47 protein-coding genes and 1 other RNA gene (1 of these 48 cut by a window edge) are annotated in these 55,954 nt (G+C 63.7%); 20 read left to right on the top strand and 28 right to left on the bottom strand.

The window, feature by feature from the left end:
• Positions 1-169: 169 nt before the first annotated feature.
• The 16 genes from cysM to gyrA all read right to left on the bottom strand — a co-directional run bounded on the left by cysM (position 170) and on the right by gyrA (position 18,117).
• The gene (gene cysM, locus NOV72_RS15820) at positions 170-1,072 is read right to left on the bottom strand and encodes a cysteine synthase CysM (protein ID WP_106855532.1); all 903 of its coding nucleotides are present in this window, start codon (positions 1,070-1,072) and stop codon (positions 170-172) included.
• A gap of 228 nt (positions 1,073-1,300) precedes the next feature.
• Positions 1,301-1,687, bottom strand: a complete 387-nt coding sequence (locus tag NOV72_RS15815) for a ComEA family DNA-binding protein (RefSeq protein WP_106855531.1) — start codon at positions 1,685-1,687, stop codon at positions 1,301-1,303.
• A 75-nt stretch (positions 1,688-1,762) separates the two neighbouring features.
• Complete coding sequence (gene rfaD, locus NOV72_RS15810) at positions 1,763-2,755, bottom strand: ADP-glyceromanno-heptose 6-epimerase (RefSeq protein ID WP_106855530.1); 993 nt, start codon at positions 2,753-2,755, stop codon at positions 1,763-1,765.
• Positions 2,756-2,775: 20 nt separating this feature from the next.
• Positions 2,776-3,747 carry a D-glycero-beta-D-manno-heptose-7-phosphate kinase gene (gene rfaE1, locus NOV72_RS15805; RefSeq protein ID WP_106855529.1) on the bottom strand — a complete coding sequence of 324 codons (972 nt, stop codon included), beginning with the start codon at positions 3,745-3,747 and terminating at the stop codon, positions 2,776-2,778.
• Positions 3,716-5,113: a UDP-glucose dehydrogenase family protein gene (locus tag NOV72_RS15800; RefSeq protein ID WP_106855528.1), complete on the bottom strand. Its 1,398-nt coding sequence runs from the start codon at positions 5,111-5,113 to the stop codon at positions 3,716-3,718. The genes rfaE1 and NOV72_RS15800 overlap by 32 nt, the downstream gene beginning before the upstream one ends.
• An 84-nt stretch (positions 5,114-5,197) precedes the next feature.
• On the bottom strand, positions 5,198-6,373 hold the full coding sequence (lapB, locus tag NOV72_RS15795) for a lipopolysaccharide assembly protein LapB (RefSeq protein WP_106855527.1): 1,176 nt from the start codon (positions 6,371-6,373) through the stop codon (positions 5,198-5,200).
• A gap of 42 nt (positions 6,374-6,415) precedes the next feature.
• On the bottom strand, positions 6,416-6,709 hold the full coding sequence (locus NOV72_RS15790) for a LapA family protein (protein WP_106855526.1): 294 nt from the start codon (positions 6,707-6,709) through the stop codon (positions 6,416-6,418).
• Positions 6,710-7,004: 295 nt separating this feature from the next.
• Positions 7,005-7,334, bottom strand: a complete 330-nt coding sequence (locus NOV72_RS15785) for an integration host factor subunit beta (protein WP_008342376.1) — start codon at positions 7,332-7,334, stop codon at positions 7,005-7,007.
• Positions 7,335-7,357: 23 nt separating this feature from the next.
• Positions 7,358-9,088 (bottom strand): 30S ribosomal protein S1, encoded by a 1,731-nt coding sequence (gene rpsA / locus NOV72_RS15780; protein ID WP_181291061.1) that lies wholly within the window; start codon positions 9,086-9,088, stop codon positions 7,358-7,360.
• A gap of 130 nt (positions 9,089-9,218) precedes the next feature.
• Complete coding sequence (cmk, locus tag NOV72_RS15775; protein ID WP_106855525.1) at positions 9,219-9,899, bottom strand: (d)CMP kinase; 681 nt, start codon at positions 9,897-9,899, stop codon at positions 9,219-9,221.
• Between the two features lie 75 nt (positions 9,900-9,974).
• Entirely contained in the window at positions 9,975-11,279 is a 1,305-nt protein-coding gene (gene aroA / locus NOV72_RS15770) for a 3-phosphoshikimate 1-carboxyvinyltransferase (protein ID WP_106855524.1), read from the bottom strand.
• A gap of 21 nt (positions 11,280-11,300) precedes the next feature.
• A complete protein-coding gene (locus tag NOV72_RS15765; protein ID WP_106855523.1) occupies positions 11,301-12,227 on the bottom strand; it encodes a prephenate dehydrogenase in 927 nt (308 codons plus the stop codon).
• 78 nt (positions 12,228-12,305) lie between these two features.
• Entirely contained in the window at positions 12,306-13,388 is a 1,083-nt protein-coding gene (gene pheA / locus NOV72_RS15760; protein WP_106855522.1) for a prephenate dehydratase, read from the bottom strand.
• A 28-nt stretch (positions 13,389-13,416) separates the two neighbouring features.
• On the bottom strand, positions 13,417-14,499 hold the full coding sequence (serC, locus tag NOV72_RS15755) for a 3-phosphoserine/phosphohydroxythreonine transaminase (protein ID WP_106855549.1): 1,083 nt from the start codon (positions 14,497-14,499) through the stop codon (positions 13,417-13,419).
• Between the two features lie 195 nt (positions 14,500-14,694).
• The gene (locus tag NOV72_RS15750; protein WP_106855548.1) at positions 14,695-15,309 is read right to left on the bottom strand and encodes a DUF2059 domain-containing protein; all 615 of its coding nucleotides are present in this window, start codon (positions 15,307-15,309) and stop codon (positions 14,695-14,697) included.
• A gap of 162 nt (positions 15,310-15,471) precedes the next feature.
• Positions 15,472-18,117 (bottom strand): DNA gyrase subunit A, encoded by a 2,646-nt coding sequence (gene gyrA, locus NOV72_RS15745; RefSeq protein ID WP_106855521.1) that lies wholly within the window; start codon positions 18,115-18,117, stop codon positions 15,472-15,474.
• A 694-nt stretch (positions 18,118-18,811) separates the two neighbouring features.
• On the opposite strand from gyrA, the gene ompA reads away from it, so the two are divergent.
• The 4 genes from ompA to ssrA all read left to right on the top strand — a co-directional run bounded on the left by ompA (position 18,812) and on the right by ssrA (position 21,570).
• A complete protein-coding gene (gene ompA / locus NOV72_RS15740; protein ID WP_106855520.1) occupies positions 18,812-19,474 on the top strand; it encodes an outer membrane protein OmpA in 663 nt (220 codons plus the stop codon).
• A gap of 192 nt (positions 19,475-19,666) precedes the next feature.
• On the top strand, positions 19,667-20,365 hold the full coding sequence (gene ubiG, locus NOV72_RS15735) for a bifunctional 2-polyprenyl-6-hydroxyphenol methylase/3-demethylubiquinol 3-O-methyltransferase UbiG (RefSeq protein WP_106855519.1): 699 nt from the start codon (positions 19,667-19,669) through the stop codon (positions 20,363-20,365).
• 4 nt (positions 20,366-20,369) lie between these two features.
• On the top strand, positions 20,370-21,134 hold the full coding sequence (gene gph / locus NOV72_RS15730; RefSeq protein WP_245933061.1) for a phosphoglycolate phosphatase: 765 nt from the start codon (positions 20,370-20,372) through the stop codon (positions 21,132-21,134).
• A gap of 78 nt (positions 21,135-21,212) precedes the next feature.
• Positions 21,213-21,570: a transfer-messenger RNA gene (gene ssrA / locus NOV72_RS15725) on the top strand.
• A gap of 272 nt (positions 21,571-21,842) precedes the next feature.
• Here ssrA and NOV72_RS15720 read toward each other — a convergent pair.
• A complete protein-coding gene (locus tag NOV72_RS15720) occupies positions 21,843-22,112 on the bottom strand; it encodes a hypothetical protein (protein WP_106855518.1) in 270 nt (89 codons plus the stop codon).
• A gap of 128 nt (positions 22,113-22,240) precedes the next feature.
• Entirely contained in the window at positions 22,241-23,311 is a 1,071-nt protein-coding gene (locus NOV72_RS15715; protein ID WP_106855517.1) for a substrate-binding domain-containing protein, read from the bottom strand.
• A gap of 128 nt (positions 23,312-23,439) precedes the next feature.
• Here NOV72_RS15715 and NOV72_RS15710 point away from each other — a divergent pair, with 128 nt between their 5' ends.
• Genes NOV72_RS15710 through NOV72_RS15695 form a run of 4 tightly spaced genes read left to right on the top strand, consistent with a single transcriptional unit; the run spans position 23,440 to position 28,667 of the window.
• Positions 23,440-23,928 (top strand): NAD(P)H-dependent oxidoreductase subunit E, encoded by a 489-nt coding sequence (locus NOV72_RS15710; RefSeq protein ID WP_106855516.1) that lies wholly within the window; start codon positions 23,440-23,442, stop codon positions 23,926-23,928.
• On the top strand, positions 23,925-25,481 hold the full coding sequence (locus NOV72_RS15705; RefSeq protein ID WP_106855515.1) for a formate dehydrogenase beta subunit: 1,557 nt from the start codon (positions 23,925-23,927) through the stop codon (positions 25,479-25,481). Before NOV72_RS15710 ends, NOV72_RS15705 begins: the two co-directional genes overlap by 4 nt.
• Before the next feature lie 15 nt (positions 25,482-25,496).
• Positions 25,497-28,418, top strand: coding sequence for a formate dehydrogenase subunit alpha (fdhF, locus tag NOV72_RS15700; protein ID WP_106855514.1), 2,922 nt, complete (start codon positions 25,497-25,499; stop codon positions 28,416-28,418).
• A gap of 3 nt (positions 28,419-28,421) precedes the next feature.
• Positions 28,422-28,667, top strand: coding sequence for a formate dehydrogenase subunit delta (locus NOV72_RS15695; RefSeq protein WP_106855513.1), 246 nt, complete (start codon positions 28,422-28,424; stop codon positions 28,665-28,667).
• 49 nt (positions 28,668-28,716) lie between these two features.
• Here NOV72_RS15695 and NOV72_RS15690 read toward each other — a convergent pair whose 3' ends face one another.
• Genes NOV72_RS15690 through NOV72_RS15680 form a run of 3 tightly spaced genes read right to left on the bottom strand, consistent with a single transcriptional unit; the run spans position 28,717 to position 31,871 of the window.
• The gene (locus tag NOV72_RS15690) at positions 28,717-30,453 is read right to left on the bottom strand and encodes an FAD-dependent monooxygenase (protein ID WP_106855512.1); all 1,737 of its coding nucleotides are present in this window, start codon (positions 30,451-30,453) and stop codon (positions 28,717-28,719) included.
• 43 nt (positions 30,454-30,496) lie between these two features.
• Positions 30,497-31,486, bottom strand: coding sequence for a cation diffusion facilitator family transporter (locus tag NOV72_RS15685; RefSeq protein ID WP_106855511.1), 990 nt, complete (start codon positions 31,484-31,486; stop codon positions 30,497-30,499).
• Between the two features lie 25 nt (positions 31,487-31,511).
• Positions 31,512-31,871, bottom strand: coding sequence for an ArsR/SmtB family transcription factor (locus tag NOV72_RS15680; protein WP_106855510.1), 360 nt, complete (start codon positions 31,869-31,871; stop codon positions 31,512-31,514).
• Positions 31,872-31,995: 124 nt separating this feature from the next.
• Between NOV72_RS15680 and NOV72_RS15675 the strand changes: the two genes are divergently transcribed.
• Positions 31,996-33,855, top strand: coding sequence for a tetratricopeptide repeat protein (locus NOV72_RS15675; RefSeq protein ID WP_106855509.1), 1,860 nt, complete (start codon positions 31,996-31,998; stop codon positions 33,853-33,855).
• A gap of 46 nt (positions 33,856-33,901) precedes the next feature.
• Here NOV72_RS15675 and tcuC read toward each other — a convergent pair whose 3' ends face one another.
• Positions 33,902-35,197, bottom strand: coding sequence for an MFS transporter (gene tcuC, locus NOV72_RS15670; protein WP_106855508.1), 1,296 nt, complete (start codon positions 35,195-35,197; stop codon positions 33,902-33,904).
• A gap of 238 nt (positions 35,198-35,435) precedes the next feature.
• Between tcuC and NOV72_RS15665 the strand changes: the two genes are divergently transcribed.
• The 3 genes from NOV72_RS15665 (at position 35,436) to NOV72_RS15655 (ending at position 37,890) form a co-directional block, all read left to right on the top strand.
• On the top strand, positions 35,436-35,975 hold the full coding sequence (locus NOV72_RS15665; RefSeq protein WP_106855507.1) for a GNAT family N-acetyltransferase: 540 nt from the start codon (positions 35,436-35,438) through the stop codon (positions 35,973-35,975).
• Positions 35,976-36,160: 185 nt separating this feature from the next.
• The gene (locus NOV72_RS15660) at positions 36,161-37,135 is read left to right on the top strand and encodes a hypothetical protein (RefSeq protein ID WP_146150009.1); all 975 of its coding nucleotides are present in this window, start codon (positions 36,161-36,163) and stop codon (positions 37,133-37,135) included.
• A gap of 50 nt (positions 37,136-37,185) precedes the next feature.
• Complete coding sequence (locus tag NOV72_RS15655) at positions 37,186-37,890, top strand: DUF2968 domain-containing protein (protein ID WP_106855505.1); 705 nt, start codon at positions 37,186-37,188, stop codon at positions 37,888-37,890.
• A gap of 87 nt (positions 37,891-37,977) precedes the next feature.
• Here NOV72_RS15655 and NOV72_RS15650 read toward each other — a convergent pair whose 3' ends face one another.
• The 5 genes from NOV72_RS15650 to NOV72_RS15630 all read right to left on the bottom strand — a co-directional run bounded on the left by NOV72_RS15650 (position 37,978) and on the right by NOV72_RS15630 (position 45,161).
• Complete coding sequence (locus NOV72_RS15650; protein ID WP_106855504.1) at positions 37,978-39,309, bottom strand: gamma-glutamyl-gamma-aminobutyrate hydrolase family protein; 1,332 nt, start codon at positions 39,307-39,309, stop codon at positions 37,978-37,980.
• Between the two features lie 162 nt (positions 39,310-39,471).
• Positions 39,472-41,229 carry a cation:proton antiporter gene (locus NOV72_RS15645; protein ID WP_106855503.1) on the bottom strand — a complete coding sequence of 586 codons (1,758 nt, stop codon included), beginning with the start codon at positions 41,227-41,229 and terminating at the stop codon, positions 39,472-39,474.
• Positions 41,230-41,416: 187 nt separating this feature from the next.
• Positions 41,417-41,755 carry a P-II family nitrogen regulator gene (glnK, locus tag NOV72_RS15640; protein ID WP_008342452.1) on the bottom strand — a complete coding sequence of 113 codons (339 nt, stop codon included), beginning with the start codon at positions 41,753-41,755 and terminating at the stop codon, positions 41,417-41,419.
• Positions 41,756-41,895: 140 nt separating this feature from the next.
• The gene (locus tag NOV72_RS15635) at positions 41,896-43,950 is read right to left on the bottom strand and encodes an NAD(+) synthase (protein WP_106855546.1); all 2,055 of its coding nucleotides are present in this window, start codon (positions 43,948-43,950) and stop codon (positions 41,896-41,898) included.
• A gap of 68 nt (positions 43,951-44,018) precedes the next feature.
• Positions 44,019-45,161 (bottom strand): GNAT family N-acetyltransferase, encoded by a 1,143-nt coding sequence (locus NOV72_RS15630; protein WP_106855502.1) that lies wholly within the window; start codon positions 45,159-45,161, stop codon positions 44,019-44,021.
• 167 nt (positions 45,162-45,328) lie between these two features.
• On the opposite strand from NOV72_RS15630, the gene NOV72_RS15625 reads away from it, so the two are divergent.
• Entirely contained in the window at positions 45,329-45,622 is a 294-nt protein-coding gene (locus NOV72_RS15625) for a GIY-YIG nuclease family protein (RefSeq protein ID WP_106855501.1), read from the top strand.
• A gap of 52 nt (positions 45,623-45,674) precedes the next feature.
• Here the strand turns inward: NOV72_RS15625 and ppa are convergent, their stop codons facing one another.
• Positions 45,675-46,202 (bottom strand): inorganic diphosphatase, encoded by a 528-nt coding sequence (ppa, locus tag NOV72_RS15620; RefSeq protein WP_106855500.1) that lies wholly within the window; start codon positions 46,200-46,202, stop codon positions 45,675-45,677.
• A 187-nt stretch (positions 46,203-46,389) separates the two neighbouring features.
• Between ppa and NOV72_RS15615 the strand changes: the two genes are divergently transcribed.
• The 7 genes from NOV72_RS15615 to urtD all read left to right on the top strand — a co-directional run.
• A complete protein-coding gene (locus NOV72_RS15615) occupies positions 46,390-47,829 on the top strand; it encodes an aldehyde dehydrogenase family protein (RefSeq protein WP_106855499.1) in 1,440 nt (479 codons plus the stop codon).
• Between the two features lie 11 nt (positions 47,830-47,840).
• Positions 47,841-48,617, top strand: coding sequence for an SDR family oxidoreductase (locus tag NOV72_RS15610; protein WP_106855498.1), 777 nt, complete (start codon positions 47,841-47,843; stop codon positions 48,615-48,617).
• A gap of 162 nt (positions 48,618-48,779) precedes the next feature.
• A complete protein-coding gene (locus NOV72_RS15605; protein WP_106855497.1) occupies positions 48,780-50,096 on the top strand; it encodes an MFS transporter in 1,317 nt (438 codons plus the stop codon).
• Between the two features lie 1,142 nt (positions 50,097-51,238).
• Entirely contained in the window at positions 51,239-52,546 is a 1,308-nt protein-coding gene (urtA, locus tag NOV72_RS15595) for an urea ABC transporter substrate-binding protein (RefSeq protein WP_106855495.1), read from the top strand.
• An 83-nt stretch (positions 52,547-52,629) separates the two neighbouring features.
• Positions 52,630-54,234 (top strand): urea ABC transporter permease subunit UrtB, encoded by a 1,605-nt coding sequence (gene urtB, locus NOV72_RS15590; protein WP_106855494.1) that lies wholly within the window; start codon positions 52,630-52,632, stop codon positions 54,232-54,234.
• Between the two features lie 3 nt (positions 54,235-54,237).
• Complete coding sequence (gene urtC / locus NOV72_RS15585; protein WP_106855493.1) at positions 54,238-55,431, top strand: urea ABC transporter permease subunit UrtC; 1,194 nt, start codon at positions 54,238-54,240, stop codon at positions 55,429-55,431.
• On the top strand, positions 55,428-55,954 hold the 5' portion of the coding sequence (gene urtD / locus NOV72_RS15580; protein ID WP_245933060.1) for an urea ABC transporter ATP-binding protein UrtD. 358 nt of this gene lie beyond the right edge of the window; only the first 527 of its 885 coding nucleotides appear in the window; its start codon is at positions 55,428-55,430; the stop codon falls past the right edge of the window. The genes urtC and urtD overlap by 4 nt, the downstream gene beginning before the upstream one ends.

Raw genomic sequence — 55,954 nt, 5'->3', positions numbered from 1 at the left:
CGATCAGATAAGTGAGGTGGTCGGCAAGCATCGCACCAGAAAGTTAACAGCCCGGCGCTCCGTTTACAACCACTTCTCGCCCCCACAAACAAAAATGCCGTTCAGCGCTAACTGAACGGCATTACCGGCATGCCGGGGTTTTCTCATTGCGCGTGCGAACCTCGCGGCATCACGCCGGAAACACGCCCGTCGACAGATAACGATCGCCGCGATCGCAAACGACGAACACGATCGTCGCGTTTTCCACCTGACGCGCGATGCGCAGCGCAACCTCGCACGCGCCACCGGACGAGATGCCCGCGAAGATGCCTTCGACCGATGCGAGGCGTCGCGCCATCGCTTCGGACGCCGCCTGACTCACGTTCTCCACGCGATCGACGCGGCTGCGATCGAAGATCTTCGGCAGATACGCTTCCGGCCACTTGCGGATGCCCGGAATGCGCGAGCCCTCTTCCGGCTGCGCCCCGATGATCTCGATCTTCTGGTTCTGTTCTTTCAGATACTTCGACACGCCCATGATTGTCCCGGTCGTTCCCATCGACGAGACGAAGTGCGTGATGCGGCCTTCGGTCTGACGCCACAGTTCGGGGCCGGTGGCTTCGTAATGCGCGAGCGGGTTGTCGGGATTGGCGAACTGATCGAGGATGATGCCCTTGCCGTCGCGTTGCATCTGGTCGGCGAGATCGCGCGCGTATTCCATGCCGCCCGTCACCGGCGTCAGCACGATTTCCGCGCCGTACGCGGCCATGCTCTGACGGCGCTCGATCGACAAATCTTCCGGCATGAGCAGGACCATCTTGTAGCCGCGCATCGCGGCGGCCATCGCGAGCGCGATGCCGGTGTTGCCGCTCGTCGCTTCGATCAGCGTGTCGCCCGGCTTGATGCGGCCGCGCTCTTCAGCTTTCCTGATCATCGACAACGCCGGGCGATCCTTCACCGATCCCGCCGGATTGTTGCCTTCGAGCTTGCCCAGCACGACGTTGTTGCGGCTGCGGATTTCATCGTCCACGACGCGGACGAGCTGCACGAGCGGCGTGTTGCCGATCGTGTCTTCGATAGTCATGTAAGCCATATGCGGAAGCAGTCGATCCCCACGCACGACTCGTCCGCCGCAGGGATTTTGATATAGGGATTCGTCGATTGTAGCCCACTGGTCCCGTCGACGCCGGTGCGCCCCTGATGCGTGAATGGGCGCGCGTCTTCCGCACATGCAAAAACCCCGCGGGGAGGCCGTCCGCGGGGAGCCCAAAAACATCGGAAGGCTGAAGGAGACCGGTGAAGAGCGCCTTCGCGTCTTCCGCTATTTCTTCACGACGACCGGCTTCGACGGCGTGGACGCCGAAACCGGCGTTACGCCCGCCGAGTTGGCGGCGCCGGGCGGCGCGACGTTACCCGAGGTTGCGGCGGCCGTCTTCGAAGCGGCGCCGATGGTCAGCCCCTCCGCCTCGAGGCGCTGAACCGTCTTGCCGCCCATACCCTTCACGCGCGTGCCGAGATCGCTGGCGTCCTTGAACGGGCCGTGCGCCTGACGTTCGTCCAGGATGGCTTTCGCCTTCGCCGGACCGATGCCCTTGATGCCGCGCAGCGCGTCGGAATTGGCGGTGTTGACGTCGACGGCCGCCCACGCGCTGCCGATGGAAAAGATGAGCGCGAACGCGGCGATCGACGAGAGAGCTTGCTTGAACATGACTGAGTCTCCGAGAAGAACCGGCCGGCACCAGCGCCAGCCGTGAGACCCAGTGTAGAGAGAGTCGAGACGCGTTTATAGCTGGCCGAATAGCCAACGCACGTAGCGATCGACGCCTTCCTGAACCGTCAGAAACGAAGCGTCGTAGCCCGCTGCGCGCAGGCGCGACGAGTCGGCCTGCGTGAAGCACTGATACTTGCCGCGCAGCGCGTCGGGGAACGGAACGTACTCGACGAGCCCGCGCTGCACCAGTTCCGCGAGCGACAGCGAGGCTTCGCCGTTCATCGCGCGCAACGAGTTCACGACCGTCGACGCGATATCGTTGAACGGCTGGGCGCGTCCGGTGCCGAGATTGAAGATGCCCGACTTTTCCGGATGATCGAAGAAGAACAGGTTCACCTTCACCACGTCTTCGACCGAGACGAAGTCGCGCGTCTGCTCGCCGGCCGCGTAGCCGTTGTATTCGCCGAAGAGCTTGACCTTGCCTTCCGAACGGAACTGGTTGAAGTTGTGGAACGCAACCGACGCCATGCGGCCCTTGTGCGTCTCGCGCGGGCCGTACACGTTGAAGTAGCGAAAGCCGGCGATCTGGCTCGACGCCTTCGGCAGCACCTGACGCACGATCTGGTCGAAGAGAAACTTCGAGTATCCGTAGACGTTGAGCGGCTTCTCGACTTCGCGATCCTCGACAAAGCGGCTCGACCCGCCGTAAGTCGCCGCCGACGACGCATACAGGAACTGCGCGCCCTGCGCGAGGCACGCGTCCATGACGTCGCGGCTGTAGCGGAAGTTGTTGTCCATCATGTAGCGGCCGTCGGTTTCCATCGTGTCCGAACAGGCGCCTTCATGGAACACCGCGCGCACGCGGCCGAAATCGCCGCGCCGGAAGCGCTCGATGAACTCGGTTTTATCGAGGTAATCGTCGATCTCGCAATCGACGAGATTCTTGAACTTGTCGGCGCGCGTGAGATTGTCGACCGCGATCACGCGGTGCTCGCCGCGTTCGTTGAGCGCCTTGACGATATTGCTGCCGATGAAGCCGGCCGCACCGGTAACGATGATGGTCATGGGCGAAGTATCAGATAAGGTCAGGCGAAGAGTTCGTTGTAGTCGACGGTCGCCGTGCCGAGCTTGCCCACGACGATGCCCGCCGCGCGGTTCGCATACACGATCGAGTCGACGAGCGGCACACCCGCGCCCAGCATGGTCGCGACCGTTGCGATGACGGTGTCGCCCGCACCCGAGACATCATACACTTCGCGTGCTTCGGCCGACGTGTGCAGCACCTGGCTCTCCGTGAAGAGCGTCATGCCTTCCTCGGAGCGCGTGAGCAGGAGCGCGGAGAGTTCGAGTTCGGCGCGCAGCTTCGTCACGCGTTCCAGCAGATCTTCCTCGGACTTCCATTGGCCGATCACTTCGCGCAGTTCCGCGCGGTTCGGCGTGATGAGCGTCGCGCCGCGATAACGGTCCCAGTCGTCGCCCTTCGGATCGACGAGCACCGGCTTGCCCGCGCGTTTCGCGTCGGCGATCATCTGCGTGACGTGCGTCAGGCCGCCCTTCGCGTAATCGGACATGAGGATCACGTCGTGCTGCGGAAGGAGTTCCGCGAAGCGTTCGAGACACGCGCGCAGCACTTCGTGATTCGGCGTGTTTTCGAAATCGACGCGCAGCAGTTGCTGCTGGCGCGACAGCACGCGCAGCTTGATCGTCGTGAGGAGTTCGGGGTCGCGTTCGAGGTGTCCCGCGACCTTGCTTTCGCCGAGCAGTTCGACGATGCGCTCGCCCGGCTCGTCATGACCGACCACGCAGAGCAGACCCGCCTGCGCGCCGAGCGCCGCCGCGTTGCGCGCGACGTTTGCAGCGCCGCCAAGGCGGTCTTCCTTCTTCTGCACGTGCACGACCGGAACGGGCGCTTCGGGCGAGATGCGGTTGACGTCGCCGAACCAGTAGCGGTCGAGCATCACGTCACCGACCACCAGCACGCGCGCCGCTGAAATGCGCGCGCGCGGCACGACGGGGATTTCGGTTTTAGTTGCTGTCGTTGCGGTCGAGTTCGACATGGGGACGTCCTATTGCAAAGTAGTCGATGCCCATTTCGGCCATCGCTTCCGGTTCATACAAATTGCGGCCATCGAAGATCACCGGCGTCTTCAAGGCGCTCTTCAAGTGCCAGAAATCCGGGCTCTTGAACTCTTTCCATTCGGTCACGATGACGAGCGCATCCGCGCCCGTCAGCGCATCCTGTTGAGTCTTCACGAACTGCAGGCGCTTCAGGTCTTCGGCGCGATCGACGAGATCGAGCGCGAACACGCGTTCCGCCTCGTCGCGCGCGACGGGATCATAGCCGCGCACGGTTGCGCCGCGCTGCAGCAGCGCCTCGATGATGCGCCGGCTCGACGCCTCGCGCATGTCGTCGGTATTGGGCTTGAATGCGAGGCCCCACACGGCGAACGTGCGCCCGCGCAGGTCTTCGCCCATGCGCTTCACGATCTTGTTGACGAGCACGTCCTTCTGATCGCGATTCACGGCTTCGACCGCTTCGAGCACGCGCAGCGTGTGGCCGTTTTCACGCGCCGTCTGCGCGAGCGCCTGCACGTCCTTCGGGAAGCACGAGCCGCCGTAACCGCAGCCCGCATACAGGAAGTGATAGCCGATGCGCGGGTCCGAGCCGATGCCGCGCCGCACCGATTCGATATCGGCGCCCACGGTGTCCGCGAGATTCGACAGATCGTTCATGAACGAGATGCGCGTCGCGAGCATCGCATTGGCGGCGTATTTGGTGAATTCCGCCGAGCGCACGTCCATGTACAGCGTGCGCTCGTGATTGCGGTTGAACGGCGCGTAGAGGCGCTTCATCTTCTCGCGCGCGAGATTGCCGGCGTCGTCGTCGTCGATGCCGATCACGATGCGATCGGGGCGCATGAAGTCGTCGACCGCCGCGCCTTCCTTCAGGAACTCCGGATTCGACACGACCGAGAAGCCATGCGTACCCGATTCGAGCCCGCGCGCCTTCAGTTCTTCGTCGATGACCTTCTTCACCTGCAGCGCCGTGCCGACCGGCACCGTCGATTTATCGACGATCACCTTGAAGCCGTTCGAATATTTGCCGATGTTACGCGCCGCCGCGAGCACGTACTGCAGGTCGGCGGAGCCGTCTTCGTCGGGCGGCGTGCCGACGGCGATGAACTGGATGTCGCCATGCTCGACGCTCGCCTTCACGTCGGTTGAAAACTGGATGCGGCCGGCCGCGCGCGTGCGCCTCAGCATTTCCTGAAGGCCCGGCTCGTGAATCGGCACGCCGCCATTGTTGAGAATTTCGATCTTGCGCGGATCGACATCGACGCAAAACACGTCATTGCCGATTTCGGCAAGACACGCGCCGGTCACAAGACCGACGTAACCCGTGCCGACGATGGTTACTTTCATACGGTTTCCGGTGGTTTTTGAAATGCCGGTGGCGGAAGCGGCGCGCTCATGCGCCGCCTGCTGTGATGCTTGCTGCGCGCGTGCTCAGGCCGAGTTCGCGATCGGCTCGACGCGACGGGGCGCATACGTCTCCCAGCCGCTGCAGCCGGGGCATTGCCAATAGAATAATCGTGCGCGGAAGCCACAAGTTTGACACGTATAACGCGGCAAATTCTTTGTGCGCTGTTTCACCAGATTACGCATCAGTTCGAGCTCGCCGCGACGCGGTTCGTCGGCCGTCGCTTCCTGTGCTTCGAGCAGGCGCGCCATGCCCGCGAGATTCGGCGCGCTCTGCATCTGCTTGCGAGCGAGCGCGTGCGCCGCTTCGAGGCCGCGCAACTCCTGCACGTGCTTGTACGCGACATCGAGCAAATCGTTCGACGGATAACGCGTCGCATAGTCGATCAGCAAATCGACGCCCTCTTCCTTGCGCCCGAGCGCGGCGTACGCCTTCATCAGCTTCTCGGCGACGAGCGGCAGATACGCTTCGTTCTGTTCCTCGACACGCTCCCAGTTCGAGATCGCGGCGTCGACGTTGCCCGCTGCGGCTTCGACATCGCCGGCGAGGATCGTCGCGCGCACGTTGTCCGGGTTCGATGCCAGCGCGAGCTTCAGTTCGGCACGCGCACCATCGGGATTCTTGCGCTGCAAGGCTTCTTGCGCCAGCTCGCAATGGAAATGCGCAATTTCCATATGCAGCGACGGCGCGCCCATCTTCTCGATCTGCTCGGCCGTCGTAATCGACTTCGGCCAGTCCTTTTCGATCTCGTAGATGGTCAGCAGCGCGCGCTGCGCGCCGAGCGAATATTCGCCCGCGTTCAGCGACTTGAACGTTTCTTCGGCGCGATCGAGCAGTCCCGCCTTCAGAAAGTCCTGCCCGAGTTCGTATAACGCGTGATCGCGTTCGGCGACGGGCAAATCGGCGCGGCTCAGGAGATTCTGATGCACGCGGATCGCGCGATCGGTTTCGCCACGGCGGCGGAACAGATTGCCGAGCGCGAAGTGCAGTTCGATCGTTTCGGGATCGAGCTTGGCGACTTCGATGAACGCGTCGATCGCCTTGTCGTGTTGTTCGTTGAGAAGAAAATTGAGGCCGCGAAAGTACGAACGCGGCAGGTTCGCATTCTCGGACAGCAGCGTTTTCAGGTCATAGCGGGACGCCATCCAGCCGAGCGCGAACGCGACGGGAATGACGAGCAGCCACCAGAAGTCTAGATCCATGCGATTAGTCGTTGAATGTTAGGTGTCTGCTTGCGCGTCGCGTCAGATGAGCGGCGGCATGGGCGGCTCTTCCTTGACCACCGGCGTTTCGCGCGCGACACGCAGTTCGCGCTTGAGCCGCCCGTTTTCCATGCGCAGACGCACCATGCCCGGCACCGCCGACACGAGCCCCGCCAGCAATCCCACGACGAAAAACGCGAGGCCGATCAGGATCAGCGGCGCGGTCCAGGCGTAGCCTGCGAGGAAGTTCAGCGTCGCCGACTGAGTATTGGCGAGCGCCAGCACCAGCAACAACACGAATACCAGAACGCGGATCAGCCAGACAATGAATTTCATGTAGGGTCTCGCAAGAGCGGTTGCACCAGTCGGCCCCGCCTTTGTGGCCGGGCCTGCGCGGTTGAACACCCAGGTCAAAGTGACCGGTATTGTAAGCGATGCGTCCGGGCACGGGCGGCAGCCCGCGCGTCGCACGAACTTTTAGCAAACAATGCACCCGTCGCATTGCATCGTCGATGCAGAAATGCCGCGCATAAAAAAAGCACCCCGAAGGGTGCTTTCCTGGTCGATTGCCTCGTGGACGGACGCCGCGAACCGAAAATCCGGATGGATCATCAGTCAGGATGCGCGCCGATCAGAGATCGTCCGCATCGTCGTCATTCGACGCCTTCAAAGGCTCGCCTGCGCGGCCATCGACGCGTTCGCGCAATTCCTTGCCCGGCTTGAAGTGCGGCACGAATTTCTCCGGTACCAGCACCTTCTCACCCGACTTGGGATTGCGCCCGACGCGTGACGGACGACGATTGAGCCCGAAGCTGCCGAAGCCGCGAATCTCGATGCGGTGACCGTTGGCCAGAGCCTCCGACATCGCATCGAGCATCGTCTTCACCGCGAAATCCGCATCCTTGAGGACAAGTTGCGGAAATCGCGACGCCAACTGGGCGACCAATTCCGATTTGGTCATTCTGCAGCTGTGCCGTTAAGGGCTTAGCTGTTCTGGCCGTCGAGCTTGGCCTTGAGCAGCGCGCCGAGGTTGGTCGTGCCGGTCGCGGCGGCGTTCGAGTCGCCCTGCAGGCTGCGCATGGCTTCCTGCTGTTCGGCCGAATCCTTCGCCTTGATCGACAGGTTGATGCCACGCGACTTGCGATCGATGTTGATGATCATCGCGTTGACCTTGTCGCCTTCCTTCAGCACGTTGCGCGCATCTTCCACGCGGTCTTGCGCGATTTCCGAAGCACGCAGATAGCCTTCGACTTCGCCGGACAGCGTGACGACCGCACCCTTCGGATCGACCGACTTCACGACGCCGTCGACGATTGCGCCCTTGTCGTTGATCGCGACGAAGTTGCTGAACGGATCGCCTTCGAGCTGCTTGATGCCGAGCGAAATGCGTTCCTTCTCGACGTCGATGCCCAGAACCACGGCTTCGACTTCGTCGCCCTTCTTGTACTTGCGGACGGCTTCTTCGCCGGTTTCCGACCACGACAGATCCGACAGGTGAACCAGACCGTCGATGCCGCCAGGCAGACCGATGAACACGCCGAAGTCGGTGATCGACTTGATGGCGCCGCTGATCTTGTCGCCCTTCTTGAAGTTGCGGCTGAAGTCATCCCACGGATTCGGCTTGCACTGCTTCATGCCGAGCGAGATACGGCGGCGGTCTTCGTCGATTTCGAGAACCATGACTTCGACTTCGTCACCGAGCTGAACGACCTTCGACGGCGCAACGTTCTTGTTGGTCCAGTCCATTTCCGACACGTGAACCAGGCCTTCGATGCCCGATTCCACTTCGACGAATGCGCCGTAGTCGGTGATGTTCGTGACCTTGCCGAACAGGCGCGTGCCCGACGGGTAACGGCGCGAGATGCCTTCCCACGGATCGTCGCCGAGTTGCTTGATGCCGAGCGAAACGCGGTTCTTCTCTTGGTCGAACTTGAGGATCTTGGCGGTGACTTCCTGGCCGACCGACAGCACTTCCGACGGGTGACGCACGCGACGCCATGCGATGTCGGTGATGTGCAGCAGGCCGTCGATGCCGCCGAGGTCCACGAACGCGCCGTAGTCGGTGATGTTCTTGACCACGCCTTCGACGATCGCGCCTTCCTTCAGCGTCTCGAGCAGCTTCGCGCGCTCTTCGCCTTGCGTGGCTTCGATCACGGCGCGGCGCGACAGCACCACGTTGTTACGCTTGCGGTCGAGCTTGATGACGCGGAATTCGAGGGTCTTGCCTTCGTACGGCGTCGTGTCCTTGACCGGACGCGTGTCGACGAGCGAACCCGGCAGGAACGCGCGGATGCCGTTGACCATCACGGTCATGCCGCCCTTGACCTTGCCCGTGATCGTGCCGGTCACGAGTTCGTTGTTGTCCAGCGCCTTTTCCAGCGACAGCCACGAAGCCAGACGCTTCGCCTTGTCGCGCGACAGGATGGTGTCGCCATAGCCGTTTTCCAGCGCGTCGATCGCGACGGAAACGAAGTCGCCCGCCTGCACTTCCACTTCACCCGCGTCGTTCAGGAATTCTTCGAGCGGAATATAGGCTTCGGACTTGAGACCAGCATTCACGACCACGAAGTTGTGGTCGACACGCACGACTTCGGCGGAGATCACTTCGCCAGCGCGCATGTCCTGCTTGGTCAGCGACTCTTCGAACAGAGCCGCGAAAGATTCGGTATTCGGGGTGGAGGTTTGCAGGTCGGACATAAAAATCTGAATTTGCACGGCTTTTGCGCGGTGGTTCGGGATTGAACCTGCGGGTTTGACCCAAATGCGCAACGCCATACGGGGTTAAAGGGTTTAACACACGCTCCGCATTCGACGGAGCACCTTGCTTCTTCACTACACAAACGCGTTACACGCGAATCGCGCCGTACCACCCGATGATCTGTTCGACCGCTTGATCGATCGACAAACCGGAAGTGTCCAGCGTTTTCGCATCTGCCGCGGGCTTGAGCGGCGCGGCGCTCCGGTTCATGTCCCGGTCGTCGCGTGCGCGCAAATCACGCAGCAAGTCATCCATATTAGCAGAAAAACCTTTTTGCATCAATTGCTTATACCGCCGGGCCGCGCGCGCCTCGGCGCTCGCCGTCAGAAATACCTTCAGCGTGGCGTCGGGGAAGATGACGGTGCCCATGTCGCGACCGTCGGCGACGAGGCCGGGGCGCTTGCGGAAGGCCCGCTGACGCGCGACCAGCGCCTGACGCACTTCGGGATGAACGGCGATCGCCGAGGCGCGGTTGCCGACTTCTTCCTGCCGGATTTCACCCGAGACGTCCACGCCGTCGAGCTGCGCGCAGCCTTCGCGGAAGGTGATATGGAGCGCTTCGACCAGCTTTGCAAGTCCGGGCGCGTCGTCCTTCGCCACCTCGTAGCGGATGCTCGCGAGCGCCGCGAGCCGGTAGAGCGCGCCGCTGTCGAGCAGGTGAAAGCCGAGCGTCGCCGCGACGATCGCCGCGACCGTGCCCTTGCCCGAAGCCGTCGGCCCGTCGATGGTGATCACTGGAGTGGGAGCGAATGGACGGGTCGGTTTCATCGAGTCTGGCCGGTCTGGCCCGTTATTGCGGTCATTGAATTCGAATTCATCGCGTTTCACGGTACAGCGCTCCGGTTACGCTTTCACGAGCGTCGAGAAACGCTCGAAGTAGTCCGGGAAGGTCTTGTTGACGCATTTCGGATCGTTGATGCGCACCGGCACGCCGCCGAGGCCGACGAGCGAGAAGCACATTGCCATGCGGTGATCGTCGTAGGTATCGATCGCGGCGTTCGGCGTAAGTTTTTCCGGCGGCGTGACGACGAGAAAATCCGCGCCCTCTTCCACGGTCGCGCCGACCTTGCGCAATTCCGTCGCCATTGCGGCGATGCGGTCGGTTTCCTTCACGCGCCAGCTCGCGATATTGCGCAGCGTCGTCGTGCCGCTCGCGAACAGCGCGGCCACGGCGATGGTCATCGCGGCGTCCGGGATCAGATTGAAGTCCATGTCGATGGGCGCGAGTTTGCCGTCGTCGGACTCGACGCCGCGCACTTCGATCCAGTCTTCGCCCATCATCACGTTCGCGCCCATGCGATTGAGCGCGTCCGCGAAACCGACATCGCCCTGAATGCTCGAACGCCCGACGCCTTCCACGCGCACCGGCCCGTGGCCGATCGCACCCGCCGCCAGAAAATACGACGCCGACGACGCGTCGCCTTCGACCATGATCGCGCCCGGCGACCGGTAGCCCGCGCCGGCCGGAATCGTGAAGCGCGACCAGCCGTCGCGTTCGACGGTCACGCCGAAGCGCTCCATCAAACGGATCGTGATGTCGATGTACGGCTTCGAGATGAGTTCGCCTTCGATCTCGACCGTGACGGGACCGTTGCGCCCTTCCACGACGGGCAGGCTCATCAGCAGCGCGGTGAGGAACTGGCTCGACACGTCGCCGCGCACGCGGATCGGGCGGTCGATCGCGATCTTCGCGGCGTGAATCTTGAGCGGCGGAAAGCCGTCGTTCAGTTCGTAGTCGATCGCGGCGCCGATCTGACGCAGCCCGTCGACGAGATCGCCGATCGGCCGCTCGTGCATGCGCGGCACGCCATGCACGCGATATTCGCCGCCGTTCACCGCGAGCGCCGCGGTCAGCGGCCGCACCGCCGTGCCCGCGTTGCCGAGAAACAGCTCCGCCGACTTCGACGGAAACGCGCCGCCCGTTCCGCCGACGATCACGCGCTCGCCATCCTCGCGGACAGCGACGCCGAGCGTCTTCAGCGCAGCGAGCATGACGCGCGTGTCGTCGGAATCGAGCAGATTCGTGATCGACGTTTCGCCGCTCGCGAGCGCCGCGAGCAGCAGCACGCGGTTCGAAATGCTCTTCGAGCCGGGCAAGCGCACGGTGCCGGACGCGCGGGAGAAAGGTCCGAGATCGAGATGTTCCATAGTGTTTCCTTGAGTCACAGCCTACTTCGCGGCGATGTCGTTGGACGGCCCGACGCCGCCGCGTTCCTGCCATTCCTTGCGTGCCACGCGCGAACGCGCGAACGCCGCTTCGAGCGCCGCGCCATCCGATGCGTCGATCGCCGCGCGAAACCGTGCGAGCACGGCCGTGTAATCGTCGAGTTCGGCGAGCAGCGCGGTGCGGTTCGCGAGACAGATATCGCGCCACATTTCCGGGCTCGAAGCCGCGATGCGCGTGAAATCGCGGAAACCGCCCGCCGCGAACGAAAATTTGAGATCGGCGTCGGGCGTGCCGAGAATCTGATCGACGAGCGCGAACGACAGCACGTGCGGCAAATGACTCACCGACGCGAACACGCGATCGTGCTGCGCCTCGCTCATCTGACGCACGCACGCGCCGGTCGCGCGCCACATCGACGCGATGCGCTCCACGTCGTCCGCCGCGTTGTCGGGCAACGGACACAGCACGACATTGCGATCGACGTACAGATCGGGCAACGCGGCATCGACGCCGCTCGACTCGCGTCCGGCGATCGGATGGCCCGGCACGAACTGCGCGATGCGCTCGCCCAGCGCCCGGCGCGCGGAAGCGACGACATCCGCTTTCGTGCTGCCCGCATCGGTGACGATGGTCCGCGCGTCGAGAAACGGCGCGATGCGCGCGAGCAGCGGCTCGGTCTGCGCGACGGGCGCGGCGAGCAGCACGACGTCCGCGCCCTGGAGCGCGTTTGCGAGCGCGGTGTCGTCGTCGAGCGCGGCGGCTTCGTCGATCACGCCGAGTTCGAGCGCGCGCTCGACCGACGCAGCCGAGCGCCCCACACCCACGACACGACCCGCGAGCCCCGCGCGTTCACGCAAGGCGCGCGCAAGCGATCCGCCGATCAGGCCGACGCCGAAAATAACCAGTTTGTTGAAAGAGAACGCAGCCACGGGACATCGATAAGAGTGCGTCGTCCGACGCAAGTGAAACGAACCGCCGCAACCGATTGCAGCGGCGACGAGCCAAAATCAGCGCGCCCGCGGATACGAGCCGAGAATCTTCAGGAACGCGGACTTGCGCCCCAGTTCATCCAGCGCGGCGGCCACCGCCGCATCGTCGCGATGACCTTCGATGTCGATATAGAAGTAGTACTCCCACGCGCCGGAGCGCGCCGGGCGCGACTCGAAGCGCGTCATCGAGACACCGTGCTTGGCGAGCGGCTCCAGCAGCTTGTACACCGCGCCGGACTCGTTCTCCACCGTGACGACGAGCGACGTCTGATCGTGGCCGCTGGAATCGGTCGGCTGCTTGCCGATGATCACGAAACGCGTGCGATTGTGCGGGTCGTCCTGAATCATCGAGAACACGACGCCGAGGCCGTAGTGCGTCGCGGCGCGATCGCCCGCGATGGCCGCGACCGTCGGATCGTCGACCGCCATGCGCGCAGCTTCCGCATTGCTCGACACGGCCTGCCGCTCCAGATGCGGCGCGTTCGCGCTCAGCCAGCGCTGGCACTGCGCGAGCGCCTGCGGATGCGCGCACACGCGCTTCACGCCATCGAGCGCGCCGGATGCGGTCAGCAGATTGTGATGGATCGGCAGCGCGAGCTCGCCGCCGATCAGAAGCGATGTCTGCAGCAGCAAATCCAGCGTGCGCGACACCGCGCCTTCCGCCGAATTCTCGACAGGCACGACGCCGTACTGCGCGGCGCCCGCTTCGACGGCGCGAAACACTTCGTCGATCGACGGGCATGGCACGCCACGAATCGAATGCCCGAAGTATTCGAACATCGCCTGTTCGCTGTACGTGCCGACAGGCCCCAGAAACGCCGCGCTGATGGTCTGTTCGAGCGCGCGGCTCGCGGCCATGATCTCGCGCCAGATCGACGCGATGTGCTCGTCGGCGAGCGGACCGCCGCTCATTTCCTGCAGTCGCGCGATGACCTGCATCTCGCGCTCCGGGCGAAACACCGGCGCATTGAAATGCTTCTTCACTTCGCCGACTTCCAGCGCGACGGATGCGCGCTGGTTCAGCAGCGCGATGAGTTGCGCGTCGAGCACGTCGATGCGCTCGCGCAGCGGTTTGAGTCTTGAATTGAGATCGTCGTCCATGCGGTGCTTTGTGTCTGGTATGCGGGGTTTAAGCGCTTTCGCGCTCGAATTCCTTCATGTAATCGACGAGAGCGTTGACTCCCTCGATCGGCACCGCGTTGTAGATCGATGCCCGCATGCCGCCGACGGACTTGTGGCCCTTCAGTTGCAACAGCCCGCGCGCCTTCGCGCCGGCCAGGAAATCGGTATTGCGCGATTCGTCGGCAAGGAAGAACGGCACGTTCATGCGCGACCGGTTCTGGCGCTCGACCTTGTTGACGTAAAAATCGCTGGAATCGATGGTGTCGTACAGCAGCCTGGCCTTTGCGACGTTGCGCGCCTCGATCGCTTCCAGGCCGCCCTGCTTCTTCAGCCACTTGAAGACGAGGCCCGCGATGTAGATCGCGTAAGTTGGCGGCGTGTTGTACATCGAGTTGTTCTCCGCGACGGTCTTCCACTCGAACGCGGACGGACAGATCGGCAGCGCGCGGTCGAGCAGATCTTCGCGCACGATCACGACGGTCACGCCCGCCATGCCGATGTTCTTCTGCGCGCCGCCGAAGAGCACGCCGTATTTCGCGACGTCCATCGGGCGCGAAAGGATGTGCGAAGACGCGTCGGCGACGAGCGGAATGTCGCCCAGATCGGGAATCTCGAAGGCTTCGACACCGTCGATGGTTTCGTTCGAGCACAAATGCACGTACGCCGGATCGTCCGACAGCTTCCATTCGCTGAAGGCCGGCACGCGCGTAAAGCCTGCTTCGGTCTTGCCGTTGGCCGCGAGATGCGGCGTGCCGTACTTCTGCGCTTCCTTGAACGATTTCGTCGACCATGAACCGGTCACGACGAAGTCGGCGGTCTGCTTCCTGCCGAGCAGGTTCATCGGCACGATTGCGTTTTCGCCGATGCCGCCGCCCTGCAGAAAAAGAATCCGGTGTGACGCGGGCACCTTCAGAAGTTCGCGCAGATCGGTGAGCGCCGCCTCGTGGATCGACATGAATTCCGCGCCGCGGTGGCTCATTTCCATCACGCTCATGCCGCTGCCTTGCCAGTTGAGCATTTCATCGGCGGCTTGCCTCAGCACTTCTTCTGGCATGGCGGCGGGGCCGGCGGAGAAATTGAACACGCGCATCTGGAGATCCCGGAATTCCGATTTGGCAGACGCGAACGAAGGCGGATAAAACGACGACCGCGTTTTCACGTCCAAAAAAGAAATGGCTGCTTGCGCGTCTTGCGCAAACAGCCATTATCGCACTGTCCTGAAAACCCGCCAATGCAAGGGACGGCGAGCGCCGTCCGGCAGATTTCCGTCAGGCCGACGCCGCGCTTACTTGGCGCTCGGCTTGACGCTCGCCACTTCCTGATCGGCTTGCGTGCGCGTCGCCTTGATCGCTTGCGGCATGTACTTCTGCATCAGGCCGTTCACGACATCGCGGCCAACCTGGTCCTGAACCTGGATGAACTTGCGGCCGGTCGGGCTCTTGTAGAAGTTGGTCAGATCCTTGATCTCGTCGGCCGAGTAGTACTTCGCGTACGCGTCGTACTGAGCCTGCATCGCGTCCTTGCGGAATGCATCGGTTGCGAAGACCTGGCCAGCGGAATCGACCAGCTTCGGCACTGCGTTCTTTTGCAGCGCCGGAACAGCGGCTTGCTTCTGCTTGTCGTTCAGCGTCTTGTTCTCGGACAGCGCGTCCGAAAGGATTGCCGGGACGAGTTGCTTCGATTGCATCTGCGCGCTGTTACCGATCGCACCGACCAGCTTCTGTGCGTCGATCGCGTCGAGCAGGTCCTTTATCGCGGCTTGCTTGGCCGGATCAACCGGTGCTGCTGCGGCCGCCGGTGCGGCCGACTGTGCGGGCGCCTGGTTCTGAAGCGACTGAGCCATCGCGAAAGTCGGCACGAAAGCGGCCAGCAACATCCACTGCTTGAAACGTCCTTGCATCATTTCTCCCTGTAAAAAATATCCAGTTCAGCACTGGCGGCGAGCTTTTGTCCGTTTTCCGGCGCCGGCCTTGCCTGACGCCCCGCAACGAACACATGTCGCGCAGCTTAACTAATCCGAGCTTTCAAAAGCGATAACGAGAGGCCTGCGACACAAAAAGTATCAGGCGTTTTCTCCGCCTTCACCATTTTCCGCGTCGCCGGGCTTGGCTGCGGCATCGTCCGAACCGGTGTCTGCTTCGAGTTCGGCCTCGGCTTCCGCTTCGGCAATATGCTGCAGTCCCGACAACTTCGTTCCCTCGTCAAGGCTGATGAGTGTAACACCTTGAGTTGCACGCCCCATTTCACGGATTTCGGAAACGCGCGTGCGGATGAGCACGCCCGAGGTCGTGATCAGCATGATCTCGCTTTCCGGCTCGACGAGCGTCGCCGCGACGACACGGCCGTTGCGCTCCGATGTCTGGATCGCGATCATACCCTTCGTGCCGCGACCATGACGCGTGTACTCGTTGATCGGTGTGCGCTTGCCGTAGCCGTTCTCGGTCGCCGTGAGCACCGACTGGTTCTCGCCGCCCGCGACCAGCATCGCGATGACCTGCTGCCCGTCTTCCAGTTGCATGCCGCGCACGCCGCGTGCCTCGCGGCCCATTGCGCGGACGTCGTTCTCGTCGAAACGCACGGCCTTGCCCGCGTCCGAGAACAGCATCACGTCATGCTCGCCGTCGGTGATCGCCGCGCCGATCAGGTAGTCGCCGTCGTCCAGACCGACCGCGATGATGCCCTTCTTCATCGGACGGCTGAATGCTTCGAGCGGCGTCTTCTTGACGGTGCCGAGCGCGGTCGTCATGAACACGTACTTGTCCGCCGAGAATTCCTTGATCGGCAGCACGACGTTGATCTTCTCGCCCTCCTGCAGCGGGAACATGTTGACGATCGGGCGGCCGCGCGAGGTGCGCGAGCCCTGTGGCACTTCATAAACCTTGATCCAGTACACGCGGCCGCGGTTCGAGAAGCACAGCATGTGATCGTGCGTGTTCGCGATGAACAGCGTGTCGATCCAGTCGTCTTCCTTCATCTGCGTCGCCTGCTTGCCGCGCCCGCCGCGCTTCTGCGCACGGTATTCGGAAAGCGGCTGCGACTTCACGTAGCCCGAGTGCGACATGGTCACGACCATGTCCGTCGGCGTGATGAGGTCTTCGGTGTTGAGCTCCGTCGCGTTCATTTCGATGCGCGAACGGCGGTCGTCGCCGAACTCGGCGCGGATCTGGCCCAGCTCCTCGACGATGATCTGGCGGATACGCTCAGGCCGCGCAAGGATGTCGAGCAGGTCGGCGATCTGCGCCATCACGTCGCGATATTCGCCGACGATCTTGTCCTGCTCGAGCCCGGTCAGGCGCTGCAGGCGCATCTGCAGAATTTCCTGCGCCTGGACGTCCGACAATCTATATAGACCGTCTTCCTGGAGACCGTACGCCGGATTCAGCCCTTCCGGACGATACGCGACGCGGCCGCCCGAAGCCTCGGTCTCGGTGCGCGTAAGCATTTCGCGCACGAGCGACGAATCCCACGGACGCGCCATCAACTCCTGTTTCGCGATCGGCGGCGTGGGCGCGGCCTTGATGATCGCGATGAAATCGTCGATGTTCGCGAGCGCGACGGCGAGACCTTCGAGCACGTGCCCGCGATCGCGCGCCTTGCGCAGTTCGTATACCGTGCGCCGCGTCAGCACTTCCCGTCGATGCGACAGGAAGCACTCGATCATTTCCTTCAGATTCAGCAGCTTGGGCTGGCCGTCGACGAGCGCGACCATGTTCATGCCGAACGTGTCCTGAAGCTGCGTCTGCTTGTACAGGTTGTTCAGGATGACTTCCGGCACTTCCCCGCGCTTCAGCTCGATCACGACGCGCATGCCGCTCTTGTCGGACTCGTCGCGAATGTCGGAGATGCCTTCCAGCTTCTTCTCGTTGACGAGTTCGGCGATGCGCTCGAGCAGCGTGCGCTTGTTCACCTGATACGGAATCTCGTCGACGATGATCGCCTGGCGCTGGCCGCGATCGATCTCTTCGAAGTGCGTGGCCGCGCGCATCACGACGCGGCCGCGCCCCGTGCGGTAGCCGTCGCGCACGCCGGCGACGCCGTAGATGATGCCGGCCGTGGGGAAATCCGGCGCCGGCACGATTTCGATCAGTTCGTCGACCGTCGCTTCGGGCGTGTTCAGCAGATGCAGACAGGCATCGACGATTTCGCGCAGGTTGTGCGGCGGAATGTTCGTGGCCATGCCGACCGCGATGCCGGCCGAGCCATTGATCAGCAGATTGGGGATGCGCGAAGGAAGAACGAGCGGCTCGTTTTCGCTGCCGTCGTAGTTCGGACCGAAGTCGACGGTTTCCTTGTCGATATCGGCCAGCAGCTCATGGCCGATCTTCGCCATGCGGATTTCGGTGTAGCGCATGGCCGCGGCGTTGTCGCCGTCGACCGAACCGAAGTTGCCCTGGCCGTCGACCAGCATGTAGCGCAGCGAGAACGGCTGCGCCATGCGCACGATTGTCTCGTAGACGGACGCGTCGCCGTGAGGATGGTATTTACCGATGACGTCGCCGACGATACGCGCCGATTTCTTGTACGCGCGGTTCCAGTCGTTGTTCAGCTCGTGCATCGAGTAAAGCGCCCGACGATGCACCGGCTTCAAGCCATCGCGGACATCGGGAAGCGCGCGCCCGACGATCACGCTCATCGCGTAATCGAGATACGAGCGGCGCATTTCCTCCTCGAGGGAGATTGGCAGAGTCTCTTTGGCGAATTGATCCATTATCCGTGTCTTGAACTTTGCAGCGGCGACACGGCAGCGCGCGCGGTGATTTCGCGGACTCGCCCGCCGGACGCGCGACATGCGCCGGCGTGGCGCGTAGCCGACGTACGCTGCGCGCCGCGTATGCAGCGCATGCTTTTTTATGCGTGCGAACGCAGCGCATCAGGAGATTCTACCATGCGCGACATTCGCGCCCGGACGCATGCTGTATACATATAGTGTGTGTCGAGCGCGGAACCGGATGACGCACGGGCAGTTCGCCATGCGCAATGCTGTACCAATTACTTACAAAAACTGGGGAACGAATTCCGTCATTTCGTCATGCGGGCGGGCTATTATGCCGCCTCGCCTTTCTGCCAAGCGCAAGATCGGCCGCGATAAAAATACGCAGGAAATGGCACTCGGGCACGTAATGTGCGCACGTTTCGCGCCTTCTTAAGCCTTGTCCGCCTCCTGTCCCTTTCTTGTTGCGCATGCACCACATAAGGTTGCGGGCGTGCCGCGTGCGGGGATATTTTTATCGTTGCAAGGGAACGATATGGCAAAATGCCAACGCACAAACTTAGACATTGCTCGAAGTCTATACAGCGCGTTTTGTTCCGTAGGGAATGTTATACTTCGAGCAATGTATGACTTGTCTTCGTCTACAGGCTCGCAGTAAACCTGCGGTAATCTCAATTTCGAGAGGAGAAATATGAATAAACTTTCAAAGCTCGCGTTCATTGCAGCTACCGCAGTTATGGCTGCATCGGCCTCGGCACAGTCGGTGCCGGCCTCGCGACAAGCTGTGAACGACAACTGGGTGAACGGCACGGGCGAGTATGTGTGGATGAACGGCACGAACGAACTGTGCTGGCGCGACGCATTCTGGACCCCGGCTACGGCAAACGCAAAGTGCGATGGCGCGCTGGTCGCGCAAGCACCGACGCCGCCGGCACCGGTCGCTCCGCCGCCCCCGGTCATCCAGAGCCAGAAGGTTACGTATCAGGCTGACGCTCTGTTCGACTTCGACAAGGCAGTCCTGAAGCCGGCTGGTAAGGAAAAGCTTGACGATCTCGCATCGAAGATCGGCGCGCTGAACCTCGAAGTCGTGGTTGCAACGGGTTACACCGACCGCATCGGTTCGGACAAGTACAACGATCGTCTGTCGCTGCGCCGTGCGCAAGCTGTGAAGGCTTACCTGGTCAGCAAGGGCATCGAAGCCAACCGCATCTACACGGAAGGCAAGGGCAAGCGTGACCCGGTCACGGGCAACACCTGCCAGCAGAAGAATCGCAAGCAACTCATCTCCTGCCTCGCGCCGGATCGTCGCGTGCAGATCGAAGTTGTCGGCACGACGCGTCAGTCGCAGCAGTAATCGCGAGTTGGATTGCCGCAGATCAAACCCCCGCCTCGGCGGGGGTTTTTTTATGCCCTGAGCCTTTTGCGCATTCCCTTAATGAGCCGCCGATTCAGGTAGGCTTCATTCATTCCGCTTTTTGCCCGCCCATTGCGGCGCCTATATACTCGGTCCTAATCGATTCACGACTCAAACAAGGCACTTCCGAACATGACCAATGTCGATCCCCACGAACTGCAGAAATTCAGCGAGCTCGCGCATCGCTGGTGGGACCCGAATGCCGAGTTCAAGCCGCTGCACGAGCTGAACCCGGTACGGCTCGACTGGATCGACGCGCATGCGCATCTGACGGGCAAGCGTGTTCTCGACATCGGCTGCGGCGGCGGCATTCTGTCCGAGTCGATGGCCACGCGCGGCGCAGCCGTGAAGGGCATCGATTTGTCGTCGAGCGCGCTGGGCGTCGCCGATCTGCATAGTCTCGAAAGCGGTGTCGAAGTCGCGTACGAAGAGATCTCGGCGGAAGCGCTCGCCGCGCGCGAGCCCGGTTCGTACGATGTCGTCACCTGCATGGAGATGCTCGAGCACGTGCCGAATCCCGCGGGCATCGTCGCCGCGTGTGCTTCGCTCGTGAAGCCGGGCGGCTGGGTGTTCTTCTCGACGCTGAATCGCAACCCGAAGGCGTATCTGTTCGCCGTCATCGGCGCGGAATACATCGCGCGCATGCTGCCGCGCGGCACGCACGACTACGCACGCTTCATCAAGCCGTCCGAGCTGGCCACGTTCGCGCGTGCGACCTCGCTTCTGACGGTCGACATCAAGGGCATCACGTATCGGCCGATCTCCAAGCATTTCGGCCTGTCGAACGACACCAGCATCAACTACATGATGGCTTGCCGCCGCGAAGCCTGACGCCATGATTAACGACGATCCTTTGTCCACGGGCACCATCGATATCAAGCCCCTGCCGGAAGAAACGAATCCCCTGCCCCAACGCCTCGCCGAGGGCGATGGTCTCGCGTTGTGCCAGGCCGTGCTGTTCGACCTCGACGGCACCATCGCCGATACCGCGCCCGATCTCGTCGCCGCGGTGAACAAGATGCGGCACGATCGCGGCCTCGAAATGCGGCCGCTCGAAACGCTGCGGCCCTTTGCGTCGGGAGGCGCGCGCGGATTGCTCGGCGGCGCGTTCGAGATCGGGCCGGAGCATCACGACTTCGCGGCGATGCGCGACGAATTCCTCGCGAACTACGAGGCCGATCTGTGCATCGAAACGACGCTCTTTCCGGGCATTGCGGAGATACTCGATCAACTCGATGCGCGCGGCGTGCGCTGGGGTATCGTCACGAACAAGGTGACGCGGTTCGCCGCGCCGCTCGTCGGCTTGCTGGGACTCGACACGCGCGCCGGCTGCCTTGTCTGCGGCGACACCACGCCGCATTCGAAGCCGCATCCCGCGCCGCTCCTGCACGCGGCGGAATTGCTGGATGTCGCGCCGGAACGCATCGTTTATGTCGGCGACGATCTGCGCGACGTGCAGGCCGGGTTCGCGGCGGGCATGATCACCGTGGCGGCCGCGTACGGCTATTGCGGCGACGACATTCCGCCGCGCCGCTGGCACGCCAACCACGTGGTCGATTCGCCGGAAGAACTTCAGCAGTTGTTGCGCGACATCGCGTGAGTTGCGAGGCGAACTCATCGCTTGAAAAAGGCGCCGTTCGCCTCATATCGCGTTTCGTGGGATAATCTTTGTTCGCTTGGGGGCGACCTGGTTTCGACAGGGGTTGTGAAGCGGTCAGGGCATACCGAGGACCCGTCACCTCGTTAATCAATGGGAAAATCGTAACTGCAAACGACGATACGTTCGCACTGGCAGCCTAAGGGCCGCCGTCCTCTCACTAATTCGCTGACGGGTTAGGGTAGCAATGCCACGAGAGGTCATATACGTCAGATAAGCCTTTGCGGCGTCACGACGCCAAGGTCGAAAAATTAGTGAATCGCTGTAACGAAGCGTGTTCGTCCGCGTCGTTGCGGTTAAATCAAAAGACAGAACTAAGTATGTAGAACTGTTCGTAGAGCGCTTCTGGACGCGGGTTCGATTCCCGCCGCCTCCACCAGAACACCCGCTAAGAACCCGCGATCGCGCAGGCATCGCGGGTTTTTTCTTGTCCGCGAAAGCGGCAAAAAGAGGCAAAAAGAAAAAAACCCCGCGCGAGGCGGGGTAAACATCCTTGAGAGACGTAGCAAGGACAGAGACAACCTTTGCTACGCCAGAGAGAATAAGCGGCGATACACATCGGCCGAATCAGACCGGTCCGAATACGGTTGCCTTGCGTCAGTTAACAACCGATTCAAGCGTGAGAAATCTCGCTCAGTTCCACAAAGGCACTTAGTTCGACCCGTCCTTCGGGCACTTCAGATTGCAGCCGTTCGGATCGCCGTCGTCGCCACGGCGTCGCATCGCCGATTTGCCTTGCTGATATTTGTCCGACGGCGCGGAGGCCGCGAACTGCATCTGCGGATGCGCGTTGAAGCGGAACTGGTCTTGCAGCACGCCGCCCGGCAAGCCCGGCGAATTCTGAGCAAAGGCGACCGGAACCAGATATGTCGCGCCGGCGATGAGCGCGGCGGAAGAACAAGCGAGCAACGAGAGTTTCATGGCGGTATATCGCGCGAAGAGATCGCGCTCAGAGCAGTTAAGTCGACAGCAAAGCGTTAGGTTAACCCAATTCGCCCTCGACGGCAGTTTTTACGTCCGCCCCGCTCTCTTACCGCGCGTTTCCGATATCAACCGCGCAAGCCTTCGTCGATATCGACAAGCGAGCCGCAGCGCGCCGGATCATAGCCTTCCAGATGCGCGACGCTGTCCGTGAAGCCCGCGCTGCGCAAGATGCGCAACACGGACGCAAGCCGCGCCTCGCCGAGCCGCGCGCGTTCGCACGCGAAGAAGTAGTCCTCGTCGATGATCGGGATGAAATCGAGTGCGAAGTGCTGCGCCGCCGGCTGCACGCCGAAGCCGAGATCGGCCATGCCGCTCGCGACGAATGCGGCGATCGCCGAATGCGTGAGTTCGGTCGTTGCATAGCCATTGATCTGATCCGGATCGACACCCACGCGACGCAACGACAAATCGAGCAACATGCGCGTGCCCGAGCCCGGCTGGCGATTGACGAAGCGCACGTCACTGCGTGCGAGATCGCGCAAGCCGGCGATATGCTTCGGATTGCCCTTGGGCAGAAAGAGACCCTGCGTGCGCCGCGTCAGCCGAATGAGCTGATGTTTGTTCCGGTCCAGAAACGGCCGATAAATCTCCGCGCAAGTCGAACGGAATTCGCCGATCGGCAGGTGGAAACCCGCCAGTTCGCACTCGCCGCGCGCAAGCGCACTCACCGCTTCGGCGCTCTCCCGATACTTGATGTCCACCGGCACGCGCTGATCGCCAAGCGCGCGCACGAGCGTCGCGACGGCGTATCCATGCGACGCGTGAATCCGCACTTGCGTGATGCCGCCCGCGAGGCGCCGGTTCAATTCCACGGCGACGTCGTTCGCCACCGCCTGCAACGGCGCTTCGAGCCGTTCGCCGCAAACCCGCTGCGCACGCAGAACCGACTCGCCCAGTTCCGAGAGCACCGACCCGCGCCCGCGCGATTTCGTGATCAGCGCGCCACCAAGCCGCGCTTCGATTTCGCGCAACAAACCCCACGCGTGCCGATAGGACAAACCCTTAGCGCTCGCGGCGTTCGCGATGCTGCCCGTCTGCGCGACGAGCTGTAAAAGCGGCACAACCGCGCTGAGACTGGTTTCCCGGCCATCGGCGTCGCGCAAGACCAGCTCGGCCCGGCATTCGACGTCCACCATATGCACTCTCCCTTCCTATTGCCAAGATATATCACGACGCCTATTGTTCTTGTACAGGCTCGGCACCCTCAATTATATCGATTCAAATATGTGCCAACAAAACATATGCCGAGCGTTGGAGGAGCCCCATGACCCATCCGCAGCTTTCCGCCGCTGCATCCGCTGAAGTCGTGCGCCGCCACGCGGTACAAGGCGCGACACTGATGACCATTCTTCATGCCATCCAGGACGAAGTCGGCTATGTGCCGGACACGGCCGTCGCGCCGCTTGCGCAAGCGCTCTCGCTGTCGCGCGCCGAAGTCCACGGAGTCATCACCTATTACCATCACTTCCGTTCCGCCCCGCCGGCGCGCGTGACCGTGCAGCTTTGCCGCGCGGAAGCGTGCCGCAGCATGGGCACGGAAGCGCTGAAGGACCACATCGAAGGGCATACGGGTTGCCGTTTCGACAGCGGTCACGCCGAAGACACCGAACTCGAATCGGTGTTTTGCCTCGGCCAATGCGCGCTGTCTCCGTCGATGATGATCAACGGCGAACTGCACGCGCGCGTGACGCCGGCAAAATTCGACCGCCTGTACGCCGCGGCGCAAACGAAAGTCGCGGAGGTGACGGCATGACGCGAATTTACGTTCCCATCGATTCCGCCGCGCTCGCGCTGGGCGCGCAAGCCGTGGCCGAAGCCATCGCGAGCGAAGCGCACAAGCGCGGCATCGACGTGCAACTCGTGCGCAACGGTTCGCGCGGGCTCTTCTATCTCGAACCGCTCGTCGAAGTCGAGACGGCGGACGGGCGCATCGGCTATTCGAACGTCGAGCCCGACGATGTCCCCGCCCTCTTCGATGCCGGTTTTCATGAAGGCAAGGCGCACGAGCGGAACGTCGGCGTCGTCGACGAGATTCCTTACCTCAAGAACCAGCAGCGCCTGACGTTCGCGCGCATCGGCATCACGGACCCGTTGTCCATCGACGATTACACCGCGCTCGGCGGCCTTCAGGGCTTGCGCAACGTGCTCGACATGAACGGCGACGCCGTCTGCCAGGCGCTGCTCGATTCCGGCCTGCGCGGACGCGGCGGCGCGGCGTTTCCCGCGGGCATCAAGTGGAAGACGGTGCGCGGCGCGTACGCGGATCAGAAGTACATCGTCTGCAACGCGGACGAAGGCGATTCCGGCACGTTCTCCGACCGTCTCGTCATGGAAAGCGATCCGTACATGCTGATCGAAGGCATGATCATCGCGGGCGTGGCGGTCGGTGCGACGAAGGGCTACATCTACGTGCGCAGCGAGTATCCGCATTCGATCGCGACGCTGAACCGGGCGATCGACAAGGCGCGCGATGCAGGCTGGCTCGGCGCGAGCGTGCTCGGCACGTCGCATGCGTTCGAGCTGTATGTCGCCAAGGGCGCGGGCGCGTACGTGTGCGGCGAGGAAACCGCGCTGCTCGAATCGCTCGAAGGCAAGCGCGGCATCGTGCGCGCGAAGCCGCCGGTGCCGGCGCTCACGGGCCTGTACGGCAAGCCCACGGTCATCAACAACGTCATCACGCTCGCGACCGTGCCGATCATCTTCGCGAAGGGCGCGGCCTTCTATCGCGACTTCGGCATGGGCCGTTCGCGCGGCACGCTGCCCTTCCAGATCGCGGGCAACGTGAAGCAAGGCGGGCTCGTCGAACTGGCGTTCGGCGTGACGCTGCGCGAACTGCTCTACACCTACGGCGACGGCACCGCGAGCGGCCGTCCGGCGCGCGCGGTGCAAGTGGGCGGACCGCTCGGCACTTATCTGCCGGAAAGCCAGTGGGACATTCCGCTCGATTACGAGGAATACGCGAAGGTCGGCGCGGTGGTCGGACACGGCGGACTCGTCGTTCACGACGACACGTCGAACCTCGCCGAACTCGCGCAATACGCGATGCACTTCTGCGCGCTCGAATCGTGCGGCAAGTGCACGCCGTGCCGCATCGGTTCGACGCGCGGCGAGGAAGTCATCGCGAAGATTCGTGAAGGCGATACGTCGGTGAAGCAGATCACGCTCCTGCGCGAGTTGTGCGACACGATGGTGTCCGGCTCGCTCTGCGCGATGGGCGGCATGACGCCGTTCCCGGTGATGTCCGCGCTCGATCACTTCCCCGAGGACTTCGGGCTGCCCCGCACGCCCGCACAGAAAGCGGCATAGAACAAGGAGACGACAATGTCCAACACCATCAACGGCTGCGGCTCCGGCAACTGCGCGTGCAAGAGCGCGGCGTCGGTGCAGCGCCGCGACCCGCTCGACGAAACCGACTACGGCACGCCGCTGCGCCACGCCGATATCGACGTGACGCTGGAAATCGACGGCCAGAACGTGACGGTTCCCGCGGGCACGTCGGTGATGCGCGCCGCCATCGAAGCCGGCGTCAACGTGCCGAAACTCTGCGCGACGGATTCGCTCGAGCCGTGGGGCTCGTGCCGTCTGTGCCTCGTCGAGATCGAAGGCAAGCGCGGCTATCCGGCGTCGTGCACGACGCCTGTCGAAGCGGGCATGAAAGTGCGCACGCAAAGCGACAAGCTGCAGTCGCTCCGCAAAAACGTGATGGAGCTGTACATCTCCGATCACCCGCTCGACTGCCTCACCTGCCCCGCCAACGGCGATTGCGAATTGCAGGACATGGCGGGCGTCGTCGGCTTGCGTGAAGTGCGCTACGGCTACGAAGGCGCGAACCATCTGAAGGACAAGAAGGACGAGTCGAATCCGTACTTCACCTACGATCCGTCGAAGTGCATCGTCTGCAATCGGTGCGTGCGCGCCTGCGAGGAAACGCAGGGCACGTTCGCGCTGACGATCGCCGGACGCGGCTTCGAATCGCGCGTCGCCGCGAGCGAGAACGTGCCGTTCATGGAATCGGAATGCGTGTCGTGCGGCGCGTGCGTCGCCGCATGCCCGACCGCGACGCTGCAGGAAACGAGCGTCATCATGCTCGGCCAGGCCGAACACTCGGCGATCACCACGTGCGCGTATTGCGGCGTCGGCTGCTCGCTGAAGGCGGAGATGAAGGGCAACACCGTCGTGCGCATGACGCCGAACAAGAACGGCCAGGCGAACGAAGGCCACGCGTGCGTGAAAGGCCGCTTCGCGTGGGGTTACGCGACGCACAAGGACCGCATCAAGAAGCCGATGATCCGCGCGAAGATCACCGATCCGTGGCGCGAAGTTTCGTGGGACGAAGCGATCAACTACGCGGCGAGCGAATTCCGCCGCATCCAGGACAAGTACGGCCGCGATTCGATCGGCGGCATCACGTCGTCGCGCTGCACGAACGAAGAAACGTATCTCGTGCAGAAACTCGTGCGCGCGGCGTTCGGCAACAATAACGTCGATACCTGCGCGCGCGTGTGCCATTCGCCGACGGGCTACGGCCTCAAGACCACGCTCGGCGAATCGGCGGGCACGCAGACGTTCGCATCGGTCGAGCAATCGGACGTGATCATCGTGATGGGCGCGAATCCGACCGACGGCCATCCGGTCTTCGGCTCGCGTCTGAAGCGTCGCGTGCGTGAAGGCGCGAAGCTGATCGTGATCGATCCGCGCCGCATCGATATCGTCGATACGCCGCACGTGAAGGCGGACTATCACCTGCAATTGCGGCCGGGCACGAACGTCGCGATGGTCAACTCGCTCGCGCACGTGATCGTCACGGAAGGCTTGCTGAAGGAAGATTTCATCGCCGAACGCTGCGAGGCGCGCGCCTTCGGGCAGTGGCGCGATTTCGTCGCGAAGGAAGAGAACTCGCCCGAAGCGATGGAAGCCATCACCGGCGTTCCCGCGCAGCAGGTTCGCGACGCCGCGCGCGCCTACGCGCTGGGCGGCAACGGCGCGATCTATTACGGCCTCGGCGTGACCGAGCACGCGCAAGGCTCGACCACCGTGATGGGCATTGCGAATCTCGCGATGGCGACGGGCAACGTCGGCCGCGAAGGCGTCGGCGTGAATCCGCTGCGCGGCCAGAACAACGTGCAGGGCTCGTGCGACATGGGCTCGTTCCCGCACGAGCTGCCGGGCTATCGCCATATCAGTGACGCGGCGACGCGCTCGCTCTTCGAAGAAGCGTGGGACGTGAAGCTCCAGCCGGAGCCGGGCCTGCGCATCCCGAACATGTTCGACGCGGCGATGCACGGCACGTTCATGGGCCTCTACTGCCAGGGCGAGGACATCGTTCAGTCGGACCCGAACACGCAGCACGTGGCGGACGCGTTGTCGTCGATGGAATGCATCGTCGTGCAGGACATCTTCCTGAACGAAACGGCGAAGTATGCGCACGTGCTGTTGCCCGGTTCGACCTTCCTCGAAAAGGACGGCACCTTCACCAACGCCGAGCGCCGCATCTCGCGCGTGCGCAAGGTGATGCCGCCGCTGCCCGGTTATTCCGACTGGGAAGTGACGATCAAACTCTCCCGCGCGCTTGGCTACGAGATGAACTACGCCAACCCGTCGGAGATCATGGACGAGATCGCGCGCCTCACGCCGACGTTCCACGGTGTCTCGTACGAGCGGCTCGACGCGCTCGGCAGCATTCAGTGGCCGTGCAACGAGAAGGCGCCGGACGGCACGCCGACAATGCACATCGACGAATTCGTGCGCGGCAAGGGACGCTTCGTCATCACGAAGTTCATCGCGACGCCGGAGAAAGTCACGCGCAAATATCCGCTGCTGCTCACGACGGGGCGCATCCTGTCGCAATACAACGTCGGCGCGCAGACGCGGCGCACCGAGAACTCGCAATGGCACGACGAGGACCGCCTGGAGATTCATCCGGTGGACGCGGAAGATCGCGGCATCAAGATGGACGACTGGGTCGGCATCGAGTCGCGCGCCGGGCAGACGGTGTTGCGCGCGAAGATCTCCGAGCGCATGCAGCCGGGCGTCGTCTATACGACGTTCCACTTCCCGGAATCGGGCGCGAACGTCATCACGACGGACTCTTCCGACTGGGCGACGAACTGTCCCGAGTACAAGGTGACGGCGGTGCAGGTCATGCCGGTGGAGCAGCCGTCGCAATGGCAGAAGGACTATTCGCGCTTCAACACGCAGCAGCTCGAACTGCTCAACCTCGCCACGACTTCTTCAGGAAAATAAGCAATGGATGTCGATAACCTGATCGAGATGGCGAACCGGATCGGCGAATTTTTCGATTCGATGCCGGACCGCGCCGAAGCCGTCGACAGTGTCGCGGATCACATCCGCCGCTTCTGGGAACCGCGCATGCGGCTCGCGATTCTCGGCGCGCTCGACAACCCGGAAGCGAGCGCGTCGATGGAGCCGATCCTGCGCGAGGCGCTGAACCTGCACAAAGCGGATTTGCTGCCGAAGACGGTTTCGGCCTGAAGTACCTGAAGCACTTGAAGCACCGGAAGCCCTGCACCGCAGGGCTTTTTTAATCTTCGCGATATTCGCGTTCCGCCTGGCGCTCGGTGCTCGTGTCCTGTGCGCCGAACCAGGTTTCGCAGTGACGCAGCAGCCCATGCACATCCGACGGCGCCCGCCCGCGCGCGGCGATATAGCCATCGGGACGCACGAGATAAAACGCGGGACGCGTGCGGCCGTAGTTGTCGGTGAGCGAGTTCGCGCCCTCGCCGCGCGTATCGGTGATGCGCCAGATGCGCACCGCGTTCGGCATGATCGTTTCGATGGCTTTCGCGAGGCCGTCGAGATCCGGATCGCGCATCGCGTGCGCAACGGTGATGGTCGCGGGCGCCAGCGCGATGTCGTCCTCGCCCGACGGGTTCACGAGCAGAAAGAGCGAGAAGCAGCCGGGATCGTGCAGATCGTACAGACAGCCGACGCCGGGCAACCGCCCGAGCGGCCCGTCGACGACATGCACGCGTGCATCGGGCGCGCGCTCGCCCGCGCGCGGGCCGCCGTCGAGCAGACGCTCCAGCGTGAGCGGGCTCTTGCGATAGTTGATCGACAGTTCGCTCACGGTGCGCCGCATCGCGTCGCGCAACGGGCCGATCGCGGCGAGCGCGGGCATCACGTGCTCGCGCATCAGCTTCATCGGGCCGTGCTCGGCGCCCGCCATCTGCGTGAGCATGCTCGACTGACGCAGCACGTCGCGCTCGATCGGATGCCGCTCCGTGTGATAGCTGTCGAGCAGCCGCTCGGGCGCGCCGCCCGCGAGCATGCGCGCGATTTTCCAGCCGAGATTGAATGCTTCCTGAATGCCGGTGTTCATGCCCTGCGCGCCGGCGGGACTGTGCACGTGCGCCGCATCGCCCGCGAGGAACACGCGCGAGACGCGCAGCGTGTCGACCATGCGGCTGTTCAGGTGAAAGTACGACGACCACGTCATGTTCGACAGCGCGATCTTGTGATGCACGCGCCGCTCGACGAGCGCGCGACATTCATCGAGCGTCGGGCCGGCTTTCGATCCGGCCGCGTTGACGGCGCTCGCGACCGGCGCCGGCAAGTCCGCAATCAGGCGCGCGCGGTCGCCGCCCAATGGAAAGAGCGCCGCGAGCCCTTCGCCGGACGCGAAGATGTGGAATTCGTCGTCGGGCCAGTCGGAGTCCGCCTGGAGATCGGCGAGCAGGAACGTTTGATCGAACGTCTTGCCGTCGAAACCGATGCCGAGCCGATGCCGCACGAAGCTGTGCGCGCCGTCCGCCGCGATCAGATACGAAGGCCGCAGCAGTTCGTCACGCCCGTTCGGATGACGCAGCGTCGCCTGCAAACCCGCCGAGCCCTGCGAGAAATCGACCACTTCGACGCCGCGCTCGACATCGACGTGATAGCCCGCCAGATGCTGCGCGAGCAGGCGCTCGGTCTGCGATTGCTCCAGAAAGAGCAGATACGGATAACGCGTTTGCAGCGGATCGAAGTCGAGCCGCGCGAGGCGTTGCCCGTTCGAATAGAGATTCGCGACGCGCGCGCGATGGCCGAGTTCGAGAAACGGTTTGACCACGCGGTGCTGCTCGAAGAGTTCGAGCGTGCGCGCCTGAATGCCGATCGCGCGTGAATGCGGCGAGGGCTCGCGCGCCTTGTCGACGAGCCTGACCGGTATGTGCGCGCGCGCGAGACTCATCGCGGCGGCGAGGCCCGTCGGACCGGCGCCGACGATCAGAACGGGCGCCACGTCCAGCTTGTCGTTCGGATTCAGCTTTGGCGCGAACATGCGGTCGGTCCTCCCGTCAGTCACGCGCTCTAGTGTACGCCGCTCAGTGCGCGTGCCCGCGCTCGTTCAGCACGCACGCGCGGCACGCCTCGCCGAACTCCACCTGCACGGTCGCGTGATGCATCGAATATTCCTGCCGCAGCGTCGTGACGACGCCCTGCACGAAGGCATCGCCGGGATGGCCTTCGGGCATCACGAGATGGACCGTGAGCGCGTTTTCCGTCGTCGAAAGCGCCCATACGTGCAGGTCGTGCACGTCGCGCACGCCGGGAAGCTGCTCAAGATACCGCTCGACGCGCGGCATGTCGACGGAAGGCGGAACGGCGGCCATCGCGAGGCGCATCGCGTCGCGCCCGAGGCCCCACGTGCCATAGACGATGACGGACACGACGATCAGGCTCATCAGCGGATCGAGCCAGCTCGCACCCGTGAACAGGATGATGAGACCGCTCACCGCGACGGCGGCGGAAATGGCGGCATCGGCGGCCATGTGCAGGAACGCGCCGCGCACGTTGAGGTCTTCCTGGCTGCCGCGCATGAAGAGCCACGCGGAAAAGCCGTTCACGATCATGCCGAGCGTCGCGACGACGAACACGTCCAGCCCCGCGACGGGCGCCGGATTGAGCAGACGCTGGATCGATTCGAGCACGATCGCGCCGCACGCGAAGAGGAGCAGCGCCGCGTTGGCGAGCGACGCCAGAATCGACGAGCTGCCCAGGCCGAACGTATAGCGCGAACTCGGCTGGCGCTTGCCGAGCCACACGGCGCCCCACGCGAGCAGGAGGCCGAGCACGTCGGAGAGGTTGTGGCCGGCATCGGCGAGCAGCGCGGTGGAATGCGCGAGAAAGCCGTAGACCGCCTGCACGATCACGATCAGCACGTTGAGACCGACCGCGAGCGCGAACGTGCGGCCCTGCCCTGCCTGCGGCGCGCCGTGATGGTGATGGCCATGCCCGCCGTGCCCGTGCGAATGGCCGTGCGCGTGATCGTCGTGCTGTTCGTGTTCTTCGTGCTGATGCTGATGCGTGCTCATGGGCGTACTCGCGATTCGGTGGCGGTCATTCGATGTCGGCGGCGTCGGCTTGCGGCTCCGCGATGTGCTCCAGCAGCTCGCCCAGCATCGCGCTGATGTGACCGTCCGCCGCCACGTAGAACACCTGCTTGCCCTGGCGCTCGGCCCGCACGATGCGCGCCGCGCGCAGGAGCCGCAAGTGATGGCTCACGAGCGACGCCGACAGCCCGAGCAGTTCCGCGATCGCGCCGACCGCGCGCCGCTGTTCGACGCACGCGAGCACGATGCGCAGGCGCGTCGGGTCGCCGAGCAGGCGGAACAGATCGGCGAGCGGCACGACGCGGTCATCGGACGTAATTGGACTGACGGTGATGGAGGGATCGGACGGCACAATCATTGCCAACATATGAATAGGTGTTCACATGTTAAGTGCCATCGCCGCAACATGTCAACCGCGCTTCTCCGGACAAGCGGCGCCGGTGTGGGAAAATGCGGGGTTTGCTTTTCCGGGCCAGAAGTTTCTCCCCGTCATGGACACCGTATTCGCCCGCGGTTTCGCGGCCCATCGCGATGGCCGCCTGACCGACGCGGAGCGCGACTATCAGGCCGCGCTCGCCGCCGAACCCCGCCACGTCGACGCACTGCATTACCTCGGCGTGCTGCGCCATCAACAGGGCCAGCACGCGGAGGCGGCCGAGCTCGTGCGCCGCGCCGTCGACCTGCGTCCGAGCGACGCCGGCCTGCAGCTCAACCTCGGCAACGCGCTGAAGGCGCTCGGCCGTCTCGACGACGCGATCGAACGCTTTCGCAACGCATTGACGCTCGCGCCGGGCTTTCCGCTCGCGCAGTACAACCTCGGCAACGCCTACACGGCGGCCGGCCGCCACGAAGACGCCGCCGATGCCTTCGAAAAGGCATTGCGCCTGCAACCGAACGATCCGGCCGCATGGAACAATTTCGGCAATGCGCTTTCGGCGCTGCGCCGTTTCAAGGACGCCGCGCACGCGTTCAAACGTGCGCTCGCGCTGCGCCCGCGCCACGCCGGCGCGCACAACAATCTCGGCATGGCGCTGAACGCGCTCGGCGATACGCTCGGCGCGATCTCGCATTTTCGCGCCGCGCTCGACGCCGAACCGAATTACGTCGCGGCGCATTTCAACCTCGGCAATCTGCTCGATACGAACGGCCATCCGGAAGATGCGCTGCCCGTGCTGCGAAAAGCCGTCGCGTTGCAGCCGCACTTCGCGCCGGGGTATTTCGGGCTCGGCCATGCGCTCGCGAAGCTCGGCCGTCACGATGAAGCCCTGCCGCATTTCGAGCGCGCGGTCGGACTCGATCCGAAATATGGCGTCGCGTGGCTGTGCCTCGGCAACACGCATCTCGCGCTCGGCGCGCATGGCGCGGCGCTGCGCGCGTTCGATGAAGCCCTGCGCATCGAGCCTTCGATGCCCGCCGCGCATCTGAATCGCGCGCTCACGCTGCTCACGACCGGCGACTACGCGCGCGGCTTCCCTGCTTACGAATGGCGTCTGCAAACGCCCGGCAGCGCGCCCGCGCCGCGCCTGCCGCGCTGGAACGGCGAGCCGATGCCGCGCCGCACGCTGCTCGTGCGCGCCGAGCAGGGTTTCGGCGACACCTTGCAGTTCGTGCGTTTCGTGGCGTTTGCGGCGAAGCGCGTCGGCAAGCTGGTGCTCGAAGTGCAGCCCGCTCTCATGCCGCTGCTCGCGCCGGCCGCGCAGGCTGCGCGCGTCGAATTGAAGAGCCAGTCGGATGGCGTGCGGACGCACGCGGACGCTTTCTGCCCGCTGCTCAGCCTGCCGCTCGCGCTCGGCATGACGGCTCCCGATGCCATTCCGGCGCGCGCGCCCTATCTCGTCGTGCCCGCCAACTACCGGCGCAAGTGGCGCGGTTCGATCGGCGGCCAGGAGCGGCGCAAGATCGGCATTGCGTGGTCCGGGCGGATGCAGCCGGGCGAGACGCGCTCGGTGCCCGTCAGCGAACTCGCGCCGCTTCTCGCGATCGAAGGCATCGACTGGATCGTGCTCCAGCCGGTTCTCACGGGCCGCGAACGTGACGTGCTGCGCGCGCATCCGAACGCGAAGTCGATTCACACGCTGGAAGGCCGCCTCAAGAATTTCGCCGATACGGGCGCGATCGTCGATCGGCTGGACGCCGTCGTTTCGGTGGATACGTCCGTCGCGCATCTGGCGGGCGCGCTCGGCAAGCCGCTCTGGGTGATGCTGCCTTTCGCCGCCGACTGGCGCTGGGGCATCGATACCGCCGAAAACATGTGGTACCCGCAAGCGCGGCTCGTGCGCCAGCAGACGCCCGGCCGATGGCGCGAAGTGATCGAGGCTGCGGCGGCGGAACTCGCTTTGCTGCCCGCATGAAAAATCCCCGCCGGAGCGAGGATTTTTTTCGGCCTCTTCGTCTGCGTCAGGCCGTCTTGTACTGATTGCGCGCCTCGGGCGAGCGATACAGCACGAGCGTCGCGATCAGCCCGCAGATCGCGGCGAGGCCCATCCACAGGCCGGGCGCGGCCTTGTTGCCGGTCGCGTGAATCAGATACGTCGAGATCGCCGGCGTGAATCCGCCGATGGTCGTCGCGAGGCTGTAGGCCATCGAGAATCCGGTCGTGCGCACATCGACGGGCATCACTTCGGTCAGCGCCACCACCATCGCGCCGTTGTAGCTGCCGTACAGGAACGACAGCCACAGTTCGCACATCAAAAGACGCGCGAACGACGGCTCCGCGACGAGCCACTGCACCACCGGATACGACGTCAGGATCGTGAGGATCGTGAACACGAGCAGCACCGGACGGCGGCCCACGCGGTCGGACACCGCGCCCATCAACGGCAGCCACACCAGATTCGAGAGGCCGACGCACACCGTGACGACGAGCGCGTCGATGGCGGAGAGCTTCAGCACTTCCTTGCCGAAGGTCGGCGTGTACGCGGTGATCATGTAGAACGACACGGTCGTCATGATGACCATGCCCATCCCGGCGATCACGATGCCCCAGTTCTGCGCGATGGAGCGCGCGATCTCGCCCATGCTCGGCCGATGCTTCTTCGCGAGGAACTCGTCGGTCTCACGCAGCGAGCGGCGGATGATGAACAGGAACGGCACGATCAGGCAGCCGATCAGGAACGGCACGCGCCAGCCCCACGCGGTCATCTGCTCGGGCGGCAAGAGGCGGTTCATGATGACGCCGATCAGCGCCGCGAACACGACGGCGACTTGCTGGCTGCCGGACTGCCAGGAACAATAGAAGCCCTTGTTGCCCTTGGTCGCGATCTCGGACAAATACACCGAGACGCCGCCCAGTTCCACGCCGGCCGAGAAGCCTTGCAGCAACCGCCCGCCCAGCACGATGATCGGCGCGAGCGCACCGATGGTCGCGTAGCCCGGCACAAGCGCGACGCACGCGGTGCCGACGGCCATGAGGCCGAGCGTGAGGATCAGGCCTTTGCGCCGCCCGTGGTGGTCGATATACGCGCCGAGCACGATGGCACCGACCGGCCGCATCAGGAAGCCTGCGCCGAAAACAGAGAGCGCGAGCATCAGCGAGGCGAAGTCGTCGCCGCTCGGAAAATAGGTCTTGGCGATCGCCGAAGCGTAATAGCCGTAGACCATGAAGTCGTACATTTCAAGGAAGTTTCCGCTGACGACGCGAAATACCGTCTTGAACTTGGATTCGTTGGCGGGTGCGATGTGGGTCGTGGACATGACTTTCTCGGGAGCGGTGAGCGCACTTCGATTCTGCGCAGTCGCAAAATCCGTACACGGCGTCGGACAAACCGGCTGCGACGACCGAGGCGGACTTTGTTTCGTTTTTTGTAAAAGCGACGCCCTCAATCTTAACGCCGCACCCGCCAAGACTGCACATAACTTCGCTCAAAATCGCCGAAATGAAGCTTAAAATACGGTTACATTCAATTAACGTCCAGCTTACGAATCAACGAAGATGAATGCGAAAATCACGCTGCGCACAGCGACTTCGGACGACGCGGCGCTCATCGCTTCGATGCATGCGCGCAGTTGGGCGTCGGCGTATCGCGGAATCCTGCCGGACGCCTACCTCGATCGCGATCTGCAAGGCGAGCGCCTCGCCCACTGGAACGCGCGCATGAAAGATGTCGCGGCCGGCGCGGCGAGCGTGTTCATCGCGGAGCACGAAGGCGAGGCGGTCGGCTTCGTTTGTCTCGTCGAGCCGGACGAGACTGGCAGCGTGCTTGTCGACAATCTGCACGCGCTGCCGGAGCATCGCGGCCTCGGCACCGGCACCGTGATGCTCGACGAAGCGGCGCGCTGGGCCCGCGCGCGCGGTGCGCGACACCTGTGGCTCTCCGTGCTGGAGCAGAACGCGGCGGCGATCGGCTTCTACGAATCGCGCGGCTGGAGATGCGCCGGACGTGAGGCGGACCACATGGCGGGCATCGATCTCTTCTCACTGCGTTACACGTTTTCGCTCGACCAAGCACAACAAGACTCAGTCCGTCAATAAGCATTCCTGTCAAAAATAGACAATAGGAATTGTCTGGTCGCGGGGTCGGTAACCGTTTCGTATGATCGTGGGTCGAAATTTCGGCCATCCTCGCGCCGAGCCCGCGGTGCTGTCTTCATGCGCCACGATGGTCCGTGCGGGCCGTCCAGTTTGCCCGCGCGCGGGCGCATGCATGTGGAATCTTCATGTCCGAACCCTTGATCGTAGTGGAAGGCAGTCTGCGTCTGCCGAAGCTGCGCGCGCCGACGGATCCGTTCTTGAACTTCGGTTTCGAGTGGTCACCGGCACGCCCGCGCCCCGTTCAGTCGCAGTCCGAAATCGCGCTCTTCGCTGCGCGCTTCCTCACGGCCTATGTGCCGGCGCTCGGCCTGTCCGACACCCGCTCGCCCTACCGCCCCACGAGTCTGTGGGGCATCATCGCCAGGGAAGAGGTACCGCAGGCGATGCTGCGTCTGACGCAAGCTGCGAGCGGTCCGGGCGACGCCAGCGAAACGCGCGCCGAACCCATTCATCTCTCGGTCGGCGCGCCGGCGCAAGTGCACAGGTATCGTCTCAGCAAGCCTGTCGCCGCTGCTATCGCTGCGGCTTGCGGCGTGCTCATCGTCTGGTTGCTGTTCGGTCATGCGCCGGTCTCACGAAACGAACCGATTCCCGCAACTGCCACTCGCGAGCAGCCGGTTCAGACCGTAGCCGCTCCGCCTCGAGCCGAGCCGGTCGTTCAGGTATTCGAAACGCCGGCGCCATCGGTGGCGGCCGTGGCCGTGGCGCCGAGCGCGGGCATCGAGCCCATCGCAACCGTCGATTCAGCCGCGCCCAAGATCGAAGTCGCGCCAGCCGCCAAAGACCGCGCGCGCAACGGTCGAGTCAAAGTCGTGCTGACGCCGCACGCAAAGCCCGTCGAGTACCGCGCTCACGCAACGAGCCGGCGTGTCGCGAAGCAGGAAACTTCGCGGCATGACCGCTCGAAACCGGTCGATAAAACCGCGAACAGTTTCGCCGCCCGCACGCGCACGGCATCGGTTGAAAAGTTCGCAAGCCAGCCGTCGAACGCGTCCGTGCCGATGGACACGACCACGCTCTATTCGATGCTCCAGCATTCACCGACCCTCGACAGCAACGCGGCCGCGTCCGGCCGTGGCGCTGCGAACGGCGCGCGCTAACCCGCGATACGCCACGCCAGTCCGATCAACCCTTTCGGCCACGACGCCACATGATGCAATTCAGTCATCTCCGTTACGCGACGCTCACGCTCGCCCTGTCTCTCTGCGGCTTGCTTGCGCCGCTCACGAACACGTTCGCGGCGCCCGCGACGGCGCAAGCCGCAAGCGAACGCGCGCAGGCAGCGCTCGAAGACCTGTCCGACCTGAACGCCGATTCGAACGCGCCGCGCGTCGAAGGCAACATCGCCGAGTTGCAGGCGCTCACGCAGACGGGAAGCCTCACGGAAATGCGCGCGACGCACAACGGCAACTACGGCGCGAAGCTCTTCTTCCTCGCGCAAGAAATGGTCTACTACGTCGCGCTTTCGCAAGACGCGCGCTGGTGGCGCGTCGTCAAGACGCAGGACGCAGCCCGCGCCGAATCGATCTACGCGCAGTTCTCGCGCAAGAGCTTCGAACTCGCCGACGGCGAAATCCGTCGCACGCAATTGCAGGCGCAGAAGGCGCTGCTCGAACGCGTGATCGCGAAATCGGCCGATCGCGCGAACCGCCTCACCGCCGACCTCCAGCTCGCGCAACAGCAGGATTCGCAGGTGTCGCAGCGTCAGCAGCAATTGCAGGCCGAATCCGCCATGCTGCAGACGGACAAGCTCGAAGCCGAACGCAAGCTGCGCGCGCTGCAGATGCAGGTCGAACAGCTTCAGAAGCAGACGGAAGCGGGACTCGCGCCGGTGAGCGTGATGCCATCGCGTTGAGATCGGCACAACGCGCCTGAATACGAAGAAGGCCCGCTCGAACCGAGCGGGCCTTCTTGCTTTGCGACGTATCGAACGCGCGTCGGATCAGAAGCGCGTCTCGCGCGCGACGCGCAGGAACGTATCGAGCAACGGCGTGCAATCGAGCAGTTCCGCGCCGCCCGCCCGATGAAACTCCGGGTGCCACTGCACACCGACGACGAACGGCGATTTCCGGTAACGCACCGCCTCGATGATCCCGTCCGACGCCGACACCGCCTCGATGTTCAGATCGCGCCCGACCGACTTCACCGCCTGATGGTGGATCGAGTTGACGATCGCTTCGCGCTGATTCGGGAACATGTTGACGAGCGTGGAGCCATCCGGGAAGCGGATTGCATGGCGATGCTGGTCGTAGTGCTCGCTGACGTGGAGACCCGCCGTGGGGACATCCGTGGCGATATCGCCGTAGAGCGTGCCGCCGAACGCCACGTTGATCAACTGACAGCCACGACACACCCCGAGCACCGGCTTGCCCGACTCGACGAACTCATGCAGCAGTTCCAGCTCGTACATGTCGCGCACGCGGTCGCCGGGCCATTCGGGACGCGTCGTCGCTTCCTCGTAGGACTGCGGAGAAACGTCGGCGCCGCCTTGCAGGAGCAGGCCGTCGAGATGCTTCGCATAGTCGCGCAGACGAATGTTGCTCGGATGCAGCATCCCTTGATGGCCGACCGTCGGAATCATGAACACGAGCACATCGCGCGACATGACCCAATGCGCGATCGATTCCTCCAGATATTGCAGCGTCTTGCCGCGCAGGCCTTTCGCGCCCGGCTCGGGGTGGAAGATGCGCGCCGACACGCCGATGCGCAACGTGCGTTGCGTGATGCGCTGACCCGCACGGTCGAAGATCTGACGCGCACGCGCCGCGATGATCCGGCCGAACACGGACCACGCCGAGTCCGAATGCTTGAGATATGCGGGCTGTGCCGGCGCCGCCTGTTCGTGCAACGGCAGCGGCGGCGGATTGAGCTTGCCGAAATCCGGCGCTTCCGTGAACTCGGGCGGCAGGACGGTCGCGCGGCCGGTCGGGGAATCGGATGCCGCGGATTGCGCGCTGGCCATGCTGGCGGCTTCCGCGTCTGTCGCGGCTTCGAAATTCTCGGCGAGGCTCGTCCTGGGCTTGCCGGCTGTGCGCTGCGGTTCGCGCACCGCGGATTCCTGCGCCGTATCGACCGGTTCGACGTTCGATGCGCTCGAAGGCGCATCCGTCGAGGCCCGCTCGGCCGCGCTCGCCTTCGGGCCGGGCGCCGAGGCCGCTGCCGCCGCCTCGGGCGGCGCCGTGGGATTCGCGCTGCGTGGCGCGGCTTGGGAATCGGCGCCGGTGCGGCGCGCGTCGGTGGTGCCTGCGTCGTTGGATGTTTTGTTATCGCTCATTCCGGATTCAGGCGCTCGAACGCCGTAAGGAGAGTGCACAAACCCCAATTATCCGCCTCAGACCTGGGCGGGGCAAACCAGCACACATTTGGTCACATAGGCTCACATTATCGCGGGAACCCGCGATGCGCCGCTCTCAGGGCTATCCCGTGAGGAAAGCCGTCAATGATCGCGCGGTTCCTCGAAGGTCTCGCGCAACGCGATCTGCATCGTCGCGTGGATTTTCACGCACCAGCGCCATAGCACCGTCAGCAGGAGCGCCGCGCACAGCAGCACGCCGACCATCAGGCCGAACGGCGGAAGAATGCCGCCCGAGAGCGCCGCGACGAGCAGAAAGACGCCGAACATCGCGACGATCGGAATCAGCCCGGAAACGCCCAGGCGGATGGCGCGCGTGAAGCGGCCGGCTTTCGCGGGCTGCACGCTCACTTCGGCAAGCAGCAGCGCGAGCGATTCGAGCTTGCGATACACCGCGACCAGAAACGGCAGCGCGATCACGAGCGCCGCGCCCCACAGCACGACGCGCTGCGCGTTGTCGGTGTCGAGCCAGCGCGCCAGATAGCCCGACGCGAACGGCGCCGAATACGACGCGCCGAGAAAAATCGCCGCGACGAGCGCGAGATTCAAAGCGATCTGCAGGACGATGCGCCGGGTCATCGAGAAGAGCGTCGGGCCGCCGGAGACGGGCGTGAGGCTCGCGAGCCACTGCGAGTAGAGACCGAACGTATGCGCGAGCGGCGCGGGCATCGCGCGGGCGAGGCGCATCGTGAGCGGATCGGCGGCGCGGATCAGATACGGCGTGAAGAGCGTCGTGAGCGCGGACACGGCGACCGCGATCGGATAGAGAAAGCTGCTCGTGACCTTGAGCGACAGCCCGAGCGACGCGATGATGAACGAGAACTCGCCGATCTGCGAGACGCTCATGCCGACGCGCATCGATGTGCGGCCGTCCTTGCCCGCGAGGAAGGTGCCGAGCCCGCACGAGACGATCTTGCCGAGCACGACGGCGAAGGTGATGACGGCGATCGGCCATGCGTAATCGACGAGCACCGCCGGATTCAGCAAGAGGCCGATGGTCACGAAGAAGATCGCCGAAAACATGTCGCGCACGGGCGCGATCAGATGCTCGATGCGCGCGAGATGCTTCGACTCCGCCATGATCGCGCCGATCAGAAATGCGCCGAGCGCGATCGAATAATCGAGCTTCACGACGAGCAGGCAAAAGCCGAAGCAGAAGCCGAGCACGGTGACGAGCAGCATCTCGTCGCTCTTCGCGCGCGCCACGTAATTGAGCGCGCGCGGCACCGTCAGAATGCCGACGATGAGCGAAACCGTCATGAAGAGCAGCAGCTTGCCGAGCGTGACGAACGCGACGCCCGCGCTCACCGAGCCCGTCTGCGCAATGCCGGAAAGCAGCACGAGCATCGCGATTGCGAGAATGTCCTCGACGATCAGAATGCCGAATACGATCTGCGCGAAGTTCTCGCCCTTCATGCCGAGCTCGGAGAGCGCCTTGACGATGATCGTCGTCGAGGAAATCGCGAGCATCGCGCCGAGAAAGAGCGAGTCCATCGCGCTCCACTCGAACCATCGCCCGATCTCGTAGCCGACCCAGATCATCAGCACGATTTCCGAGAGCGCGGCGACGAAAGCCGTCGCGCCGACCTTGAAGAGCTTGCGCAGACTGAATTCGAGCCCGAGCGAAAACATCAGAAAGACGACGCCCAGTTCGCCGAGCGTCTGGATCGTCGCTTCGTCGTGAATGAGATTGAACGGCGGCGTGTACGGCCCGATGATCACGCCCGCGGCGATATAGCCCAGAACGACCGGCTGCCGCAAACGGTGAAACAGCACCGTCACGACGCCCGCGATGGCCATGATCACCGCGAGATCCTGAATGAAGCCGATCGCGTGATGCATCGAGCGATTCCTTACAAAAAAATAACTGGAATTCGATGTTACCGCACGGGCGCGTCAATCCTGCGGTCAGGCAATAAAACGGGCTGAAAAAATCGGGCATCGCGCTGGTGCATGCGCGATTCGAACGATGAAGGAAAAAGGCCCGCGCGAACGGCGGGCCGGATCGGCGAAACGAAAACGCGGGCGCTCAGACCGCCGCTTCGTTTTCCTCGCCGGTGCGGATACGGATCACGCGCTCGACATCGGCGACGAAGATCTTGCCGTCGCCGATCTTGCCGGTGCGCGCGGCGCCGATGATCGCGTCGATGACCTGATCGGTTTGATCGTTCGCGACGACGACTTCGATCTTCACCTTCGGCAGGAAGTCCACGACATACTCTGCACCACGATAAAGCTCGGTATGCCCTTTCTGGCGGCCAAAACCCTTCACTTCCGTGACCGTGAGACCCGTGAGGCCCACTTCGGCGAGCGCTTCGCGGACTTCGTCGAGCTTGAACGGTTTGATGATGGCGGTGATGCGTTTCATGGCGTGCCTCGCGAAAAGATCGATTCAAGGGGTTCGAAAAAACGTCGTGCCCCGCGTGGGGCAGATGTTTTCGATTCTAGCCGCGTTTCATCGAGCAAGCGGTGCGGAAACGCGCGAGGCGTTAAAGATAACCAGCGGCATCACTCTTTCTCGGGCACGCGTTCGAGGTCCTTGAGCCATACCGTCGCCTGTCCGTCGCTCGGCGCGCGCCAGTCGCCGCGCGGCGAAAGCGAGCCGCCCGATCCCACCTTCGGCGCGTTCGGAATGCACGACCGCTTGAACTGGCTCGTGCGGAAGAACCGATCGAGAAAGATCCGCAGATTCTTGCGGATCGCGCCGAGGTCGTATTGATTCCGCGCGACGGCCGGGCCTTCGGGCCACGCGCCCGCATCGCGATTGCGCCATGCGTGCAGCGCGAGAAACGCGACCTTCGTTGGTGCAAAACCGAAGCGCAGCGTGTAGTAGAGATTGAAGTCCTGCAATTCGTATGGACCGATGACGCTTTCCGTCTTCTGCTCGACCACGCCGCTCGTCTTGCCGGGGATGAGTTCCGGACTGATGTCGGTGCTCAGAACGTTTTCGAGCACGTCGCTTCCGGTGTCGCCGATCTGCCCCGACTCCGCGACCCAGCGCACCAGATGCGTAATCAAGGTCTTCGGCACGCTCGCGTTGACGTTGTAGTGGGACATGTGATCGCCCACTCCATAGGTGCACCAACCAAGTGCCAGCTCGCTCAGATCGCCCGTGCCGATGACGATCGCGTTGTTCAGATTCGCGAGCCTGAACAGGTGGCTCGTGCGTTCGCCGGCCTGCACGTTTTCGTACGTGATGTCGTACTGCTCGGCGCCCGAACCGTGCGGATGGCCGATGTCCGTCAGCATCTGCATGCAGCTCGGCCGGATGTCGATCTCGCTCGCGGTGCAGCCGACGACTTCCATCAACTCGCGCGCCTGGCGCAGCGTGCGGTCGCTGGTGGCGAAGCCGGGCATCGTATAGGCGAGGATGTTCGAGCGCGGCAAGCCGAGACGGTCCATCGCCTTCGCGCACACGAGCAGTGCATGCGTCGAGTCGAGCCCGCCCGAAATGCCGATGACGACCTTCGACATGCCCGACGACTGAAGCCGCTGCAACAGCGCCTGCACCTGGATGTTGTAGACCTCGTTGCATCGTTCGTCGCGGCGGGCGGCGTCGGCGGGCACGTAGGGAAAGCGCGCGACGCGGCGTTCGAGCGGCAGCTTCGCGTCGGCCGGCACGGAGAGCGGAAATTCGACGACATCGAACTGTTCGACTTCGCTTGCATGCCGATGCGTCGAGCGGCCGAACGTGGTTTGCCGCATGCGCTCGCGCGAGAGCCGTTCGAGATCGACATCGGCGAAGATCAGATGCGAGCGGTCCGAGAAGCGCTCGGATTCCGCGAGCAGCTCGCCGTTCTCGTAGATGAGGCCCTGCCCGTCCCAGGCGAGATCGGTGGACGATTCGCCATTGCCCGCCGACGTGTACAGATACGCCGCGACGCAACGCGCCGACTGCTGCCCGACGAGCTGATGCCGGTACGCCGACTTGCCCACGACGATGTTCGACGCCGACAGATTCACGAGCACGGTGGCGCCCGCGAGCGCCGCGAACGACGACGGCGGAATCGGCACCCACACGTCCTCGCAAATTTCGACGTGGAATCTGAAGAGCGGAAGGTCCTTGATCTGGAACAGCAGCGACGCGCCGAACGGCACGTCCTGACCGCAAAGCGTGAGCGTGTTCGTCGCGGCGGCGTCGGCGGGACTGAACTGACGCGCTTCGTAGAACTCGCCGTAGTTCGGCAGATAACTCTTCGGCACGACGCCGCGAATGAAGCCATCCGCGATGACGATCGCGCAGTTGAAGAGCTTGTGCTCCGCCTTGATCGGCGCGCCGACGATCATCGCGATATTCAATCCCTTCGACGCGTCGAGAATGCTTTGCAGCGCGTCTTCGCAGGCATCGAGCAAGGCGCGCTGATGGAAGAGGTCGTCGCAGGTGTAGGCGGAAATGCCGAGTTCGGGAAACGCGACGAGCACCGCGCCGCGCGCGGCCGCCTCTTTCGCCAGTTCGATCGTCTGCGCGGCGTTGAACGCCGGATCGGCCACCTTGCAGGCCGGAACGCCGACCGCGACGCGCGCGAAGTCGTGGCTGTACAGGTTGAAGAAGTTTCTGCTCATAGTCGACATGGATGTGCGCGTGTTGCGGCGGCAACGGTATGCGATGAAAGACCCCGACGATTATCGCATCAGGTTTTCTTCCGGAACGGCGTGTGCGCTTCGAGTTCCTCGATGTGCTGATCCATCGCCTGCGTCTCGGCGTCGAGAAACTCGGCGATTGCGTGCGCAAAGCGCTGATCGGCGATCCAGTGCGCGGACCACGTCGGCGTCGGCAAGAGGCCGCGCGACATCTTGTGCACGCCCTGCGCGCCGCCCTCGAAGCGCGCGAGCCCGTGCTCGATGCAATACGCGATGCCCTGCATGTAGCACGTCTCGAAGTGCAGCCCCGAGATGAACTCGCGCGTGCCCCAGTAACGGCCGTACATCGTGTCGCCGCCGATCATGTTGAGCGCGCAGGCGAGGCGCTCGCCGTCCGCTTCGGCGATCACGAGCAGGATGCTGTCGGGCGCGTCGGCGTGAATCCGGCCGAAGAATTCGCGCGACAGATACGGCGCGTTCCAGTGCTCGCGATAGGTGTTGTCGTAACAGTCGTAGAAGAAATCGAGCGCGCTTTCGTCGATCTGCGCACCGCGCAGCCACGTGTACGTCACGCCCGCGTCCGTCACGCGCCGGCGATCCTGCTTCACCTTCTTGCGCTTGTCGTGGCTCATCGTCGCGAGGAAGGCGTCGAAGTTCTCGTAGCCGTCGCCGGGCAGGTTTTCCCAGTGGAACTGCACGCCTTCGCGCAGCATGTAGCCCGCGTCCGTCAGCGCTTTCACATCCTGCGCATGCGGAAACAGCACGTGCAGCGACGAAAGCTCGAGACGCCGCGTCAGTTCGATGGCGCCACGCGCGAGCAATACGCGATCTTCGTGATGCGCGGCGATGAGGCGCGGGCCCGTCACCGGCGAGAACGGCACGGCGGACAGCGCCTTCGGGTAGTAGCGCAAGCCGTGGCGCTCGAAGGCGTCGGCCCAGGCGTGATCGAAGACGTACTCGCCGCGCGAATGCGACTTCAGATACAGCGGCATCGCGCCGGCGAACTCGCCGCCGCGCTTCAATATCAGATGATGCGCGCGCCAGCCGGTGCGCTTGACGGCGCATTCCGTCTCCTGCAACGCCGAGAGAAACGCGTGACGCACGAACGGGTTATCGCCGGCGAGCCGGTTCCAGTCGTCGGCCGGGATCTCGGTGAGCGCATCGACCACATGAATTTCGACCTCGCGATTCAACAGGCTACCTCGCTGAAATATCGAGGGGCGCGCCGCTCAGGACAGCGCCCGAAAGCGGCTATTTTCGCGCAAGTCGCAGCGGCACGCCGAAGCGGACAAAAGCGCCCCGGCGCGATGCTTTCGGCGATAATGCGCGGCAAATCTTTCATCGAACGCGAACGAACGCGATGCCGTGGTTCCTCTATCTGATCGAATGCGCCGACGGCAGCCTGTACACGGGCATCGCGACGGACGTCGAAGCGCGCTTCACCGCGCATGCGAGCGGCAAGGGCGCGCGCTATACGCGTGCAAGAAAACCGCTGCGTGTGCTGGCGTCGTTCGAACTGGCGGGGAGATCGGAGGCGTTGCGCGCCGAATATCGCGTGAAGCGGCTGACCGCGCAGCAAAAGCGCGCGCTGATCGCGGGAGAGCGGACGCTCGAATCGTTGTTGCCCCAGACCGAGGCAAGCGAAGAAGAATAAAAAACGCCGCCGCGCTTCGAACACGCGGCGGCGTTTTCATCGAATAACGCGCTTACTTCTTGAAGTTCGCGACGCCTTCCGAGATTTCCTTGTGCGCGGCGTCGATGCCCGCCCAGCCTTCGACCTTCACCCACTTGCCCTTTTCGAGCGCCTTGTAGTTCTCGAAGAAGTGCTTGATCTGGTCTTTCAGATATTCGGGCACGTCGTCGATGGACTTGATGTTCGCCGTCATCGGGCAGACCTTGTCGTGCGGCACGGCGAGGAGCTTCGCGTCCACGCCGGATTCATCGGTCATTTGCAGCATGCCGAGCGCACGCGCGCGCACGACCGAGCCGGCCAGCAGCGGAAACGGCGTGATGACGAGCACGTCGACCGGGTCGCCGTCGCCGGAGAGCGTCTGCGGAATGAAGCCGTAATTGACCGGATAGCGCATGCCGGTGCCGACGAAGCGATCGACGACGAGCAGGCCCATGTCCTTGTCCGCTTCGTATTTGACCGGATCGCTCTGCGCGGGAATCTCGATGATGACGTTGAAATCCTGCGGAAGATCACGGCCGGAAGGTACGTTATTGAAGCTCATGAGCACTCTCTGGAGAAGTTGAGTCGGAGATGGAATCGCACGGGCGGACGGTGTGTTGCGGCCCGTCGCGCTTGTCGGCGCGTGGATGCGTCATTATAGCCAATCGCCCTTGCAAGCCCGGCGCGCGCCCGGCGTTGGCGCGATAATCGGTTTCCCGCTCCAGAACATCCGATTTCAGGAGACATGCATGGAAGACGCGAAGCATTTCATCAACAACCGGTGGGTCGCGCCGTCGGGCAACGAGACGATTCCCGTCGTCGATCCGTCCGACGGGCAGATTTTCGCGCAGATCGCGCGCGGCACGCCGGCCGACATCGACCGCGCGGTCGCCGCCGCCCGCGCCGCGTTCGAAGGCGACTGGGGCGCGATGAGCGCCGTCGAGCGCGGGCGCATTCTCGCGCGCCTGTCGATGCTCGTCGCCGCGTGCCACGAGGAAATCGCGCAGATCGAGGCGCGCGACACCGGCAAGCCGCTCAAACAGGCGCGCGCCGACGCCACCGGCATCGCGCGCTATTTCGAGTTCTACGCGGGCGCCGCCGACAAGCTGCACGGCGAAACCCTGCCCTATCAGGCCGGCTACACCGTGCTCACGATCCGCGAGCCGCACGGCGTGACGGGCCATATCGTGCCGTGGAACTATCCGCTGCAGATTTTCGGGCGCAGCGTCGGCGCGGCGCTCGCGACCGGCAACGCGTGCGTCGCGAAGCCGGCGGAAGACGCGTGCCTGTCGCTGTTGCGCATCGCCGAACTGGCCGCGGAAGCGGGCCTGCCCGACGGCGCGCTCAATATCGTCACCGGCTACGGGCACGAAGCGGGCGCGGCGCTCGCGCGGCATCCGGGCATCGATCACATTTCGTTCACGGGTTCGCCCGCGACGGGCGCGGCCGTCGCAAAAATGGCCGCCGACAACCACGTGCCCGTGACGCTCGAACTGGGCGGCAAGTCGCCGCAGATCGTGTTCGCCGATGCCGATATCGACGCCGCGCTGCCCGTGCTCGTCGCCGCGATCGTGCAGAACGCGGGGCAGACGTGCTCGGCGGGCAGCCGCGTGTTGATCGAGCGCGCGGCGTACGAGCCGCTTCTGGACCGTCTGTCGCAGGCGTTCGCGGCGCTGAAGGTCGGCCCGAGCAAGCTCGATCTCGACTGCGGCCCGCTCATCAGCGCGAAGCAGCAGCAGCGTGTGTGGGACTTCCTGTCCGATGCCCAGCACGACGGCATTCCGATGGCCGCGCACGGCGAAGTCGTCGGCGATGCGCCGGAAGCGGGCTTCTATCAGGCGCCCACGTTGCTGCGCGATGTCCCGCCGACGCACCGACTCGCGCGCGAAGAAGTGTTCGGCCCGGTGCTCGCCGCGATGCCCTTCGACGACGAAGCCGATGCGCTGAGACTCGCCAACGGCACCGACTACGGGCTCGTCGCCGGCATCTGGACCCGCGACGGCGCGCGGCAGATGCGCCTCGCGCGCCGCGTGCGCTCGGGGCAGGTGTTCATCAACAACTATGGCGCGGGCGGCGGCATCGAATTGCCGTTCGGCGGCGTGAAGCACTCCGGACACGGACGCGAGAAGGGTTTCGAAGCGCTGTACGGCTTCACGACGCTCAAAACCATTGCCATCAAACACGGATAACGGGAGACGACATGCGACTGCAAGGCAAGACGGTGATCGTGACGGGCGGCGGCTCGGGATTCGGCGAAGGCATTGCGAAGACGTTTGCGCGCGAAGGCGCGAACGTCGTCGTCAACGATCTCAACGGCCCGGCGGCCGAGCGCGTGGCGAGCGAGATCGCGCTGGCTTCGTCGGCGGAAGTGAAGCATGGCCGCGCGATCGCCGTTCAGGGCGACGTCACGCAGCGCGCCGACTGGCAAACGCTCTTCGATGCCGCCATTCAGGACTTCGGCAGCGTGCAGGTCGTCGTCAACAACGCGGGCACGACGCATCGCAACAAGCCCGTGCTCGACGTGACCGAAGCCGAGTTCGACCGCGTCTATGCGGTGAACGTGAAGAGCCTCTACTGGAGCGTCGAGCAGTTCGTGCCGTACTTTCGCGAGCAGGGCGGCGGCGCGTTCATCAATATCGCGTCGACGGCGGGCGTGCGGCCGCGTCCCGGACTCGTCTGGTACAACGGCAGCAAGGCGGCGGTGATCATCGCGAGCAAGGCGCTCGCGGTCGAACTGGGCGCGGATCGCATCCGCGTGAACTGCATCAATCCGGTGATGGGCGAAACCGCGCTGCTCTCCGAGTTCATGGGCATGGAAGACACGCCCGAGAACCGCCGCAAGTTCCTCGCGACGATTCCGCTCGGCCGGCTTTCGACGCCGCAGGACATCGCCAACGCGGCGCTCTACCTCGCCTCCGACGATGCCGAATTTATCACGGGCGTCGCGCTCGAAGTGGACGGCGGGCGCTGCGTCTGAGTCTTCCGCCGATGCTGGCGCGGGTCGTCGGCATCGGTGCTTTCCCTAGCGAAAACAAGCGATTGGCGCGAATGTCGACGGGCTAGAATCCTTACGCATCCGTAATCGCGAGCGGGCCCATCCGCTCGACTTCGATCGATAAAAATAGAGGAGACAAGCAACATGGCCAGCACCGCCAATCCCATGCCCCGCCCCGGCGCGGGCGTGCCGTCGGCCTTCGAGGAGGCGACGTATCGCAAGGTCGCGTGGCGGCTTTCGCCGCTTCTGCTGATTTGCTACGTGGTCGCGTATCTGGACCGCGTGAACGTCGGCTTCGCCAAGCTGCAGATGGCCGCCGACCTGCAACTCTCGGACGCCGTGTACGGCTTCGGCGCGGGCATCTTCTTTTTCGGCTACTTCATCTTCGAGATACCGAGCAACGTGATCCTGCATCGCGTGGGCGCGCGCGTGTGGATTGCGCGGATCATGATTTCGTGGGGCATCATTTCCGCGCTCACGATGTTCATCACCACGCCGACGATGTTCTACGTCATGCGTTTCCTGCTCGGCGCGGCGGAAGCGGGCTTCTTCCCCGGCATCATTCTTTATCTGACGTACTGGTTTCCGGCGCGCCGACGCGGACGCATGACGACGCTTTTCATGACGGCGATTGCGCTGTCCGGTCTGATCGGCGGCCCGATCAGCGGCTGGATCATGAAGAGCTTCGACGGCGTGCATGGCTGGCACGGCTGGCAATGGCTGCTGTTGCTGGAGGGCATTCCGTCGATTGTCGTGGGTCTCGTGGTGTTCGCGATGCTCGACGACCGCATCGCGAAAGCGAAGTGGCTCACGCAGGAAGAACGCGACTTGCTCGAACGCAATATCGCGGCGGATAACGTCGAGAAGGAAGATCCGCCGCTTCGCAAGATCCTGTCGAGCCCGAAGGTCTGGCTGATGAGCCTGATCTATTTTTCGTTCGTGATGGGTCTTTACGGCGTGAGCTTCTGGCTGCCGACGATCATCAAGTCGATGGGCGTCTCCGATGCGTTGCAGGTCGGCCTGCTGTCCGCGATTCCGTATGGCGCGGCGGTGATCGGCATGCTGTACGCGGCGCGCAGCGCGGACCGTACCGGCGAGCGCCGCTGGCATATCGCGATTCCGGCGTTCATCGGTGCGATCGGGCTGGTGCTGTCGGTGGTGTGGTCGTCGAACACGACGCTCGCGATGATCGGCCTCACGCTTGCGACGATGGGTATTCTCACCACGCTGCCTCTGTTCTGGAGTTTGCCTACGGCGTTTCTCGCCGGCACCGGCGCGGCGGCCGGGATCGCCATGATCAATTCGCTGGGGAATCTTGCGGGGTTTTTGAGTCCTTATCTCGTGGGGTGGTTGAAGCAGGTTACTGCTTCAACCGCGAGCGGGATGTATATGCTTGCGGGCTTTTTGGTACTCGGTGCGTTGCTTGCGTTGAGCGTGCCGGCGCGGATGGTTAATCGGTAGGTTTTTTTTTGGCGGGGGTGTGCTTTTGGGCTTTCGTGGAATCGTGTTTTCGCGTCGGTCTATTGGCACTGCCCCTGTGCGGGGCGGCAGTCACTTTCTTTGCTGCTGCAAAGAAGGTAAGCAGGTTTGCCCATCCTAAGTGCCTCACGCCGGTCGCGGCACGGGCGATGTTTTTGCCGGATCCCGTTTTCGCGTCGGTCTATTAGCACTGCCCCTGTGCGGGGCGGCAGTCACTTTCTTTGCTGCTGCAAAGAAAGTAACCAAAGAAAGCAGCTTCTCCCGTCCAAAGTGCTTCATGCCGGCCGCGGCACAGGCGATTGGCTGAATGGCCCGGCAGTAGCGAGTGCCCTCGCAAAACTCACGCGGCTTGGCTCGCGCGCGGTCTGCCGCACCACATGTCTTAGGGCGCTGGTTCAGCACGAAATAGCTTCGGCACTGCGCTGCGCGCTGCCGTTGGGTATGCGAGGGAAACCGGCGAGAAAGAAGTACACGCAAACCCGATTTACCGGTCGGCCGCGAAGCGGGCCGGAGCTTGCAAGGGCTGAACCCGCAAGTTGAGCGGTGCGCTGCGGCAGACCGTGCGCGGTCCAAGCCCTGTTCTACTTGCGAGGGCACTCGCTATAGCCGTTCCATTCAGCCAATCGCCTGTGCCGCGGCCGGCATGAAGTACTTTGGATGGGAGAAGCTGCTTTCTTTGGTTACTTTCTTTGCAGCAGCAAAGAAAGTGACTGCCGCCCCGCACAGGGGCAACGCTAATAAACCAAAAGCAAATCGGGATCCGGCAAAAACATCGCCTGTGCCGCAGCCGGCGTGAGGCACTCAGGATGGGGAAAGCTGCTTACCTTCTTTGCAGCAGCAAAGAAAGTGACTGCCGCCCCGCACAGGGGCAGTGCTAATAGACCAATAACAAAACGGGATCCAGCAACAAAAGAAATCAAAAACAAAGCGAACCCGCACCGCAACGATGCACACAAGCTCCACCATGCACCAAAACCCCGCCGCCAACATCAAGCCCTGATAAGGGCAAAACCTCCCCAATCCCTTACCCCAAAAGCATTCCACCGCAATTGGCATAGCCCTTGCAGAACGATCCGAGCATTCGTCATTGCTCAAACAACCACATCGGCAAGGGGAACACAGAAATGAAACGACGCAGTCTGCTGAAGTTCGGCTCCATGTCGGGCGCGCTCGCCCTCGCGGGTCAGCTTCCGATCACGAAAGCCCAAGCCGCCGATACGGGTCCGATCAAGGTCGGCATCCTGCATTCGCTATCGGGCACGATGGCGATCTCCGAGACGTCGCTGAAGGACACGGCGCTCATGACCATCGCCGATATCAACAAGAGCGGCGGCGTGATGGGCAGGCAGCTCGAACCCGTCGTCGTCGATCCGGCTTCGAACTGGCCGCTCTTCGCGGAGAAAGCGCGTCAGCTTCTCACGCAGGACAAATGCGCCGTCGTATTCGGCTGCTGGACGTCCGTTTCGCGCAAGTCGGTGCTGCCGGTCTTCGAGGAACTCAACGGCCTGCTGTTCTATCCCGTGCAGTACGAAGGCGAAGAGATGTCGCGCAACGTGTTCTATACGGGCGCAGCGCCGAATCAGCAGGCAATCCCCGCCGTCGAATATCTGATGGGACCGGAAGGCGGCAGCGCCAAGCGCTTCTTCCTGCTCGGCACCGACTACGTGTATCCGCGCACGACCAACAAGATCCTGCGCGCGTTCCTTCACTCCAAGGGCGTCAAGGATGCAGACATACAAGAGGTCTACACACCGTTCGGACATAGCGACTATCAGACCATCGTCGCGAACATCAAGACCTTTGCCCAGGGGGGAAAGACAACTGTCGTCTCTACGATCAACGGCGATTCGAACGTACCGTTCTACAAGGAGCTCGGCAACCAGGGCCTGAAGGCGACCGACGTGCCCGTCGTCGCGTTCTCGGTCGGCGAAGAAGAGCTGCGCGGCATCGACACGAAGCCGCTCGTCGGCCATCTCGCCGCATGGAACTACTTCATGTCCGTGAAGAACACGAACAACACGAAGTTCGAGAAGGAATTCTTCGAGTACGTGAAGGCGCAGAACCTGCCCGGCGGCGACAAGCGCGTGACGAACGATCCGATGGAAGCGACCTTCGTCGGCATCCACATGTGGAAGCAGGCCGTCGAAAAAGCGAAGAGCGCCGACGTCGACAAGGTGCGCGTCGCGATGATCGGTCAGACGTTCGCCGCGCCCTCGGGATTCACGCTGTCGATGGACGGCAATCATCATCTGCACAAGCCCGTGATGATCGGCGAAATTCGCGGCGACGGACAGTTCAACGTCGTGTGGAAGACGAAGACCGCCGTGCGCGCGCAACCGTGGAGCCCGTATATCGCGGGCAATCAGGGCAAGCCGGATATCGTCAGCTCCATTCCCGCGTTCCTGCGCCGTCAGCGCGTGCGCGTCGCGTGATGCAGTGATGGTTTGAAGCGGTGAGGCCGCGCGCTTTCGTTCGTGATTCGCGCGGCCGTCCATGTCTCATCAGAAAGGCCATCATGACCGGTTCCTTCATGCGGGTATTGCTCGCGCTCCTCATCGCGCTCGCGCCGTTCAGCGCGCATGCACTCACCAGCGACGATCTCGCCCCGCTCGCCGGCGACGACTTCGAAGCCAAATCCGCCGCCATCGACAAGCTCATCGCCAATGCGGATGCGCCTTCGGTCGCCGTGCTCACCGCGTTGTCCGACGGCTCGCTCGTCGCGACCGACAACGGCCGCGTGACCATCCAGACCGACGACGGCAACAAGGATCCGGTCACCGGCAAGACCGTCGAAGCACCGGACGCGCAGCCGATCACGCTGAGCAACATCCTGCGCACGAAAGTCGCCGGCGCGCTCTCGGGCTTGCAGCTCGCCTCCGCCGATACCGCGAAACGCCGCGAAGCGATCGCCGCGCTGCTGAAGAACCCGGACGCGTCGATGAAGCCGTTGGTCGACCGCGCGCGCGCCATCGAAAAAGATCCCGAACTGAAGAAGCGCCTCGACACGCTCTGGGCGATGACCGCCCTTCACGATCCCGATGTCGGCAAGCGTCTGGAAGCGGCGCAACTCGTCGCGGCGCGGCATGACCTCGACATGTACGAGCTGCTGCGCCCGATCGTCGCGAAGAAAGCCGACGGCTCGTTCAACGAGCCCGACGAGCGCGTGCGCAACGCGGCGCAGGAAGGCCTCTACGCGCTCGATTCGATCCAGCGCCGCAGCGAAATCTTCGGCACGCTCTTCGCGGGCCTCTCGCTCGGCAGCGTGCTGTTGCTCGCGGCGCTCGGCCTCGCGATCACGTATGGCCTGATCGGCGTCATCAACATGGCGCACGGCGAATTCCTGATGATCGGCGCGTATGCGACCTACGTCGTGCAGAACCTCGTGCAGCATTACGCGCCCGCCGCGTTCAACTGGTATCCGCTCTTCGCGGTGCCCGCGTCGTTCGTCGCGGCGGCGCTCGTCGGCATCGTGCTGGAAAGGCTCGTGCTGAAGCATCTCTATGGACGTCCGCTCGAAACACTGCTGACGACCTTCGGCATCAGCCTCATTCTGATTCAGGCGACGCGCACGCTCTTCGGCGCGCAGAACGTGCAGGTGACGAATCCGTCGTGGATGAGCGGCGGCGTCACCGTGATGCAGAACCTGATCCTGCCGTACAACCGTCTGACGATCCTCGCGTTCTCGCTCGCCGTGGTGGCGATCGCGTGGGGCGTGCTCACGAAGACGCGGCTCGGCCTGTTCGTGCGCGCGGTGACGCAGAACCGCCGCATGGCCGCGTGCGTCGGCGTGAAGACCGCGCGTGTCGATTCGTATGCGTTCGCGTTCGGCGCGGGCATCGCGGGACTCGGCGGCTGCGCGCTCTCGCAGATCGGCAACGTCGGGCCGGATCTCGGCCAGAGCTACATCATCGATTCGTTCATGGCGGTGGTGCTCGGCGGCGTCGGCCAGCTTGCGGGCACGGTGATCGGCGGCTTCGGGCTCGGGCTCGTGAGCAAGGCCGTCGAACCGTTCTGGGGCGCGGTGCTCGCGAAGATCGCGGTGCTCGTGCTCATCGTGTTGTTCATCCAGAAGCGTCCGCAGGGCATGTTCGCCCTGAAGGGCCGCAGCGCGGAGGCCTGATCCATGACCGCCTCGACCAATATCGGCGGGAACCTCGACGTCGCGCCGCAACCCGATTCGAGCGCCGCGCGCGCGGGTTTCGCGCTCGGCCTGCCGCCGCGCGCCGCGCTCTTGCCGCGCAATGGCTGGCTTGCGCTGATCGCGCTCATCATCGCGATGGGCATCGTCGTGCCGGTTAGCGCGCTCGTGTTGCCGGAGACGAGCACGTTCCACTTGTCCGCCTATGCGATGACGCTCACGGCCAAGCTCATGTGCTATGCGATCGGCGCGCTCGCGCTCGATCTCGTGTGGGGCTATTGCGGCATCCTGAGCCTGGGCCACGCGCTCTTCTTCGCGCTCGGCGGCTACGCGATGGGCATGTACCTGATGCGCTCGATCGGCCGCGAAGGCGTGTACAAGAGCGACCTGCCCGACTTCATGGTGTTCCTCGACTGGCACAAGCTGCCGTGGTACTGGGAGGGCACGGAGCATCTCTGGTATGCGCTTCTGCTCGTCGTGCTCGTGCCCGGCGTGCTCGCGTGGGTGTTCGGCTTCTTCACGTTCCGCTCGCGCGTGAAGGGCGTGTATCTCTCGATCATCACGCAGGCGATGACCTTCGCCGCGATGCTGCTCTTCTATCGCAATGAAACGGGCTTCGGCGGCAACAACGGCTTCACGGACTTCAAGCGCATCGCGGGCTTCCCCGTCACGCATCCGGGCACGCGCACGGCGCTGTTCCTCATCACGTTCGCGATTCTCGTGCTCGCGTTTCTCGCGGCGCGCTGGATCGTCACGTCGAAGCTCGGGCGCGTCGTCACCGGCGTACGCGATGGCGAAGCGCGCCTGATGTTCCTCGGCTACAGTCCGCTCGCGTACAAACTCTTCATCTGGACGGTGTCGGCGGTGCTGTGCGGCATCGCGGGCGCGTTGTATGTGCCGCAAGTGGGCATCATCAATCCGAGCGAGATGTCGCCGGCGAACTCGATCGAAATGGCGATCTGGGTCGCGGTCGGCGGACGCGGCACGTTGATCGGACCGATCGTCGGCGCATTCGCGGTGAACGGCGCGAAGAGCTTTTTCACTGCGTATTTCGCGGAGTACTGGCTGTTCTTCCTCGGCCTCATCTTCACGCTCGTGCCCCTGCTTTTGCCGAACGGCATCATGGGGCTCATCGATCTCGCGCGCCGCAGGAAGACCGCAGGAGAGTCCGCAGAATGACTGCACACCATGCATTGATCGTCGATTTGCCGCCGATTCCGCCCGCGCCGGATCTGCCTGAGTCGAACCACAAGAACATCAACGTCATCTCGGGTCTCGGGCACGTGCTCGCGCCGGGCGAGATCGACATATCGCACGGCACGATTCTTTATCTCGAAGACGTCACCGTGAGCTTCGACGGCTTTCGCGCGCTGAACAAGCTGGCGCTGTCGATCGATGTGGGCGAGTTGCGCTGCGTGATCGGGCCGAACGGCGCGGGCAAGACGACGATGATGGACGTCATCACCGGCAAGACGCGTCCCGACGACGGCAAGGTTTTTCTCGGGCAGACGCTCGATCTCACGCGCATGTCGGAGCCGGTGATCGCGCGAACGGGCATCGGCCGCAAGTTTCAGAAGCCGACCGTGTTCGAGAACCATCCCGTGTGGGAAAACCTCGAACTCGCGATGAAGACCGACAAGCGATGGTTTGCGTCGTTGCGCGCGCGGCTCGACCGTCAGGCGCAGGCGCGTATCGAGGAAAC

This window comes from Caballeronia novacaledonica (genome assembly GCF_900258035.1).
Taxonomy (GTDB): Bacteria; Pseudomonadota; Gammaproteobacteria; order Burkholderiales; family Burkholderiaceae; genus Caballeronia; species Caballeronia novacaledonica.
The sequence above is the reverse complement of the archived record's forward strand: the minus strand, read 5'-3'. Positions and strand labels throughout refer to the sequence as shown.

What these genes read in the sequence shown, in the direction of transcription:
- ompA (WP_106855520.1), top strand. Translation starts at nt 18,812, where the DNA reads ATGAATAAACTTTCAAAGCTCGCGTTCATTGCAGCTACCGCAGTTATG.
- cmk (WP_106855525.1), bottom strand. Translation starts at nt 9,899, where the DNA reads ATGAAACCGACCCGTCCATTCGCTCCCACTCCAGTGATCACCATCGAC.
- NOV72_RS15685 (WP_106855511.1), bottom strand. Translation starts at nt 31,486, where the DNA reads ATGAGCACGCATCAGCATCAGCACGAAGAACACGAACAGCACGACGAT.
- NOV72_RS15665 (WP_106855507.1), top strand. Translation starts at nt 35,436, where the DNA reads ATGAATGCGAAAATCACGCTGCGCACAGCGACTTCGGACGACGCGGCG.
- NOV72_RS15790 (WP_106855526.1), bottom strand. Translation starts at nt 6,709, where the DNA reads ATGAAATTCATTGTCTGGCTGATCCGCGTTCTGGTATTCGTGTTGTTG.
- lapB (WP_106855527.1), bottom strand. Translation starts at nt 6,373, where the DNA reads ATGGATCTAGACTTCTGGTGGCTGCTCGTCATTCCCGTCGCGTTCGCG.
- urtB (WP_106855494.1), top strand. Translation starts at nt 52,630, where the DNA reads ATGACCGGTTCCTTCATGCGGGTATTGCTCGCGCTCCTCATCGCGCTC.
- cysM (WP_106855532.1), bottom strand. Translation starts at nt 1,072, where the DNA reads ATGGCTTACATGACTATCGAAGACACGATCGGCAACACGCCGCTCGTG.
- urtC (WP_106855493.1), top strand. Translation starts at nt 54,238, where the DNA reads ATGACCGCCTCGACCAATATCGGCGGGAACCTCGACGTCGCGCCGCAA.
- NOV72_RS15690 (WP_106855512.1), bottom strand. Translation starts at nt 30,453, where the DNA reads ATGTTCGCGCCAAAGCTGAATCCGAACGACAAGCTGGACGTGGCGCCC.
- NOV72_RS15695 (WP_106855513.1), top strand. Translation starts at nt 28,422, where the DNA reads ATGGATGTCGATAACCTGATCGAGATGGCGAACCGGATCGGCGAATTT.
- ubiG (WP_106855519.1), top strand. Translation starts at nt 19,667, where the DNA reads ATGACCAATGTCGATCCCCACGAACTGCAGAAATTCAGCGAGCTCGCG.
- NOV72_RS15680 (WP_106855510.1), bottom strand. Translation starts at nt 31,871, where the DNA reads ATGTTGGCAATGATTGTGCCGTCCGATCCCTCCATCACCGTCAGTCCA.
- NOV72_RS15635 (WP_106855546.1), bottom strand. Translation starts at nt 43,950, where the DNA reads ATGAGCAGAAACTTCTTCAACCTGTACAGCCACGACTTCGCGCGCGTC.
- pheA (WP_106855522.1), bottom strand. Translation starts at nt 13,388, where the DNA reads ATGGACGACGATCTCAATTCAAGACTCAAACCGCTGCGCGAGCGCATC.
- NOV72_RS15800 (WP_106855528.1), bottom strand. Translation starts at nt 5,113, where the DNA reads ATGAAAGTAACCATCGTCGGCACGGGTTACGTCGGTCTTGTGACCGGC.
- NOV72_RS15645 (WP_106855503.1), bottom strand. Translation starts at nt 41,229, where the DNA reads ATGCATCACGCGATCGGCTTCATTCAGGATCTCGCGGTGATCATGGCC.
- NOV72_RS15625 (WP_106855501.1), top strand. Translation starts at nt 45,329, where the DNA reads ATGCCGTGGTTCCTCTATCTGATCGAATGCGCCGACGGCAGCCTGTAC.
- gph (WP_245933061.1), top strand. Translation starts at nt 20,370, where the DNA reads ATGATTAACGACGATCCTTTGTCCACGGGCACCATCGATATCAAGCCC.
- rfaD (WP_106855530.1), bottom strand. Translation starts at nt 2,755, where the DNA reads ATGACCATCATCGTTACCGGTGCGGCCGGCTTCATCGGCAGCAATATC.
- serC (WP_106855549.1), bottom strand. Translation starts at nt 14,499, where the DNA reads ATGCGCGTGTTCAATTTCTCCGCCGGCCCCGCCGCCATGCCAGAAGAA.
- NOV72_RS15675 (WP_106855509.1), top strand. Translation starts at nt 31,996, where the DNA reads ATGGACACCGTATTCGCCCGCGGTTTCGCGGCCCATCGCGATGGCCGC.
- gyrA (WP_106855521.1), bottom strand. Translation starts at nt 18,117, where the DNA reads ATGGATCAATTCGCCAAAGAGACTCTGCCAATCTCCCTCGAGGAGGAA.
- NOV72_RS15815 (WP_106855531.1), bottom strand. Translation starts at nt 1,687, where the DNA reads ATGTTCAAGCAAGCTCTCTCGTCGATCGCCGCGTTCGCGCTCATCTTT.
- glnK (WP_008342452.1), bottom strand. Translation starts at nt 41,755, where the DNA reads ATGAAACGCATCACCGCCATCATCAAACCGTTCAAGCTCGACGAAGTC.
- NOV72_RS15705 (WP_106855515.1), top strand. Translation starts at nt 23,925, where the DNA reads ATGACGCGAATTTACGTTCCCATCGATTCCGCCGCGCTCGCGCTGGGC.
- NOV72_RS15785 (WP_008342376.1), bottom strand. Translation starts at nt 7,334, where the DNA reads ATGACCAAATCGGAATTGGTCGCCCAGTTGGCGTCGCGATTTCCGCAA.
- tcuC (WP_106855508.1), bottom strand. Translation starts at nt 35,197, where the DNA reads ATGTCCACGACCCACATCGCACCCGCCAACGAATCCAAGTTCAAGACG.
- NOV72_RS15610 (WP_106855498.1), top strand. Translation starts at nt 47,841, where the DNA reads ATGCGACTGCAAGGCAAGACGGTGATCGTGACGGGCGGCGGCTCGGGA.
- NOV72_RS15660 (WP_146150009.1), top strand. Translation starts at nt 36,161, where the DNA reads ATGTCCGAACCCTTGATCGTAGTGGAAGGCAGTCTGCGTCTGCCGAAG.
- NOV72_RS15715 (WP_106855517.1), bottom strand. Translation starts at nt 23,311, where the DNA reads ATGGTGGACGTCGAATGCCGGGCCGAGCTGGTCTTGCGCGACGCCGAT.
- NOV72_RS15650 (WP_106855504.1), bottom strand. Translation starts at nt 39,309, where the DNA reads ATGAGCGATAACAAAACATCCAACGACGCAGGCACCACCGACGCGCGC.
- NOV72_RS15750 (WP_106855548.1), bottom strand. Translation starts at nt 15,309, where the DNA reads ATGCAAGGACGTTTCAAGCAGTGGATGTTGCTGGCCGCTTTCGTGCCG.
- NOV72_RS15615 (WP_106855499.1), top strand. Translation starts at nt 46,390, where the DNA reads ATGGAAGACGCGAAGCATTTCATCAACAACCGGTGGGTCGCGCCGTCG.
- NOV72_RS15720 (WP_106855518.1), bottom strand. Translation starts at nt 22,112, where the DNA reads ATGAAACTCTCGTTGCTCGCTTGTTCTTCCGCCGCGCTCATCGCCGGC.
- aroA (WP_106855524.1), bottom strand. Translation starts at nt 11,279, where the DNA reads ATGGAACATCTCGATCTCGGACCTTTCTCCCGCGCGTCCGGCACCGTG.
- fdhF (WP_106855514.1), top strand. Translation starts at nt 25,497, where the DNA reads ATGTCCAACACCATCAACGGCTGCGGCTCCGGCAACTGCGCGTGCAAG.
- NOV72_RS15710 (WP_106855516.1), top strand. Translation starts at nt 23,440, where the DNA reads ATGACCCATCCGCAGCTTTCCGCCGCTGCATCCGCTGAAGTCGTGCGC.
- ppa (WP_106855500.1), bottom strand. Translation starts at nt 46,202, where the DNA reads ATGAGCTTCAATAACGTACCTTCCGGCCGTGATCTTCCGCAGGATTTC.
- NOV72_RS15605 (WP_106855497.1), top strand. Translation starts at nt 48,780, where the DNA reads ATGGCCAGCACCGCCAATCCCATGCCCCGCCCCGGCGCGGGCGTGCCG.
- rfaE1 (WP_106855529.1), bottom strand. Translation starts at nt 3,747, where the DNA reads ATGTCGAACTCGACCGCAACGACAGCAACTAAAACCGAAATCCCCGTC.
- urtA (WP_106855495.1), top strand. Translation starts at nt 51,239, where the DNA reads ATGAAACGACGCAGTCTGCTGAAGTTCGGCTCCATGTCGGGCGCGCTC.
- NOV72_RS15655 (WP_106855505.1), top strand. Translation starts at nt 37,186, where the DNA reads ATGATGCAATTCAGTCATCTCCGTTACGCGACGCTCACGCTCGCCCTG.